This window comes from Pseudomonas sp. DWRC2-2, from assembly GCF_049897885.1.
In the GTDB taxonomy this organism is placed as follows: domain Bacteria; phylum Pseudomonadota; class Gammaproteobacteria; order Pseudomonadales; family Pseudomonadaceae; genus Aquipseudomonas; species Aquipseudomonas azotoformans_A.
This window is the reverse complement of sequence record NZ_JAFCXD010000005.1, coordinates 56,251-112,558: the sequence shown is the minus strand read 5'-3', so window position 1 is coordinate 112,558 and position 56,308 is coordinate 56,251. Positions and strand designations below refer to the sequence as shown.

Genomic DNA, 56,308 nt, shown 5'->3' with positions numbered 1-56,308 from the left:
TCGCTGCAACGGTCTACCCGGCGGCCCAGCACCTGGTGCGCAATGCACTCGGGACGTTTCACGAGCGCTTGGGTGAACAAGGCCGGCAGCGAGAAACGGGGGCGTTCCCGACGGGTTGGGCACGGGTCTACGGCGGCAGTAGCCGTCAGGCTTTTGCCGGGGATTTAAGCACCTCGCTGGATAGCTCGATCAATGGCTATCAAGTCGGCACATCCCTTTTTTCAAGAACCACCGAGGCCGGAGCTACCCAGCATCTGGGCGTTTTGGCAGGGCAGAGCCGACTCAGGGGCAAGGTCAAAGGGCTCATCGATGGCCAGCCTGACCGGAAAGCCGGCGATACCACCTTACGCGGCGCCAGCCTGGGGCTGTCCGCGACCCACATCTGGCAGAACAATGCGTATGCGGACGTGGTGTTGATGGGCACCCGGCTCAGTGGGAACAACCAGTCGGACCGAGGCATAAAGATGAAAACCAAGGGCCACGATCTGGCGCTGTCGGTAGAGGTCGGTAAACCGTTTGCGATCACCCCGACCTGGAACATCGAACCTCAACTGCAAATGATCTGGAACCGCACCCGGCTCGATAGCCAGAGGGACCTGTTCTCCAAGGTGTCCTATGACACGGATTCACAGCTCACCGCCCGTGTGGGCGTGCGCGCCAGTGGCAACTACCTCGTTCACAACCTGCCCGTCAGCCCCTACGTTCGGGCAAACGTCTGGCATACCCCGCAAGGTAAAAGCACAGTGACCTTCAACACCGTGGATTTTGCTACCGAACAAAAATCCACCACGTTAGACCTCAGCCTTGGCGCAACCACCGCGATTGCACCCGGCGTTGACCTCTACGCAGAAGTGAGCCACAACCAGAACCTCGATAGCCTTGACCTTAGCGGCACACGGGGCACGCTCGGGTTGAGGGTGGATTTCTAGGTCGGGGTTTGTATCGCAGTGTGTACAGGGCCCGTTGCGATACACCGTCTTTAACTCAACGCACTTCCTGAAACAGGCCAGATACAGCGCAGCGTTCAACTGGGCTCCAGGCACACATCCAGCCACAGGAGGCTCGCCATGCAGGCTCAGTTGAATTGCCGCTTCAAACGCCACGCCCTTTCCCTGGTCTTTGCCTTGTTGCCGCTGGGCGCAATAAGCGTGGCCCACGCTGAAATGCCCGAAGCGCCCACTCGGGCCGTCGCCAGCAGCCAAACTGCCTTCGGCGCACTCAAGCACGTCAAGGCCGGTCTGCTGAACGTGGCCTACGCTGAAGTCGGCCCGGCCACGGGACCGGCGGTGATCCTGCTGCACGGCTGGCCCTATGACATCGACAGCTACGCCCAGGTCGCCCCACTGCTGGCAGCCAAGGGTTATCGCGTACTGATCCCCTACGCCCGGGGTTATGGCGACACCCATTTCCTTTCGGATAAAACCCTGCGCAACGGCCAACCGGCGGCACTGGCCAGTGACGTGATCGACTTCATGGACGCGCTGAAGATCAAGCAAGCCGTACTGGGCGGCTACGACTGGGGCGCACGTTCGGCGGACATCGTTTCGGCGTTGTGGCCGGAGCGGGTCAAGGCGCTGGTGTCGGTCAGCGGTTACCTGATCGGCAACCAGGCGGCGGGCAAGAACCCCTTGCCACCTAAAGCCGAACTGCAATGGTGGTATCAGTTCTACTTCGCCACCGAGCGCGGAGCCGAGGGCTACCAGAAAAACACCCATGACTTCGCCAAGCTGATCTGGCAACTGGCTTCCCCGCAATGGAAGTTCGATGACGCCACCTTTGACCGCAGCGCCAAGGGCCTGGAGAACCCGGATCACGTGGCGATCACCGTGTTCAACTACCGCTGGCGCCTGGGATTGGTCCAGGGTGAGACGAAGTACGATCCTCTGGAGCAGAAACTCGCCCAGGCGCCGTCGATTGGCGTGCCGACCATCACCCTGGAAGGCGACGCCAACGGCGCCCCGCATCCGAAACCTGAAGATTACGCCAAACGTTTTACCGGCAAGTATGAATTCCGCCTGATCAACGGCGGCGTGGGCCACAACCTGCCCCAGGAAGCGCCCGAAGCGTTTGCCAAGGCGGTCATTGACGCGGATCACTTGTGATGAAGCGCCTATGCATGGCCGCATTGGCCCTGGCGAGTTCGGCTGGCGCCTTCGCCGACAGCGCTCCGTCGCCCATCTACGGCGTGACCATTCCCGACGGCTACCGCCAGTGGGAATTGGTGGCGCCTGCTCAGGAGGCCGATCCGTTGAACGAACTACGTGTGGTGCTGGGCAACAGCGCGGCGCTCAAGGCTTACCGGGAGGGCAAGCTGCCGTTCCCCGATGGCACGGTCTTGGCCAAATTGGCGTGGAAACACGAACAATCGCCCGAGTTCAAGACCGCGTCCATCCCCGGCGCGGCGACCACGGTGCAGTTCATGGTCAAGGACTCGAAGAAATACGCGTCCACCGGGGGCTGGGGGTTCGGTCGCTTCATCAACGGCAAGCCAGCCGATGAAGCGCAGCACCAGACGTGCTTTGCGTGCCACCAGGCGTTGGTGAAGGATCGCGATTATGTGTTTACCAAACTGGCGCCCTGAAAGCGTGAGAACCGGTAGGCAATCCCCAGCCAGATAAACCAGGCCGGCATCACGCACAGCGCCAAGCGTGTATCCGGCCGCAACGCCAGCAGACCCAGCACAAACGCGAGGAAACCCAGGGAAAACCAGGCCATCGGCACGCCACCGGGCATCTTGTAGGTGGACTTGGCATGCAGATCCGGACGTTTCTTGCGGTAGGCGATGTAGGACGCCAGGATTGTCGACCAGGTGAAAATCACCAGGATCGCCGACACCGTCGACACGATGGTGAAGGCGGTCATCACTTCCGGCACCACAAACAGCAACACCAGCCCCAGCAGCATCAGCAGCGTCGTAAACGCCAGACTGATAAACGGCACGCTGCTCTTCGACAAGCGCCGAAAAACTCCCGGTGCATCCCCCAGGTCAGCCAGGCCGAACAACATACGGCTGGCGGAAAACACCCCGCTGTTGGCCGACGACGCCGCCGAGGTCAGCACCACGAAATTGACAATGCCCGCCGCCGCCGGAAAACCCGCCACCAGGAACAACTCAACGAACGGGCTTTTGCTCGGCGAGACTTGCTGCCATGAGGTCACCGCGATGATGCACGCCAAGGCCAGCACGTAAAACAGGATGATACGCAGCGGAATCGAATTGATCGCCTTGGGCAAGGTCTTTTCCGGGGCACGGGTTTCAGCAGCGGCGGTGCCGATCAGCTCGGTGCCGGCAAAGGAAAAAATCGCCATCTGGAACCCGGCGAAGAAACCGAACAAACCATTGGGGAACGCGGCCTGTTTGTCCAATAAATGGGTCAGCGACGCAGTGACTCCCGTGGGCGAGACAAACGAACTGGCAATCAGCACCACACTCACACCGATCAAGGTCAGCACGCCAATGAGCTTGATGATCGCGAACCAGAATTCCACTTCGCCAAACAACTTGACCGTCAGCACATTCAACGCGAACAGCGTGAGCAGCATGCCCACTGCCGGCATCCAGGCTGGCACATGGGGAAACCAGTACTGGAAGAAGCCGCCGACCACCACCGCATCCCCCACCACCGCCACGCTCCAGCTCAACCAATATGACCAGCCGAGAAAGAACGCCGCACGCGGCCCCAGATAGGCGCCGGCAAAGTCGGCGAAGCTTTTGAAGTTCAGGTTGGACAGCAGCAGTTCGCCCATGGCGCGCATCACGAAATACACGAACAGCCCGATGATCATGTAGATCAGGATGATTGAAGTGCCGGACAGCGCAATGATCTTGCCGGAGCCCATGAACAGGCCGGTGCCGATTGCACCGCCCATGGCCATCAACTGGATATGGCGGTTGCTCAGGGTGCGTTGCAACGCAGGCTTTTCAGAAAGCCCGGACGTGGTTGTTTTCATCACAAAACCTCTTGTTATGTTTTTGAGTTTTGGCAGAAGAAAAGTCGACGGGTTGTTGTTATTGGCTGTTGCTTTCGAAACCGTGCAGCACGTTGACGGCATTGATGCCGATTTCATCGACCATGTAGCCGCCTTCCATCACGAACAGAGTGGGCACGCCGACGCTGGCAATGATTTGGCCCATGCCGAGGAAGTCCTGGCTGTCGAGGAGGAAATGGCTGATGGGGTCGTCCTTGAAGGTGTCGACGCCGAGGGAGATCACCAGCACCTCGGGCGCGAAGTCGCGCAGTTGCTGGCACGCATTGATCAAGGCGATTTGGTAGTGCGCCCAGGTGGTGTTCTTCGGCAACGGATAATTCAGGTTGAAGCCCTCCCCTGCGCCCGCACCGCGTTCACTGGCCGCACCGGAAAAGTACGGGTAAGAGACTGCCGGGTCGCCATGCAGGGAGATGAACAGCACGTCTGGGCGGTCGTAGAAAATGTTCTGCGTGCCGTTGCCATGGTGGAAATCCACATCCAGTACCGCCACGCGCTTGGCGCCTTGGGTAATGGCTTGCTCGGCGGCAATCGCGGCGTTGTTGAGGTAGCAATAACCGCCCATGTATTCGCGTGCTGCGTGATGGCCCGGCGGGCGGCACAGGGCGAAGGCGCTGTGATGGCCCTCGTCGATCAGCGCCAGGCCGGTCAAGGCGATGTCCGCGCTGGTTTTGACCGCCTCCCAGGTGGTGCGGGTAATCGGCGAGCCGGCGTCCATCGCGTAGAAACCGAGCTTGCCGTCGATGAACTCCGGGACTTGATGGTTCGCCAAGTCACGGACCGGCCACACCAGGGGCAACGCGTCATGGCTGCGGCCAATGGCGGTCCATTCGGCCCAGGCGGTTTCGAGGAACGCTACGTAGCGCTCGCTGTGGGCATTGACGTAACAGGCCCGATCGAAGCGGCGTGGTGTGACGATATCGCCCAGGCCCACCTGCCTGACGCGGTCGCGCACCGTGTCGGCGCGGCTGGGTTGTTCGAATGAAGGCTTGAGCACGCCATCCTTCAGTTCAGTGCCGTGGTGCAAACGGTGGGCTTCGCTAAAAACAGTCAACATGGGTGGGCATCCGCCAGTAAAAGACAGGGTCTATTTTGTTCTGGCCACGCCGGGCTTTCTTTGCTTTTACTTACGGCACTGTTAGCTTTATCGGGAATATTTACCTCTGTGGCGCACAATTATGAAAAATAAAACCAGACAGGTCGCTCTTGATGACACCGATCTCGCCATCCTCGCTTTGTTGCAGGAAGACGCCAGTATTTCCAACGCGCAGTTGAGCGAACGCCTGTCACTGAGTCTCACCCCCTGCTGGCGTCGGCGCAAACGCCTGGAGGAAGAAGGCGTGATCAAGGATTACCAGGCCAACCTCGACCGCAAGATGCTCGGACTGGACATCATGGCGTTCGTCCATGTGCGTTTCGCGATCCACACCGATCACGCGCCGGATGCGTTTGAGGCGGTGGTGAAGGAGCTGCCGCAGGTGCTGTCCTGCCACAAGATCACCGGGGATGCGGATTACCTGTTGCAGGTCCTCGCGCAAGACCTGGACAGCTACAGCGAGTTTGTCGAGAGCGTGTTGCGACGGCAGTTGGGGATTGCGTCGATTCAGTCGAGTCTGGCGCTGAGGGAAGTCAAGGCGACGAGTCGCGTGGCGATTCCCCCGCGTGAATAATCGCCGCGCACGCCGAACCTTTATGACGACGGTGTGACGAATTGGCCCTAAACAGATGTGAAAAATCATTAACTAATTCTCTTCAAAGGCTTTTTCCCACAAGCTCAATCTGCCACACTGATGCGAATAATTATCAACATCTTTATTATTCGCCAGGGACGGCATTCGGGGAGAGTCAGTTCCATGTCTGTGCAACAACACGGCGGCAAAGGTTTTTCACCCAGTCTGATGGCCTTGGCCGTCTGCCTTGCAAGCTCATCTGCGGCCTTTGCCGCCGAGACCCAGGCACCCGCCGCCACCCTTGAATTGGGGGCCACGCAAATCTCCGGCGAAGCGCAACTGGGCGAAACCACCGAAGGCACGCAGTCCTACACCACCGGTGCGATGAAAACCGCGACCAAGCTGCCGTTGACCATGCGTGAAACCCCGCAGGCCGTTACCGTTATTACGCGCCAACGCATGGATGACCAGGCGATGACCAGTATCAATGATGTGGTCAAAGCCACACCCGGTCTGTTCCTCAACTTCTCCAGCGGTCCTGGCCGGCAGTCCTACACGTCGCGTGGCTTCGACATCGACAACCTGATGTACGACGGCATCCCCAGCGGCTACAACGGCGTCTCCGTAGGCGCACAGCCGAACTTGGCGATGTTCGATCGCGTCGAAGTCGTGCGCGGTGCCACCGGGTTGGTGACCGGTGCGGGTAACCCTTCGGCGGCTATCAACCTGGTACGCAAGCGCCCACTGGACGAGCAAAAGGTCACCCTCACCGGCGCCGCCGGCAGTTGGGATGACTACCGTGGCGAACTCGATGCCTCCAGCCCCCTCAACGACAGCGGCACTTGGCGTGGCCGCGTCGTCACGTCTTATCGCGATGCCAACAGCTTTATCGACAACGCCGAGGAATATCACGGCCTGTTCTACGCCGTCACCGAAGCCGACCTGAGCGAAGACACCACCCTGACCCTCGGATTCTCCAACCAGAAGGACAAGACCAACTACTTCTGGGGCTCGTCGATGGTCGGCCAGGACGGTCATCACCTGAACCTGCCACGGTCCTACAACCCCGGCACCGATTGGGAAAACAAGGACCAGGAGATCAACACCGTATTCGCCGAACTGCGTCAGCAACTGGCCAACGACTGGAAACTGCAGGTCAACGCCAACTACGCTGAACAGAATGCGTTGTTTTCCGGCTCCTACCAATCGCGCTGGACCAACAACACCCCGGCGCGCACGGTGTACCAGGCCGCCTACGATGAAAACCAGGCCGGCATCGACGCTTTCGCCAGCGGGCCCTTCCAGGCGTTCGGGCGTACCCATGAACTGGTGGTGGGCGCCAGTCGGCGCATCTATGACATGACCACCCACAACTACAGCCCGTACAACCTGAACTGGCCGCTCACGGCGGGCAAACCGGACTTCGTCCACACCACCAATGACCGTGACGTCACCACCCAGGATGGGGTCTACGTCACCACGCGCCTGAGCCTGGCCGACCCGTTGAAGCTGATCCTCGGCGGGCGCCTGGACTGGTATGACTACGATGCCCACGGCAGTGACACCGGCGACTACAAGGTGACCCGCAACCTCACGCGCTACGCGGGCCTGATCTATGACCTGGACGATCATCACTCGGTGTATGTCAGCTACAGCGACATCTTCACGCCACAGAGCGAAAAAGACACCTCGGGCACCCCCCTAAAGCCAATCGTCGGCAAGAATTATGAGGTCGGTATCAAGGGTGAATACCTGGGTGGCGCGCTGAATGCGAGCCTGGCGCTGTTCCGCGTGGACCAGGAAAATCGCGCGGTGGGCATCACCGTGCCAAACTGCCCACAGGCGTCCTGCTCCGAGGCCTCGGGCGAGATCCGCAGCCAGGGTATCGACTTCGAACTGCAAGGCGCCCTGACCGAGAACTGGCAGGTCGGCGGGGGCTACACCTACGCGCGTACCCACACCATCAAGGATGAAGCCAACCCACAGAACGTTAACAAGCAGTTCGACACCGACACCCCGGAACACCTGTTCAAACTGACCACCAACTACCACTTCCAGGGCCCATTGGAAAAACTTCGTGTAGGCGGCAACGTTTCCTGGCAGAGCCGCATGTACAACGACCTCGACCTGGCGAACGGCGGCAGTTATCGCCTCACGCAAGGCGCCTACGCGGTCACCGACCTGATGGCCGGCTACAGGGTCAATGACCACCTCGACCTGCAGGTCAACGCCAACAACATCTTTGACCGTCGCTACTACTCCACCATCGCCAACTCCGTGAGCTACGGCGGCGACGCCTACGGCAACCCGCGCAACATGATGCTGACCGCCAAATACAGCTTCTGATCGCCATCCGATTAACGGCTACCCGCCCGGGTAGCCGTTCCTCAAGTCCCGCCCCCGCATGCCGATAACCGTTTGGCATCACTGAAACCAATAAAAACCAAAAACACCTGATTCGCTCCACCCTGCCCCCACTTTGATTCGGCCAGACCACATGGAGTAAGTGTGAATGCCCACCCGCGCGCGTTTTTTCGAGCATTACCGTAAAGCCGACCGCATCATGCTGGCGTTGATCTGGCTGATGTTCCTGTTCTCCCTGGGCCTGGCGTTCTGGCATGACACCCTGATTCAAGCGGTCATTGTCGGCGGTGGCACCAGCGTGGTGCTCACGGCGCTGTACCGTGCCATAGGTGGCACCCGCGTGATGCGTTGCGCCCTCGGCGCAGGCCTCATGGTGATGGCGGCGCTGCACATCAACCAGGCCCAGGGCGTGATCGAATCACACTTCGGGATCTTCGCGCTGTTGGCGGTGCTGACGTTTTATCGTGACTGGCTGCCGATCCTGGTCGCCGCCGCCACCATCGCCGTGCATCACGTGGTGTTCCATGCCCTGCAACACCAAGGCTTCCCGGTGTTTGTGATGGAGCATCACGGCGGCTGGACCATGGTGTTCGTCCATGCGTTCTACGTGGTGATGGAAACCGTCGCCCTGCTCTACCTGGCCGTACACAGCCAGGCCGAAGCGGTCGAGAGCCAGGAAATGCTGGAGAAGATGCTCGCGGTCACCTCCCAATTCAGCGCGCAGACCACCCAAGGTGACGGCAAGGTGCGTGTGTCCCTGGCCAAGCGTTTCGACCACTTCCTGCAACAGATCACACACCTGATTGACGGTGTCGCCCGCGACTCCCACGGCCTCGGCCAACTCGGCCAGGCACTGGCCAGCGCCAGCGGCACCCTGGAAAAAGGCGCGCGGCACCAATTGGCCGAGATCACTCAGATGACCGGTTCGATGCAGCGCATGGAAGACGCCATGGGCCACATCGCCGTGCACGTCGAGCAAGCGGTAGACCACGCCGGCAAGGCCAGCCAACAGATCCTGCGCGGCCAGGAAAGCGTCAACCGTTCCCAGCAGGAAATCACCCAGTTGGCCTCCCGCCTCAACGGCACCCATGAAACCGTGCAGGGCCTGGCCGTGCAAGCCGAACAGATCGGCAGCGTACTCGAAGTGATCAACAGCATCGCCAACCAGACCAACCTGCTCGCCCTCAACGCCGCCATCGAAGCCGCCCGCGCCGGCGAGCAAGGCCGTGGTTTCGCCGTGGTCGCCGACGAAGTGCGCAGCCTGGCGCAGCGCACGGCGGTGTCCACCCAGGAAATCAAGACCATCATCGAAGGCCTGCAACACGGCAGCCGCCAGGCCGTGGAAGCCATGCACGACAGTCGCCAAGGCGTGGAGCGTTGCGTGGAAGACAGCCAGGTCGCCGTCGACATGCTGCGCGCCGTGGGCAACGACATTGCGCACATCGACGACCTGAACGGCCGGATCGTGACCACCACCCGCGAGCAGACCACCGCGAACCTGGAGATTGTCGGGCGGTTGCAGTCGGTGCAGAGCATTGCGCAAAGCACCGCCAACGATGTGGAAACCCTGGCGCGCAGCAGTGAGCAGCTACCGCCGATTGCGGTGCGGTTGGATGCGTTGGGCAGACGCTTCCATCAGTGAACGTTCAGGGTCGTCATGTGCCGAAGTTGAACGCGATGGAGATCCGTGGCCGCGTGCCCTCTAAGCGTCGTACCAAGTGCATCAACCAGGACGGAAACATGATCAATGTCCCGCTGCTGGCGACACAGATGCTGCTGAAACCGGCAGCCAGGCAATCCTCGACCCGCATGCGCAAGGCGGGATTGTAGGTCGAGGCGACCATGCCACGTGGATCGACGAATTCCAGGTCGCCGCCGACGGTGGCGTCCTCTTCACGCCCCCCCGCATCGACCCAGTAAACGCCCGACCAAAATGCGCCAGGATGCCCATGCAGCGCATTGCTGTGGCCCGCCTCGTTCACATTGGCCCACGCGCTGAGCGCCAGACTGATCCTGCGCCATGCGCTGTGTGACCAGCGCTTTGAGCTCAGCGTTGAGCGTGTCTGCATTGGGGTATTGGATGCTGGCCAAAGGCGTTGTGAACAGCCGCCGGATATTGATCAGCTCCGGATTCAACAGATTGTCGCTCGACTGCATGGGTTACTCATCATGTTTTGCCAGTAGCCACAAACCATACCGGCATCATCGATTCGGCGATGTAAACCATTGTTAAAGTCTTAACGACAGTTGCGCACAAGCGCCCCACCTCACCTGGCCCAAATCCTGCCTTCACCACCTCCAGCAAGTCGCTGCTGACTACGCGGACGACTCTTTTGAGCCCCGTCGCCCAACAGCCTGCCCCGATAATCAGTCATCCCCGCACCTATCCCGAGGCCTCCCCCCATGACGAGCCCATCCACCGAACAGGTCAGCCCTCAGACTTTGCGAAAGGTCATTATCGCCGCCGGCATCGGTAACTTTGTCGAGTGGTTCGACTTCGCCGTCTACGGTTTCCTCGCCACCACCATCGCGCAGCAATTCTTCCCCAGCGGCGACGCCAGCGCGGCGTTGCTCAAGACCTTCGCCGTGTTTGCCGTGGCGTTTGCCTTCCGCCCCCTGGGCGGGATTTTCTTCGGCATGCTCGGTGACCGCATCGGCCGCAAACGTACGCTGGCCATGACGATCCTGTTGATGGCCGGCGCCACCACGCTGATCGGCCTGCTCCCCACCTACGCCGCCATCGGTGTCGCAGCGCCGATCCTGTTGTCGCTGATCCGTTGCGCCCAGGGTTTCTCTGCCGGGGGCGAATATGCCGGGGCCTGTGCCTATCTGATGGAGCACGCGCCCAGTGACAAACGCGCGTGGTACGGCAGCTTCGTGCCGGTGTCGACGTTTTCCGCCTTCGCCGCCGCCGCAGTGGTGGCGTATGCACTGGAAGCGTCGTTGTCCGCCGAGGCCATGGGCAGTTGGGGCTGGCGCCTGCCATTCCTGATCGCCGCGCCGCTGGGATTGGTGGGGCTTTACCTGCGCTGGAAGCTGGACGAGACACCCGCTTTCCAGGCGGTGAAAGAGGAACACACCGTGGCCCACTCCCCGCTCAAGGAAACCCTGCGCAACCATGGTGCGGCGATCTGCTGCCTGGGCGCTTTTGTGTCACTGACGGCGCTGTCGTTTTATATGTTCACCACTTACTTCGCGACCTACCTGCAAGTGGCCGGCGGCTTGAGTCGGGCGATGGCGTTGCTGGTGTCGCTGATTGCGTTGATCTTCGCGGCGGCGATCTGCCCACTGGCGGGGTTGTACTCGGATAGAGTCGGGCGTCGCGCTACGGTGATGACCGCCTGTGTGTTGTTGATGATCGTGGTGTATCCGTCGTTCCTGATGGCCAGCTCCGGCTCGTTCGCGGCCTCCATCGTCGGCGTGATGCTGCTGGCGGTAGGGGCCGTGCTGTGTGGCGTGGTCACGGCCGCCTTGCTGTCGGAAACCTTTCCGACCCGCACGCGCTACACCGCCTCGGCGATCACCTACAACCTGGCCTACACGATCTTCGGTGGCACCGCGCCGTTGATGGCGACCTGGTTGATCAGCACCACGGGCAGCAATCTGTCACCGGCGTTCTACCTGATTGCCGTGGCGTTGCTGGCGTTGGCGGGTGGGTTGGCGTTGCCGGAGACGTCGAGGATTTCCTTGCATGACGTGGGGCCGGAGGACAAAAGCTCCGCGCCGTTGCTATCAAGGTAAACGGCGCGAGGGTGGAAGCCGCTGAACGCAGGTATGATCCAGGCTAAACCGGCCCGATTGGACCCACCCTGATGCCCGTATCCCAAACCCGCCCTTCCCCCGCGCCGTTGCTCGAACCTGGCGAAACCGTGGTGCTGTTCGATGGCGTGTGCAAGTTGTGCAATGGTTGGGCGAGGTTCCTGATCCGTCATGACTGCCAACAACGCATACGCTTGGCGGCGGTGCAATCCCCCGAGGGCCAGGCGTTGCTGGCTTGGGCGGGGTTGCCCCTGGATCAGTTCGACACGCTGGCGGTCATTCGCAACCACCACTACTGGGTGCGTTCGGACGCCGTGTTCGAAATCATTGCGCAACTGCCTACCGCGCGGCGTCCATTGCTGTTGTTGCGCATCATCCCGCGCGGGCTGCGGGATTGGGCTTACGACCGCATCGCACGCAATCGCTATCGGATTTTCGGGCGGTACGACACGTGCCTGTTGCCGCATCCAGACCATGAGCGGCGTTTCTTGAAGGCACCGCTATGACTCCCTTGGTGCGCATCAACTGGATCGCCCGAGTCGGGCTGGCGTTCATGTTTGCCTACCATGGGCTGGTGCCGAAGCTGCTGTGGCTAAGCCAGGGCGAGCGGGTAATGATTGAGGCGCATGGCATCGAACAGGTGCAGCTGTTCGCCACGCTGGCCGGAATTGGGGAGATCGTCCTGGCGCTATGGATCGTGCTTTCACCGCGCAGTGTCTGGCCCGTTGCAGTGGCGGCGGCGGCGCTGTCGGGCCTGCTGGTAGACGTGGCGATTGTCAGCCCGGCGATGCTCAGGGAGGCATTCAACCCTGTGTCGCTCAACGTGGCCGGGGTGGCGTTGTGCGCGGTAGCGTGGTGCGCTAGTCCGAGAACCGTACAGACAGACTCAGGTTCGCCGGGTCGTTGATGGCAGCCACGTACTCGTCGACGGTGATCTCACCGACGCACGGCCGCGCGCCGGGTTCGGGCCGGTAGCCCTGGGCGATCTTGACGGCCAGCGCAACAGCAGCGCAGCTGGGGATTTCCGGGCCTTTGTCATTCAAGGCCGTCAATTGCACGGCCAGTGACAAGGGTTGGCCGTCAGCCCCCACGCCCTGCACATCGATGTACATCGCGCTTTTACCGTCGCCAAACCGCTCGAACCAAGTGCCCAACCGATGCAGCCGCGCGGCCCAGGCGACATGATCGCGCACGATCCCCAACCGCCTAGCCTGGGCCAGCAACCCGTTGGCGACACCACCCAGCTTGAGCCCCGCGCCCGCCTTGAAGCGCAAGGTGTGGGCGCCGTAGCGGCTGGCGAAAATATCCATGTCCGGCACGTCCACGTTGGCCAGCACCCGCGTGCCCAGCCCAGGCATTTTGCGCAGCGTCAGGTCCTGCCAACCCAGCACTTCGTGTACCTGGCCATTCCTGAGTTGCTTGATCGGTTTGCCCGCGTAGGCCAGCACGCCTTCGATCGTCGACAGGCCCGGCATCTTGGCCGAAGAGGAAATGCCATGCTCGATCGAATCGATGCGCGTAAAGCGCGACCGGTACTGGTCGATGAGCGCCGATGACAGCGTCGGCACCGAACTGCAACCACTGAGGATCGCCACGCCCGCCTGCTTGGCCTGCGCATCCAGCACGCCCACGCCATTGACGAAGGTGCGGCAGTCGGACAGGTCGCAGTAGTTAACACCCGCCTCGATGCAACTCAGGGCTACCGCATAGGACTGCCCCTGGAACGGGCCGCCGGTGTGAATCACTAACTGGATGCGCTCGGACTGTAAAACACCCGCGAATCCCGCCCCCATCGCGTCGCCGCACCAGCCTTCGCACACCGTGCCGGGCTGCGCGTTCAACGCGTCGAGTTTGCGCTGCAACTTGTGTGGATCACGGCCCGAGATCACCAGCTCAATGCCCGGTGCTACGGCCAGATGTCGGCACACGATGCTGCCGAAATTGCCGTAGCCGCCGATCACCATCACCCTGAGTACCATGCCCGTCTTCCCTGAACCATCGATCATGCGCTGCGCCTGCAACAGGCTGGCAGCTGAGGCGGCCAACGATACTCGATTTCCTAAACCGCCGCAGCCATGCGAGTCCTGGAACTCCAGGCGAAGCTCACGACCATCAGCAACCCCAAGCCCGCCATCGCGGCGCCGGCCAGGGAAATCGCCGGGTAGCCCAGCCCTGCGTTGATCACCGCGCCACCCACTGCGGCGCCAATCGCGTTACCGAAGTTGAAAGCGCCGATGTTCACGGCCGAGGCCAGGTTTGGCGCATCCTTGGCCGCTTCCATCACGCGCATCTGCAACGGCGGCACGACGGCAAAGCTGGCGATACCCCAGATGAGGATGCTCACCGCCGCCGGAATCGGCCAGCGCATCAGGAATGCAAAGGCCAGCAGGACCAGGATCAGTGCGCTCAGCGAGACGATCAGGGTCCGGTCAATCGAACGGTCTGCCGCCTTGCCGCCCCACATATTGCCCAGGGTCAGCCCGACGCCAAACAGCACCAGCATGGCCGTGATAAAGGGGGTAGACGCATGGGTCTCATTGCTCAGGATCGGCGCGATATAGGTAAACACGGTGAACATCGCACCCGAACCGACCACGGTCAGGGCCAGCGCCGCCAGTACCGAACCACGCCCCAACACCTTGATTTCGGCCAGCACGCCGTCGCTTTTCGGCAGTGGCAGGTTAGGCAGCGCGAACCACAGCGCGACCATGGTCACCAGGCCCAACCCGCCAATGCCCCAGAACGCCGTACGCCAGCCAAGCAGTTCACCAAACCAGGTCGCCAGCGGCACACCGCCAATGGTCGCCAGGGTCAGACCCATAAACATTGCGGCGACGGCTCCGGCACGCTTATCCGGCGCGACCACGCTGGCGGCGACGATGGAGCCGACGCCAAAAAACGCGCCGTGGTTAAGCGAAGTGATGACGCGGGCGATCAACAGGTCGTAATAGCCGGTGGCAAGCGCCGACATCACGTTACCCAGGGTGAAAATAGCCATGAGCCCCACCAGCAGATAACGCCGGGGAATCTTGCCGGTGGTCAGGATCATCAGGGGCGCGCCGAGCAGCACCCCCAGGGCATAGGCACTGACCAACAGCCCAGCGGTGGGAATGGACACGCCAAGGTCATTGGCGATGGTGGGCAGCATGCCCATGGGCGCGAACTCAGTGACGCCAATGCCAAAGGCACCGACGGCAAGGGCTACAAGGGGTGGATTGATACGCATGGAAGACTCCTCATTTATGCCGCAAATGCTACGATCAACGCTTTAACGGCACTAGACCGTTTAATTGGCAATCACCTTTGCGCGCGAGGCAAAAATGGATTTCAACGGCAGGTCGGGCGAGATGGCGGTATTCGCGATGGTGGCGCAGGAAGGCAGCCTGTCGGCGGCGGCACGGGCGTTACGCTTGACGCCCTCGGCCGTCAGCCGGGTCATCGCACGTACGGAACAGCGCCTGGGCACCCGCCTGCTGATTCGGACGACCCGCGCCCTGGCCTTCACGGCCGAAGGCGAGGTGTACCTTCGCGGCGCCCGGCGCATCCTGGCCGACATGGCCGAAGTCGAAGAGGCCATCGCCGACCAGGGCGCACCCAAAGGCCGGTTGCGGGTCAGCGCGGCCCTGGGCCACGGTCGCATGGCCATCGTGCCCTTGGTGGCAGCATTCAGCGCCCGCTACCCGAACATTGTGGTGGACCTGACCTTGGGCGACGAAGTGGTCGACATCCTTGGCGGCCAAGCGGACGTGGCGATCCGCTTTGGCGACCTGCCAGACAGCCCGCTGACAGCACGCCGCATCGGTGACACCGGCCAGGCGCTGGTGGCGTCGCCTGCGTACCTCCAGCAACACGGTACACCGCTGGAACCGAACGACTTGCTGCGACACAACTGCCTGCGCTTCAACTTCCGCCGCGCCCAATCCGACTGGCCTTTCGCCCGTGACGGCCGGGAGTTCTCGTTGAAGATCAACGGCAATATCGAATGCAGCAGTGGCGAAGCGCTCGCTCAACTGGCGCGATTAGGCGCCGGTATCGCACGCATCGGCGAGTTCACGGTGGCAGAAGACCTGCAACGCGGTGACCTGGTGCGCCTGCTGGAATCCTGGAACCCCGGCGACAGGGAGCCGATCCACGTGGTGTTTGTCGGCGGTGCGAGCATGCCGGCGCGGATCCGCGTGTTTGTGGACTTTTTGCTGGAGCATCACCGGCTATAAACGCGCAGGCGTGTGCAGCCGCTCAAGCACCTCATCAGCGGCGTCTCGCCATGCCTGCGTCGCACCTTTATGTCTCAGCACCTCCAGCCCAGCCGCCGTAAAGGTGCCGGGCGTGGCAATGGCGCTACCCAACGCTTCGAGACTGGTCGTTGGCTGGTGGCGGGCGCTGGCCAAGCAGTCTTGCAGGTTGCCCATCACCAGTTGGGCGGCCTGATCCTTGGACAGGCCTTTATCGGTGAACCACTGCTGAAGATCACTCAGGAAGAAATAGAACCAGCCGTTCATGCAAGCTGCGACGGTGGCCAGTTCGAATGCCTCTTCCTGGTCCAATACAACCAAGGAACCGAGCGCGCCCAGCAGCGTTGCATGGGGTTCGCCGCCTGGTGTGACGACCACGGTTGTCTGGTTGATCTGCGCGGCATAGGACAGCATCGCGCGCACCACACGCGCCTGCGGGAACCGGCGTTGCAACTCGGCCAGCGGCAATCCCGCCACCAGCGATACCAGCGTTTGCTCAGCCCTAAGTTGCACTTCATCCGAAAGCTGACCGACCACCTCCGGGCGCACGCCCAGGACCAACAAATCCGCCCCATCGACCACCTGTTGATTGTCAGCCATCAACTCGCAGTCCCATTGCGCACTGAGTTGCTGCGCACGTTCGTGGTTGCGCGGGGACAGCAGCACCCGCCCGCCAAAGCCGCTGCGCCGCAGGCCGATCACTACCTTTTCCGTCAGCTCTCCGACGCCCAGGATTCCAATGTTCAGCACGCTGTCCACTCCGATCAATTCTGTAGTCGACTGCATCATAGGCATGATTGCCGTCTTCATGCAGGCAGCCGTTCACGCTACACTCGCCGCTCGAAAAGATCAGCCAGGAAGGCAAGCATGAGCACTCAAGGTAAAGACCGGCAAATCGACAACATCGAATTCAACGTCAGCGATATTGCCCGCAGCAAAGCCTTCTACGGCGGCGCGTTCGGCTGGACGTTTGTCGATTACGGCCCCACCTATACCGAGTTCAGCGATGGGCGTCTGACTGGCGGGTTCACCACGGGGGAGCCGGTTCGGGCGGGTGGCCCGTTAGTTATTTTGTACGCCGATGATCTCGATGCCACGCAGCAGCGACTCAAAGCCCTGGGGGCTGTCATCACCCGTGAGACATTTTCGTTCCCGGGTGGACGCAGGTTCCACTTCAGCGATCCGGATGGCTATGAACTGGCGGTTTGGAACGCTGATCAATAGGTCTCTTTGCGACAGCGGGGCGGCGCTCTCGGGTACCGCCCCTTCTCCCCTATCAACCGATTTTGATGACCACCTTCCCGAACGCACCTCTCGCCAGATGCTCATAGGCTTCACGCGCTTTTTCGAACGGGTACACCTGATCGATCACGGGACGAATACCGTGTCGTTCAAGGAACACATTCATCCGGTCGAAGGATGAGCGTGGCGCCACGGCAATACCGCGAAGGGTGGTCTGACGGAAGATAAGCGGCATCAGGTTGAGTTCTACGGTCTGCCCCGTCAAAAAGCCGATCTGTGCAATACGCCCGGAGGCCTTGGTCGCGGCGACCGATTGGTTGATGCCGCTGCCACCGGCCACATCGAGCAGCAGATCGACGCCTTTGCCATCCGTGAGTCCAAGCACCTCATCCGCCCAGTTCGGCGAGGTTCGGTAATTGATGCCGGCGACCGCGCCCAAACGTTTCACCGCTTGAAGATTCTCGTCACTGCTCGACGTTGCGATTACTTGCGCGCCCAGCGCCGTGGCGATCTGCACCGCAAATATAGACACGCCCCCAGTGCCCTGGACCAACACGGCTTGACCCGGCTGAATGTGCCCGAAGTCGACCAGCGAGTACCAGGCGGTCAGTGCCGCGATCGGCAGCGTGGCCGCCTCCTCGTCAGTCATGTTGGCAGGTGCGGCCACGGCGCTGTCTTCGTGGATGATCATGTATTCCGCCAATCCGCCAGGCAATGGCGAGCCGAAACAATAGTCCGGTTCGTTTGGACCCGGCTCGCCGTCCAGCCAGCGCGAGTAAAGGTGCGAGTTGACCCGGTCGCCTACATTAAAGCGCGTGACGCCGGCACCGACTGCGACCACGGTGCCGGCCGCGTCGCTGACCGGGATCAGCAGTTTGGGCACCTTGTGTGGCTCGTAGATACCATCAACGATGGCCTTGTCGCGAAAGTTCAGCGACACCGCGCCGACCTTGACCAGAAGCTCTCCAGCTTTTGGTTGCGGGGTCGTCGCTTCTCCAAGTTGCAGGTTGTCCAGTCCGAAATCTTTTAACTGCCAGGCTTTCATGGTGAATCTCCCGCTACATTTAATGGTAGCCAACCGAGGCCGGTTCGCCTTGGACACATCTTTCGTGATTAGAGAAGCGCAATAAATGCACTGAAAAAGACATGATTGTTCTATCCTTTAGCAACAATCATTGGCGGCGCTTCGTTTCACTCGGGCGCATTGGAGACATCATGGAATTGCTGCAATCGATGCGACTATTCGCGCGCCTGGCCGAACTCGGCAGTTTCACAAAAGCCGCCGAATCGCTGGACATTGGGCGCCCCCAGGTCACTCGATATATCCAGGAACTGGAAACGTCATTGGGCGTGCGCTTGTTCCAGCGCACCACGCGAAAGGTCGCACTGACCGCCGAGGGCGAGCGGTTCTATGAACGCGTGCAGGAAATTCTCGCGGATATCTCCGCTGCGACCACGATGTTCGACCGCACCGGAGCAACACTCGCCGGCCGGCTGCGCATTGATATCCCCACCGCGTTCGCACAAGTGGAGTTCATCAACAGTCTCAAAGGATTCGCCGCTGCGTTCCCGGGTATCAACATCGTGCTGGGCGTCACCGACCGAACCGTCGACCTGATCGGCGAAGGCATCGATTGTGCGTTGCGCATCGGGGACTTGCCGGACTCAACCCTGATCGCCCGCCCTATCGCATTGGCAACCATGGTGACCTGCGCCGCCCCTGAGTACTTGCACACGCAAGGCCTGCCTGAAACGCTCGATGATCTGGCCGCCCACCGAGGCGTCAACTTCTTATCCGGCCAGAGCAACAGGACACTGCCTTGGCACTTTTCAGTCAACGGACAGAGTCGGACGTTTATCAGTAATGCCGGTATCACCGTCACCGAGTCGAATGCCTACGTGCAATGCGGTGTGTCCGGCTTCGGCATCATCCAGGCACCTGGGATAACCGTTGCAGAACATCTGGACAGCGGCGCTTTGGTGGAGATATTAAGGCCCTATCGGCCAGCCCCTCGCCCGGTGTCACTGCTGTACCCAAGCCGAACTCATTTGGCGCCCCAGGTGCAGGTTTTTATCGATTGGCTGCAGAAGCATTTCCCGCAGTTGCATGCTGCGTGGCTGGAGAAACCCGCCCATTCACGACTCAAGTCGTAAGCCTAGTCATTGATGCCGAGAGCCGATGCGGCGAGTTTCGCAACCTCAAGGGTACTGCCCGGCCCCTCACCGTCTTCAAGCATCCAGGTGACTGACAATCCTGCCCACGCGAGAACCCATTGCAGGAGTCGCCGGCGCTCAATACCGGAAGCGTTTGCGACAACTTCAATGCGACGCGCGAAGCAACCTGGTGCCAGAGCGCTTTCACCGTCGGGATTGCAAAAGATGTTCGCATAATCAAAGCCCCACTCGCCGTACAGGCCTTTGGGGTCGATAGCGAGCCAGCCGGAGGGGCCGAAATCCAGCACATTGCCATGGTGGATGTCGCCATGCAGGACCGTGACATCGCGTGGATCGGCCAGGAGTTCGCGCGCATTTTTTGCGCAGTGTCCAAGGATGCCGCCGTGCGTCGCCGCCGTGCTCCAGAGCGCCTCGAACCATTGTGTCAGTGGAACCAGGGCGGGGCTCGGCGAGGAGCGCGGTAGATGAAGGTCGGCGGCTACCGCACAGAGGATGCGCGTGGCCTCGTCGTCCCTGCCACCACTGACCATCTGTATGAGCGAGCCCGAGCCCATCGCACGCGCCATAAGCAAAGCTTCGCCATCATGCGCCAACACGGGCGCCGCCCCTTTGCCGTCCCACCAAGCCATGAGCACGCTACCCGCTTGCTCCTCGGCCACCTGAGAGATTTTCAGCATGGCGGGCAGACCGCGCTGTCGTACGGGCAGCAGATTACCGTTCAGCGAGACGATAGCGTCACCGTCGATGGCCAGGTCCCATCGTTTCATGTATTGATCAAACATATCTTCACTCAATCCAGAGTTTTCCAACGTGACAACTTCTCACCTCGATTCACTAAGAGCCACAATCAGGCAGTGCCAACCTTCCCTCCCCCCGTCCCCCTGGGAAATCGCGGGGGAGTTCACTGTCGCCAGCTTGTTTGACGTTGGCTTCGACCGAGACTCGGAACTATTACTCGTATCTTCGAGTTCAGGACTGGGCCTGTTCGATTGTGAAACGGGTCAGAAAATCGCCCGGCACACGTCTGAGCGCCCGCTCACCGATAGGTTTCTGGAGTGTAAAGGCATCGGGGCGCTTGAGGGTAAAACCCTACAAATGGCCGGCATTCTTGGCGGTGGCCTGCCCTCGATCGCCCCTGATGACTGGGCTGTTGAGACCGTGTCGCTGCAGTGGCCCGAACATCATTTGCTGTTAGTCGAACCTGGGGCGTGGCTGTATGGTGCCCTATACGACAAGCCCTCTACATTCCACAAACTGGCCATTGAGTCCGAGTTGAGAGCGTTTGGGTTTTCGTACACAGGCCGGACGTTGGTAATCGCAACATCCAATGAGCTTGTGATTTACAGGCGTCACCGCTGAAATCGGGCTGACGATGTAGAAATCGGCCAGCGCGAATTCATCGTCCAGGATCCCGACGGTTATCTTGTGAGGTTGGTCGAGCGTCTGGGTGAACGGCCGGTGGGTTCAACTTGGAGCAGGCTAAGGCGAGCGTCCGTTCGGCGGCACATGCCAGGTGGGCGAATACGTCACCTTCATAGTATGGTTGCGACCACCAACCAACACAGGACTTGAAGGTTACCCATGCGTTTACTTTTTCCGCTGGCCGTCAGCTTGACCCTGATCGGCTGCGCCACCACCAAAACCGACGTGCGCAACGAAGCCCAGATCAGCCAATACGACCCCGCCAACTCAGCCCGCCTCCGCCTGATCACGGGTGACACCACCAACGCGGGCTTCCTCAGTGGCCAGACCTGCGAAGCGTTTTACAACGGGTCCCTGCTGACCAAAACGCCTGAAGAAGCCGGGTGGCAAAAAGCGCATGTCGACTCGGCGGGTCTCTACCCTTTCAGGGCCACTGACAGTCAGAACAGCGTGATTGGCATGCCTGCCAGCAAGGCGAGCAAAGCCATCAACCAGTCGCCTAAAGTGTTTGACGAGCATGTCATTCCGGCGGGTAAACCCTTTATTGCAGGGTTCGCCATGGGCGGTTCGCAAATGTCCTGCTTTCCCGCGCCTGTCACACTCATCCCCGAGCCCGGTAGAGACTATGAAATGGAACTTCAGATGGTCAAAATCAGCACGTTCAAGGCCGGTTGCGTGATTGCCGTTCGCCAACTCTCCGTTCAGGGCAACAACACGGTTGAAACACCGCTCAGGCCGCAGGTGTGTGCCAAAACCCCTTCGGGTTGGTACACCGTTACCCCGACACCTTTGCCCTGAACTGCCTGGGCAGGACATCTCCCTGACCTGGGACCCGGCGTGTGTTCATGGAGGAAAAATGCGGATCTACATCACAGGTGCATCGTGCGCCGGCGTCACCACGCTGGGTCACAACCTCGCCACGCGGCTGGGTCTACGACAAGTCGACGTCGATGACTTTTACTGGATGCCCACAAACCCTCCTTTCACCACCAAGCGACCTCCCGCTGATCGCGTGTCATTGATGCAGCAAGCATGCGGTCACGACGGCTGGGTGCTGAGTGGTTCTTGCATGGTGTGGGGCGATGCGCTGATTGCTGATGCCGACCTGATTGTGTTTGTGGTCACCCCCACGCCCGTTCGACTCGAACGCCTGGCTGCCCGCGAGAAGGCGCGTTTTGGCGAGCGGATTGCACTCGGTGGTGATATGCACGCGATACACGTGGGCTTCCGGGAATGGGCTTCGCAATACGACGATCCGAATTTCTCAGGGCGCAACCGGGCGTGGCATGAGACGTGGTTATCACAGCAGACGGCTCCGGTCTTACGGATTGACGGGATGCGGGGTGCTGAACAGATGGCCGCTGATGTCGCAAACGCCGCGATAGCTCAAAACACGAACGGCTGAGGCTGTCCAACGACCTCCACTCCCCTTATCCTCACACCTCCCCGCCCCCGCGAACCCGGAGCCGCCATGGACCTCGCCACCCTCGCCCTTTTCCTCCCCGCCTGCTTTGCCCTGAACATGGCGCCAGGCCCGAACAACCTGCTGTCCGTGAGCAACTCTACCCGCTACGGCTATCGCACATCATGCCTGGCCGGCATTGGCCGCTTGCTGGCCTTCGCCGGCATGATCGCCCTCGCCTCTGCGGGTTTGGCGGTGGTGCTGCAAACGTCTGAGTTGTTGTTCTACGGGATCAAGATCCTGGGCGCGGCGTATCTGTTTTATCTGGCGTTTCAGTTGTGGCGGGCCAATCCGGATGCAGAGGCGCAGTCCGCGACGGCCAAGGTGGGATTGTGGGCGTTGGCGCGGCAGGAGTTCTTAGTGGCGGCGGGCAATCCGAAGGCAATCCTGATCTTCACCGCCTTCCTGCCGCAATTCGTGGTGCCCGGCGAGCCCATCACCCCGCAATTCGCGCTGCTCGGCGCGATGTTCCTGGTGCTGGAGTGGATCGCCATCAGCGCCTACGCCTATATGGGCCTGCACATGCGGCGCTGGTTTGCCGAGCCGCGGGGCAAGCGGATTTTCAATCGGTGCTGCGCGGGGTTGTTGTCGGCGGCGGCGACGGTGTTGTTGATGGCACGCAGGGCTTGAGACATGACTAGAAACGAACTCGCCGCCTTTTACCAAGGCTATATCGACTGCCTGAACCGTCAGGATTGGGCGCGCTTGGGTGATTTCGTGCACCCGGACGTAACCTACAACGCCGAACGAGTCGGCCTCGCCGGCTACCGCGCCATGCTGGAACGGGATTTTCGCGAGATACCGGACCTGGTGTTCCGGATCCAGCTGCTGGTGGCCGATCCGCCGACGGTTGCCAGCCGCCTGAATTTCACTGTGACGCCCAGGGGCGAGTTCTTCGGGCTGCCGATCAATGGGCGCACGGTGACGTTCGACGAAAATGTGTTCTACGAAGTGGTGGACGGTAAATTTGTCCACGTGTGGTCGGTTATCGACAAGGGGGCCATCGAGCAGCAACTGGCCGTCTAGACTCTACACGGCCCTTTTCCTGTGGAGACCGACCATGAAAAGCAAGAACACCCTCTGCCTCTGGTACAACGGCACCGCCCTGGAGGCCGCCACCTTCTACGCCATGACCTTCCCCGACAGCAAGGTGAACGCCGTGCACCTGGCGCCCGGTGATTACCCGTCCGGCAAACAAGGCGACGTGTTGACCGTGGACTTCACCGTGTTGGGCATCCCTTGCATCGGCCTTAACGGCGGGCCGATCTTCCCCCATACCGAGGCGTTTTCATTTCAGGTGGCCACCGATGACCAAGCCGAGACGGATCGTTACTGGAACGCCATCGTCGGCAACGGCGGCCAGGAAAGCGCCTGCGGCTGGTGCAAGGACAAATGGGGGGTGTCGTGGCAGATCTCACCGCGCGTGCTGACCGACGCGGTCACCCACCCCGACCCGGCCGTCGCCAAGCGCGCCTTTCACGCGATGATGACCATGAAGAAGATCGACATCGCCGCCATTGAATCGGCGGTGGCCGCTGGCTAAGGCAACACCTTGAGCATGGCCTTTGCCGCCAGGGCGTGGACCTTGCGGGTGGGGTGCCATTCGTCCCAGTAGTAATGGCCATCGGGGTTGGCGCACGCCGGTTTCACGTCCGGGTAGGTGGGCTGGCAGGGCGTGTCCATCTCCGTGAACCCATTGGCTGGCGGATTGGCGCGTAGCGCGTCGCTGAACGCCAAATGGTCGAAGTAAGTGACCTTCGCCCCGCCGATCTGCGCCAACACGGCCGGTAGCTTCTGTGCGAGCAACTGCTGGTAGTGCTTGGCGTTGCCGACCTGGTTGCCCTGCACCACGGCGGGCACGTGGCTGAGGTCCGTGGTGCCCACCACCATCACGTGCCTGGCCCCCGCTGCCACCAGTTGCTCGGTGGCATTGCGGATGTTGGCCAGGCTGGATTCGCTCAGGGCTTCGATGGTTTCAGGATGGGAGAAGTCGGTCCATTCGAAAAAATCGTTGGCCGAGATGAAAATGAAATACAGCGCCTTGGGGTCGGCCTTGTGGGACTTGGCGGCCTGCAAATGCTCGGCAACCTGGCCGAGTACGCCGGTGTCCTGGGTCGGCATCATCCACGTGTAGTAGTTGCCGTGGCCACTTTTGGCGCCGCCCACCGCGTAGTCGGTCAGCGGTGTTTTTAATGCCTGGGCCAGGCCTTCAACGGCGGTTGGGCCATTGCTCCAGCGTCCCTTCCAGTACAGCGGGCCGGGCAGTGCCTGGGCGTCCTTGACCTTCTGCGCGGCAAGCCTTGTGGTGAGCACGTCGCCCGCGCCATTGTCGGAGTAGCTGTCGCCAAAGGCATACAGGTGGTCGTAGGTCGAGGCGCCAAAGGCGGTCGACACAGACAGGGTCAGCAAGGCAGCCAAACACGCGCGTCGGATCATCGAGGTTCTCCCGGAAGGTGCGAATAGACTACCGGCTGGTTGAAAGCACGGCAGGACGATTGCGACGCGCACATATCCGGCGACGGCTACACCCTTGCTGTGCCGGGGCTTACGGCCAGGTTTGGCGCTCCACCAGCAACATCCGGCTAAAGATCCGGCCGCGCCTGCCGTCACCCTTAAATCCCTGAATGGACTCAATGAGGCTCTCGTGCGTTTTATCACTCCCCTTTTGCTGATCGGTGGCATCGCCACCCTGGCCGGTTGCGCCACCCAGAAAGTCAAAATCGATCAAATGTTTTCCCTGGCCCTGAGCCAACCGCTGGTTGAGAACAGTATCGTGCGCGAAGGCGATACGTTGAGCTTCGAGGTGCTGATGCCCACGCTCCCAAACAACCCCGTGCGTCGCACCCTGCAATTTGAGGCCGCTTGTTCTTCCACCCAGTTGCACCTGCTGTACATGGACGCGGTCAAGCGCCTGTATCCAGGCAGCGTAGGCCGCTATGCTAGCGCGCAAAAGCTGTCGCCGGAGTTGCACGCAACCCTGGCCACCAACCAGACGTTCGTACGCGCCTGTGCCGAAACGCCAAAGCCCGACTGGCGCCTGGTACAGGCTAATGAGCGTGGCGATCAGGTGTTGATCGACGCCAACAGCATCAAGACCGTCAACGGCGAAACGCGCTTTTGGGCGGCCTTCGATAACCCGACAGTGCTCAACGACCTGCCGTACAACGCCCCTTACGCGCAAAAACGCGAACGCTTCGCGGTGTCGTGCAAGAACGGCACCTACATGGAATTGGCCGGCTACGACATCGACGCCAACAACCGCGTCAGCGACGGCCGTGTCGACAGCTTCCCCACGCAACAGAACATCGCCGGCAGCAATGCCGACTATGCGTTGCTGTTCAACAACGTTTGTACCAGCCCGGAAAAGATCGCCACATTGCCTGCTTTCAAGCCGCGTATGAAAGCACCGGTCACCATCGCCCTGACGTCGGTGCAACCCGCAGTGCTGGCGGCCATCGCGCAGTTGAACCTGGACAAGCCCGCCCATTCGTTCAAGTACGTACAGTTTGTCGGCACCAGCAACTACCGCGGCAAGACCAGCGATAACAAAAGCACCCAGTTCATCAGCCAGGATGCGCCGAGCGGGCAACTGGCCCTGGCGACGCGTGGCGACGGCTATGAAAGCCAGGCCGTGAGCTGGCGTAACTTGTTCCACTTGGTGTCGAAAGCCACCTACGGCGGCTCAGGCATGGCAGAAAGCTCGACCCTGACCCAGCTGAGTTTCACCGGTAACTGGAAGGCCTTGCCCCTGGGCGAAACGGTGACCTATACCACCACACGCGCCAGCCTCAACAGCCTGATTGGTAGCAGCAATTCGTCACTCACCACGCGTTGCCAGGTTGAACGTGAACTGCAAGCCAGTGAACTCAACGCGAAACTGTCGGGCACCGCCAAGGCCTTGTCCTGCCGCAGCGACGGTGACAAGTACAACCGTGTGAACCACCTGTACTTCCTGGCCGACTACGCCTACTTCTTTGAATCGAGCACCGACAAGAACGAGTTTTTCTACTCCGACTCGCGTATCGATAGATTCGAGTAAGCCCCGTTCGAGTAAGCCCCGTTGACACACTCTGTAATCTTCCGTGAAGATGGAGGCCTTATTCAGGGTGTGTCATCTCATGACTGCAACGTCTTCCGTTAACCTTTCCGTCATTGGCTCCGTTGCCAAGGCGCAAGGTTGCGTTGCGCACGCCCTCAAATCGAAGAAACAGTCGCTCATGTGACCGGGGCGCGCTGTCCCGTCAGATGAGCTGACAGGACATTGAGCGCGACGGCCTTCCTCCCTTGCACAATTCCCTCTGCCCTTCTGACGGTGACTCCAGCGGTCAATCATCAGGAGAAAGTGCATGTCATCGTTTCAAGGTATCTGGGTTCCCGTGGTCACGCCGTTCCAGGACGGCGCCATCGATTTCATCAGTCTGCATCGCCTGGTCAGCCATCTGCTGGACAAGCACGTGGCCGGGATCATGGTGTGCACCACCACTGGAGAAGCGGCGTCGCTGAGTCGCCAGGAACAGTTGGCGGTGCTCGATGCCGTGTTGCAATGGGTGCCGGCAAACCGTGTGGTGATGGGCCTGGCGGGCTACAACCAGATTGAGCTGTTGCACTTCCAGCGCGAAATCCTGCAACGCCCGGTCGCCGGTTTGCTGGTGCCGGCGCCCAGCTACATCCGCCCGTCCCAGGCCGGTCTGGAAGCGTTCTTCCGCACCGTGGCCGATGCGTCCAGCGTGCCGATCATTCTGTATGACATCCCCTACCGCACCGGGTCGACCTTCGAGCAGGCCACCTTGCTCAACATCGTCGCCCATGAGCGGATCGTCGCGATCAAGGACTGTGGTGGCAACCTGGGCAATACCCTGGCGCTGCTGGCCAGTGGCAACGTGACGGTGTTGTGCGGCGAGGATATCCAGATCTTCAACGCCCTGTGCCTGGGCGCGACCGGGGCGATTGCGGCGTCGGCCCATGTACACACCGAACGGTTTGTGGCGCTGTGGCAGCAGGTGCGGGACAACCAGCTGTCGGAGGCGCGGGAGACGTTTTTCCAGTTGCTGCCCTTGATCAACACGCTGTTCATGGAGCCCAACCCGGCGCCGGTTAAAGCGGCCCTGGCGTTGCAGGGGTTGATCAGCAGCGAGTTGCGCGCGCCAATGCAGCGCGCCAGCGATGCGGTTGTCACCCGGCTGACGCAGTTATAGGAACCGGCTGACAGAGGCGATCTGATCGCCTCACACAGCCGTTACTAATGGTCATATTTTTGGTTGGCGATAGCGCAGACGGCCGCGTAAGGTCGGCTGCACGTTGCATCGGTCAGGGGATCTGGATGAAATCACTGCGTTTTCTGATACTGCTCAGCCTGGCGGGTTGCTCTGCCCACTCGGCAGTACTGCCATCACCCGCGCCTGACAGTTTTGAACACTACCGTCAGCAAACCCTGTTGGACCTTGAGCGCGACCGACGCTTTCAAGACACCGACCACAGCTTGGAGCTGGACTGGAATGCGCCGCGTGAATGGGTCGCGCAAACGCCCAATGGCCACGGCGTTTTGCTGGTGCACGGCTTGGGCGATTCGCCGGGTTCTTTCAGCGATATTGGCGCGCATCTGGCCTCGCGGGGCTATCGAGTACGCACGCTGTTGCTGCCAGGGCATGGCACACAACCCTCGGACATGCTGGACGTCGACATCGAGGATTGGCGCCGAACCGTGGCCCAACAAGTGGAGCTGCTGCGTCGAGAGACGGACCAGGTCTACCTGGGTGGTTTCTCCACCGGCGCCAACCTGGTGCTGGAGTACGCCATGGACAATCCGGACATTGCCGGGCTGTTGATGTTTTCCCCGGCGTTCAAGGCGCGCAATCGCTATATCTGGCTGCTGCCCTGGCTGGCCCACATCAAGCCATGGCTGCGTGACCCGGACGGTCCGCGACAGCAACAAACACCGCTGCGCTACCAGAATGTGCCTACCAATGGCTTTGCCCAGTTCTACCAGACCAGCAAATCTGTCATCGAAAAGTTGGAAGAGCGGCCGTTTGATCGACCCGTGCTGATCGTCAGCGCGGCCCATGACTCAGTGGTGGATGTGGAGTTTGTACGGCAGAGCTTCGCTGAGCGCTTCACCCACCCGGCCTCACGCATGATCTGGTACGGCGAGCCCGCCACGTCGCCGCAACTCCCGCGTTTACTGGTGCGCACTGACCACCTCCCGGCCCAACAGGTCAGTCGGTTCTCCCACATGGGCGTGCTGTTCGCACCCGACAACTCCCTGTACGGGCCCGGCGGCAGCCAGCGCGTGTGCCTGAACGGCCAGACCGATGAGGACTTTGCGCGTTGCCGCGCAGGCGAGCCCGTGTGGTATTCGGACTGGGGTTATCGCGAGCCGGGCAAAGTGCATGCGCGGCTCACCTTCAACCCGTATTTCGACTGGCAGGCCCAGGTCATGGACCAGGTGATGCAAGCCTCGTCACCGGCATTGACCCAGCGGCAAAAGCAACCCTGAAGGCCAATGCGCCAAAAAAAGATAAACAGCGGACTCCCCGGTTGCGAGTGCCGCGTTCCGGGCCTATGGTCGAAGGCACACTTTGCATTTTGTTGCATTTTGCGGTCCACCCCGACGCCAACTCGCACCAGGTGACACCATGCCCAGCCCTTCCCGCCCCGCCGTCCTGGAACTGATCGGCAATACGCCGCTGGTTCGGGTCAGCCGGTTCGATACCGGCCCCTGTACGTTGTTTCTCAAGCTTGAATCCCAGAACCCCGGTGGCTCCATCAAGGACCGCATCGGCCTGGCCATGATCGACGCCGCCGAACGCGACGGCCGTTTGCGCCCCGGCGGCACCATTATTGAAGCCACCGCTGGCAACACCGGCCTGGGCCTGGCGCTGGTCGGTCGGGCCAAGGGCTACCGGGTGGTGCTGGTGGTGCCCGACAAGATGTCCACGGAAAAAGTACTGCACCTCAAGGCCATGGGCGCCGAGGTGCATATCACCCGCTCCGACGTGGGCAAGGGCCACCCCGAGTATTATCAGGACGTGGCCGCGCGCCTGGCCAAGGACATTCCGGGCTCGTTCTTCGCCGACCAATTCAACAACCCAGCCAACCCCCTGGCCCATGAAACCAGCACCGCGCCGGAAATCTGGGCACAGACCCAGCATGATCTGGACGCCATCGTCGTAGGCGTCGGCTCAGCCGGTACTCTCACCGGCCTGACGCGCTTCTTCAAGCGCGTACAACCCGAATTGGCGATGGTACTGGCCGACCCGGTGGGCTCGGTGATGGCCGAATACAGCCGCAGTGGCAAGATGGAAACGCCGGGGTCCTGGGCGGTGGAAGGCATTGGCGAAGACTTCATTCCGTCGATTGCCGACCTGTCCAGCGTGCGCCAGGCCTACTCCATCAGCGACGAAGAAAGCTTCGACCACGCCCGGCAGTTGCTCAAGGCCGAAGGCATTCTCGGCGGTTCCTCCACCGGCACCCTGCTGGCTGCGGCCCTGCGTTACTGCCGCGAACAGACCACACCCAAGCGCGTGGTGACCTTTGTCTGCGACACCGGCACCCGCTATTTGTCGAAGGTCTACAACGACCAATGGATGAACGACGCTGGCCTTTTGCACTACAAGCACTACGGCGACCTGCGCGACCTGATCGCGCGGCGCTTCGAAGACGGTCGTGTGATCAGCGTGAGCCCCGACGACACCTTGCTCACCGCGTTCCAACGCATGCGCCTGGCGGATGTGTCCCAGTTGCCAGTGTTGGTGGACGGTCAGAAGCTGGTGGGCGTGATCGATGAATCCGACATCCTGCTGGGCCTGCATCAGGACGCCACGCATTTCTCCATGATTGTCTCCAGCGCCATGACCAATACCCTGCAAACCCTGTCCCCCAGCGCCAGCCTCGCGCAACTGCAGGCGGAGCTGGATCGCGGCCTGGTCGCCATTATTGCCGACGCCTCGGGCTTCCATGGCCTGATCACCCGCGTCGACCTGCTCAACCACCTACGGAGATCCCTTGCATGAGCCCATCCGACAAAAGCGCCTTTGCCACCCGTGTGATCCATGCAGGACAGTCCCCCGACCCGACCACGGGCGCGCTGATGCCGCCGATCTACGCCAACTCCACCTACCTGCAAGACAGCCCCGGCGTACACAAAGGCTTCGACTACGGCCGCTCCCACAACCCCACGCGGTTTGCCCTGGAGCGCTGCGTGGCGGACCTGGAAGGCGGCAGCCAGGCGTTTGCCTTCGCCTCTGGGCTGGCGGCGATTTCGACGGTGTTGGAGTTGCTGGATGCCGGCGCCCATATCGTCTCCGGCAATGATTTGTATGGCGGCACCTTCCGGCTGTTCGACAAAGTGCGCCAACGCAGCGCCGGGCACCGCTTCAGCTTTGTCGACCTGAGTGACTTGTCGGCCTTTGAAGCGAGCCTGCAGGACGACACGCGCATGGTCTGGGTCGAGACCCCCAGCAACCCGCTGCTGAGCCTCACAGACCTGAGCGCCATCGCCCGAATCTGCCGTGATCGCGGCATCATTTGCGTGACCGACAACACCTTCGCCAGCCCGTGGATCCAGCGTCCTCTAGAACTGGGCTTTGATGTAGTGGTGCATTCCACCACCAAATACCTCAATGGCCACTCCGATGTCATCGGCGGCATTGCCATCGTCGGCGACAATCCTGAACTGGCCGAACGCCTGGGCTTTTTGCAAAACTCGGTGGGTGCCATCGCCGGGCCCTTCGACGCGTTCCTCACCCTGCGCGGCGTGAAGACCCTGGCGTTGCGAATGGAACGCCATTGCAGCAACGCCCTCGACCTGGCCACCTGGCTGGAGCAACAACCGCAAGTGGCACGGGTTTATTACCCAGGCCTCAAGTCCCATCCGCAGCATGACCTGGCGCGCAAACAGATGCGTGGGTTTGGCGGGATGATTTCGATTGACCTGAACAGCGACCTGGCCGGCGCCACGCGCTTCCTGGAAAACGTCAAGATCTTCGCCCTGGCCGAAAGTCTTGGCGGTGTGGAAAGCCTGATCGAACACCCGGCGATCATGACCCATGCGAGCATCCCGGCGGCAACGCGGGCGCAGCTGGGGATTGGGGATGGGTTGGTGCGGTTGTCGGTGGGGGTTGAGGATGTGGAGGATTTGCGGGCGGATTTGGCGCAAGCCCTGGCACACATCTAACAGCAGACATCGATTCCCTGTGGGAGCTGGCTTGCCTGCGATGCAGACACCTCGGTATTTCAGATGTACCGAGGTGATGCTATCGCAGGCAAGCCAGCTCCCACAGAGGCTTGTGTCATTTTGTGGTGATATTGGCCCGCGCCGCATGCAGCTTCTTGTAGCTGTCAATCAAGCGCAAATGCCGGTCAAGCCCTTCCAGCTTCATGCTGGTCGGCGTCAAGCCATAGAAACGCACATCACCCTGCACCGAGCCAATCACCGCATCCATCCGCTCATTACCAAACATGCGACGGAAGTTGGCTTCGTAGTCGGCCAGTTCCAGGTCGTCGTCCAACTCCATCTCCAGCACCGCATTCATCGCCTGGTAGAACAGGCCACGTTCTGCAGTGTTGTCGTTGTACTGCAGGAACATCTCCACGCACTCCTTGGCCTCTTCATATTGCTGCAAGGCCAGGAAGATCAGCAGTTTCAACTCCAGGATGGTCAGTTGACCCCAGGCGGTGTTGTCATCGAACTCGATGCCGATCAGGGTGGTGATGTCGGTGTAGTCGTCCAGTTCGCTTTCGATCAGGCGCTCGACCAAGGCTTGCAACGCTTCCTCGTCGAGGCGGTGCAGGTTGAGAATGTCCTCGCGGAAAAACAGCGCCTTGTTGGTGTTGTCCCAGATCAGGTCGTCCACCGGGTAGATTTCCGAATAGTCCGGTACCAGGATGCGGCACGCAGTGGCGCCGAGGTGTTCGTACACGGCCATGTAGGACTCTTTACCCATACCCTCCAGAATGCCGAACAAGGTCGCGGCTTCCTGGGCATTGGAGTCTTCGCCTTCGCCTGAGAAGTCCCACTCGACAAACTCGTAGTCCGACTGCGAACTGAAGAAACGCCACGACACCACACCACTGGAGTCGATGAAGTGCTCGACAAAGTTGTTCGGTTCAGTCACCGCCTGGCCTTCGAAGGTCGGCTGTGGCAGGTCGTTTAGGCCCTCGAAACTGCGACCTTGCAACAGCTCGGTGAGACTGCGCTCCAGCGCCACTTCCAGGCTTGGGTGCGCGCCGAACGAGGCGAACACACCGCCAGTGCGCGGGTTCATCAGGGTCACGCACATCACCGGGAATTCGCCGCCCAGGGACGCGTCTTTCACCAGTACGGGAAAGCCTTGGGCTTCGAGGCCCTGGATACCGGCGAGAATGCCAGGGTACTTGGCCAACACCTCGGCCGGTACGTCCGGCAAGGCGAACTCGCCTTCGATGATTTCACGCTTCACGGCGCGCTCGAAGATCTCCGACAGGCACTGGACCTGGGCTTCAGCCAAGGTGTTGCCAGCGCTCATGCCGTTGCTGAGGTAGAGGTTTTCGATCAGGTTGGACGGGAAGTACACCACCTCATCGTCCGATTGGCGCACGAACGGCAGCGACACAATCCCACGCGCTTCGTTGCCGGAGTTGGTGTCGAACAGGTGCGAGCCGCGCAGTTCGCCCTCGCGGTTGTAGACCTTCAGGCAGTAGGCGTCGAGGATTTCACCTGGCAGCTCGTCGTTGGGGCCTGGCTGGAACCAGCGCTCATCCGGGTAATGCACAAACGGTGCATTGGCCAGTTCCTCACCCCAGAACTGATCGTTGTAGAAAAAGTTGCAGTTGAGCCGTTCGATGAACTCACCGAGTGCCGACGCCAGGGCGCCCTCTTTGGTCGCGCCCTTGCCGTTGGTGAAGCACATCGGAGAATGCGCATCGCGGATATGCAGCGACCACACGTTGGGCACGATATTGCGCCACGACGCGATTTCAATCTTCATGCCCAGGCCGGCCAGGATGCCGGACATGTTGGCGATGGTCTGCTCCAGCGGCAGGTCCTTGCCAGCGATGTAGGTGCCGCCCTCGGAGGTGGAATTGGGCATCAACAAGGCCTGTGCGTCGGCGTCCAGGTTTTCGACTTCTTCGATGACGAACTCAGGCCCGGCCTGCACCACTTTCTTGACCGTGCAACGGTCGATGGAACGCAGGATGCCTTGGCGGTCCTTGTCGGAAATGTCCGCCGGCAGCTCGACCTGGATCTTGAAGATCTGGTTATAGCGGTTTTCCGGGTCGACGATGTTGTTCTGCGACAGGCGAATATTCTCGGTGGGGATATTGCGCGTCTGGCAGTACAACTTCACGAAGTACGCCGCGCACAACGCCGACGACGCCAGGAAGTAATCGAACGGCCCCGGTGCCGAGCCATCGCCTTTGTAGCGGATGGGCTGGTCGGCAATCACCGTGAAGTCGTCGAACTTGGCTTCAAGCCGGAGGTTGTCGAGAAAGTTGACCTTGATTTCCATGGGGGCACACCAGAATAACGGCTAAACAAAAATGGCCGCCATTATGAGGGGTTTCACCGGGAAGTTTCAGGCTTTTGACCAGTGGCTGGCGAATTGGCCAATGTGGATTAACCTTTTCGCAGATGGCGCCGATGGACTGTGGGCAACCAGGGAGTAGTCGGAATGCGCAATAACCAGCCCGTAACACAGCGTGAGATTTCCCTCGCGCCTTCGCAAAAACTCATCTCCGCCACGGATGTCCGAGGTGTCATCACTTACTGCAACGATGCCTTTGTCGAGATCAGCGGCTTTGAACGCGCCGATTTGATTGGCGCCCCGCAGAACATCGTGCGTCACCCCGATGTGCCCCCCGCCGTGTTTGCGCACATGTGGAGTGCACTCAAGCAAGGCCTGCCCTGGATGGGCATCGTCAAGAACCGCTCGAAAAACGGCGACCATTATTGGGTCAATGCCTACGTGACCCCCATATTCGATGGCAGCAAAGTGGTGGGTTTCGAGTCTGTACGGGTCAAGCCCACGGCCGATGAGATCCGTCGTGCCCAGGCCCTGTACCGCCGCATCAGCCAGGGCAAGCCGGCTGTTTCACGCCAGGACGCCTGGCTGCCGGCCGCCATCAGCTGCGTGCCTTACCTGGCAACCGGGCTAGCCGGTAGCCTCGCCGGCCTGTTCCTCAGTGCGCCCGTCGCCATTGCCGTGGCCGTTGCGGTCGCGGTACCGGTGGGCGTGCTCTGCTCGCGCTCGCGCCAAGGCAGCACATTGCGCCTGTTGCAAGGTGTGGAGCCCTCGACCTCGGATGCCTTGATCGCGCAGATGTACAGCGACGCGCGTGGGCCCCAGGCCCGTCTGGAAACGGCGTTTCTCAGCCAGAACGCACGCCTGAAGACCTGCCTCACGCGCCTGCAGGACAGCGCCGAGCAACTGAGCGCCCTGGCCGGGCAATCCGATCAGTTGGCCACCGCCAGCTCCAAGGGCCTGGACCGCCAGCGCGTCGAAACCGAACAGGTCTCGGCCGCCGTCAACCAGATGGCCGCCACCACCCAGGAAGTCGCCAGCCACGTGCAACGCACCGCCGACGCCACCCAGCAGGCCAACGTCCTGACCGGGCGCGGCCGCGAAGTGGCACGCGACACCCGCGAGGCGATCGAGCGCCTGTCTGCGGTGGTCAGCGAAACCGGCGCTACCGTGGCGCAACTGGCCAAGGACAGCGACGAAATTGGCAGCGTGGTGGATGTGATCAAAGGCATTGCCGACCAGACCAACCTGCTGGCCCTCAACGCCGCCATCGAAGCAGCGCGTGCCGGCGAGCAAGGCCGAGGTTTTGCCGTGGTGGCCGATGAAGTGCGGCAGCTGGCACAACGCACGTCCCAGTCCACCACCCAGATCCACGGCTTGATCACCCAACTGCAGGCGTCCTCCAACAATGCCGTGCAAAGTATGGAACACGGCCAACGCCAGGCCCAGGAAGGCGTGGCCTGGGTGCTGGAGGCGGACCAGGCGCTGGTCGGCATCAGCGAAGCGGTGTCCCATATCACCGACATGACAACCCAGATCGCCGCCGCCACCGAGGAACAGAGCGCGGTCGCCGAGGAAATCAGCCGCAACATCACCACCATCGCCGAACTGGCTGACCAGACGTCGATACAAGCCCATCAATCCACGGACCTGAGCAAGGAGCTGACGAACACCGCGTCCACCCAATATGCGTTGGTGGAGCGGTTCAATCGCTGATACCCCTTAAGCAGGTTCGCCTCTTTGCGGGGCGACCCGGCTTGGGTTAACGTCCTCCCACGCCCCTTGCATGAATCCCGCCCATGTCCATCACCGACAACCTCCTCGCCTTCACCTTCGCCGCCACGCTGCTGACGCTCACACCCGGCCTCGATGCGGCGCTGGTACTCAGGACCGCCACGGTGGAAGGCAAGCGCCAGGCGTTGCAAGCCACGCTGGGGATCAACGCCGGTTGCCTGCTCTGGGGCGCGGCGGTTGCCTTTGGCCTGGGTGCGTTGATCGCGGTGTCGGAAGTTGCCTTCAACCTGCTCAAGTACTGCGGCGCCGCGTACCTGGCCTGGTTGGGCTTGAACATGTTGCTGCGCCCACGTCGCTCATTGGCGAGCGCCGAGGTGCAGGGCAAACCTGCCGGCAACTGGTTTATCAAGGGCATGCTGGGCAACGTGCTCAACCCCAAGGTGGGGATTTTCTACGTGTCCTTCCTGCCACAGTTCATTCCCCAGGGTCAGCCGTTGATCCTCTGGACGTTCGGTCTGGTCAGTATCCACGTGCTGCTTGGCGTGATCTGGGCACTGGTGCTGATCGGTGCTACGCAGCCGCTTTCCGGCTTCCTGCGCCGCGAAAAGGTCATCCAGTGGATGGACCGCACCACCGGCCTGATCTTTGTGTTGTTCGCTGCACGGCTGGCGTTCAGCAAGCGTTGAGGCGCATTGAAAGTTCGATGTCATCGGTAAACGGCACCGACAAGTAGCCGTTCTCCGGGGCGCGCACGTAGGCCAGGTATTCAGGGCAATAATCGGTGTTGTCTGCCACCACCAGTGCCCCGGGGCGCAGGTGGCGTTCCACCAGGTTCAGCACGTCGCCATACAGCGTCTTGGCGCCGTCCAGCAGCAACAGATCGACAACCTCTGGCAAGTCGCTGGCCAGGGTCACCAGCGCGTCACCTTCGCGGATATGGATCAGGTCGCTCACGCCGCCTTCGATGAAATGCTCGCGCGCCAGGGCGATTTTAGAGGCTTCGAATTCGCTGCCGATCAGCACACCGCCGCCGTTGTCGCGCAGTGCGGCAGCCAGGAACAAGGTCGACAGCCCAAACGAAGTACCAAACTCGACAATCGCCCGCGCCTTGTTGCTGCGAGCCAGCATGTAGAGCAGCTTGCCGGTGTCCTGGGACACGGGTAGCCACAGGTCCTTGAGCATCGAATACAGCGCCACGTACTCGGTTTTGCTGTGCATCAGCCGTTCGCGTTCTGCCTGAGAGACCGAGTTCAGCTGCGGGCTGGTGGCCGCATCGGCCTGGGCGTAAAGACGTTCAATCAGGGGCGCCAAAGGCGCGGTGGTCAGGCTCGACATAATTGATTTCCAGTGAGTTGGGACTAAGATGCGACTAATTCGTCGCATTAAAAGTATGCGAGTGATTCGCATCCTTCGCTATTCGCATTAGCCCTGCTTCAGGAGCCCTGTATGACCAACCGCCAGACCCCGCGTATTTCCACGCGTAAACAGCCGCAACAGGCCCGTTCCACCGAGTTGGTGGCGGCAATTCTGCAGGCGGCTATTCAGGTTTTGGCCAAGGAAGGCGCCACCCGTTTCACCACCGCACGGGTCGCGGAAAAGGCCGGCGTGAGCGTGGGTTCGGTGTACCAATACTTCCCCAACAAAGCAGCGATTCTGTTCCGGTTGCAGAGTGATGAGTGGCAGCAGACCACCCAGATGCTGCGCGACATCCTGGAGAAACGCGACGAGACGCCACTGGACCGCCTGCGCACGTTGGTGCACGCCTTTATCGAGTCGGAATGCGAAGAAGCACAGATGCGCGGCGCGCTGAGCGACGCGGCGCCGCTCTATCGCGATGCGCCGGAGGCCCTGGAGGTGCGTGCGGCGGGACGCCAGGCGTTCAAGGGGTTCATGCTGGAATTGTTGCCTGAGGTGTCGGTTGATACGCGGATATTGGCCAGCGATTTGATCCTGACCACGCTCAGTTCAGTGGGGAAAGAGTTCTCCAACAGTCCGCGAACGGCTGAAGAAATTGCGGTGTACTCCGAGGGGATGGCGGATATGTTTCGTGCGTATGTGAATGCGCTCAACCGGGTCCAAAGGACAACCGATACCTCATTTCTTCCAGAGTGACACCTCCCCTCTGAAGATGACGTTCACTCCCCGGGTCCTCAACGCAGCCCATCCTGCGATAAAACCGGATAGCCCTTTCATTACGGCTCAAGACCCAAAGCGTCAAACACTCATACCCCTGCTCCATCAAGAACTGTAGGCCCGCGTTCCACAAGGCTAGCCCGACACCGGTTTGCCAATATTTGGCTAAAACATAAATGGCCATGACCTCACCGGTGTTTGCTCCGGCAGCTTCTTCGTCACGACTGGCACCGACCGATATCCAGCCGATAACTTTCCCATCCAGCTCGGCGACCCACACATCGGACTCGCCCGACTCAATCGAGCGAACCCAAAAGGATTCACGCCGAGCCAGCGTTGCGTCCAATCCCTTCAAGAACTCGGCAGGCATCAAGTCACGATAGGCTTCCTGCCAACTGCGGATATGCACCTGGGCGATGGCGTTGGCGTCGCCAGGTAACGCTTTGCGGATCATTGATCGATTCCTTATTCAGTCAATGTCCTTCAAGTAAACCCAACCTTCATGACCGTTTACCCTCATGGTATGTTTCGACCCTCGACCGCAAAAGGAGGTGCCATGCAATCGTTAGCCACCAACGCTGCACTGCTGATCATCGACATGCAGCAAGGCATGAACCAGCCCAAGCTGGGGCGACGCAACAATCCGGATGCGGAAGTGCAGATGCAGCGCCTGCTGAATGCATGGCGTCAATCCGGCTGGCCTGTCGTCCACATCCGGCACATCTCCCGCTCGCCCGACTCGGTGTTCTGGCCGGGTCAACCGGGTTGCGAATTCCAGCCCGCGCTGCAACCGCTGGCGCATGAACATGTGGTCGAAAAGAACGTTCCGGATGCCTTCGTCGCCTCAGGGCTGGAACGCTGGCTGCATGCACGCGGGATCCGGCAGTTGGTGATCGTCGGCGTGATCACCAACAACTCGGTCGAGGCCACGGCGCGCTCCGGCGGTAACTTGGGTTTTGCGGTGACGGTAGTTTCGGATGCGTGCTACACCTTCGATCAAACCGATTTGTCCGGGCGCCTGTGGCCGGCTGAAGACGTGCATGCACTGTCGCTGAGCAACCTGGCGATGGACTATGCCCGTGTCGTAGAGACTGACGAGATCCTCGCTCACCTCGCGACGGGCTAAGGCTCGCTTAACAGAGCCGCAATCTTTTCACGCAACGCCCCATGCTCACCTTCCGCATACGGCACCGCGTTTTTCCAATCGTAAAACCAAGCCGGCATCGTGCGTTTGTCGTCCGGCTCCGAGGCGTAGCGTGGGAAGATGTGACAATGCAGTTCCGGCTCGGAATTGCCCAGGATCTCGTAGTTCATACGCAGCGCACCGGTGGCCTGCAACACCGCATCGCCCAGGCGGGCCATGTCCAGCAGGTAGGCAGTGCGGGCCTCGGTATCGAGGTCGTTCAGACTGGCAACGACCGGGTCGGGCAGCAGCAGGCAATAACCCGGTAAAAACTGTACATCGCCCATGACAGCCCAGCCCGAAGCCATGCGGCAGATGACTTTGTCGTTGGCGCCATTGCGGGCCAGCGCGACGCGTTCCGTGATAAGGGGCATGCATTGTCCTTGATCTGAGTGAGTCCAGGCGGCATCTTAACGCTCTTACAGCACCGGACCTATTCCATGCGAATCGCCTGCCTGCACACCGCAACCAGCAATATCGGCGTGTTTGACACGGCCGCGAGCACCTTGGGTATCGACCCAGGCGTGATCCACCATACAGTCCGTGCCGACCTGCTGGCCGCAGCAGAACACGCCGGTCGCCTCACCGAAGAGATTGCCGAGTCAACCCAATCGGCACTGCTCGCCCTCGCCCAACACGCGGAGGTGGTGGTGCTGACCTGTTCGACCTTGGGTCCATCGATCGAGAGCATCACGCCTGATGTTCGAGTGCCTATCTTGAGAGCTGATGAAGCGCTGGCGGCGACGGCGCTGGGGGCTGGCAAAAAGGTCGTGGTGTTGTGCGCCGTCGAGACCACCTTAGAGCCAACCTCGCAGCTTTTTCACACGGCTGCACGGCGATCAAATGCAGTGATCGATATACAGTTGGTGGCGGGAGCATGGACCTTGTTCAAGGCAGGTGACATTGACGGCTACCTGGCAGCCATCGCCAAATCTGCTGATCAAGCCTATGAGCATGGCGCGGATGTGGTTGCGCTGGCACAGGCCTCAATGAGCGATGCCGCGCGCTATGTCACCTTGGGCCCGCGCCCCCTCACCAGTGCAATAGCCGGGCTGGAGTCAGCCGTGCGCACACTGCAAAACCCTCTCTAGGTAAGCGTCCAGGACCTCGACATTCGCTGACGATACAATCGCGCCGATATAGCCATCAGGTCGCACCAGCACCCAATCGCCAATTGCCAGCCCGTAGGCCTGTTGAAAGTGACCCTGGTCGTCGAGCAGGTCACCCCCTGACCCAACGATGTGGACACGCATGCCTGGCCGTGCCTGCACTGAATCCCGCGTTACGCCATAGCCCAGCAGCGTCCAGTGCGTTCCCTTGAACAGGTTGAACAGCCGCACTACTTGCCCAGCGGCGCCTCGGACGGGCGCATCCGGTGCTCGATTCCCTGGCGAAACGTTGATGCGCACAGGGTGTGCCAGCGCCAGCGAGGACGCCGGATAGCCAATGTCCAACTGATGCACTTCCCTGCCCCGACGCAGTTCACCGTTCTTCATCTCATCCAGCAGTCGGGTGGACAGACCGAGAACGGAAGCAGCGACAGGCCGACGCTCCTCTTCATAGCTATCCAGTAAATCATCACACGCCCCCTGTACCACCGCCGCCAGCTTCCAGCCAAGGTTGTAAGCGTCCTGCACGCTGGTATTCAGACCCTGGCCGCCGGTGGGCGGATGGATATGGGCGGCGTCCCCCACCAGCAGCACTCTCCCCACGCGGTATTGATCCGCCAGGCGAGCATTCATGGTGTAGGCCGACGACCAAGACACCGCGTGCACCTGGATATCGGCGCGACCGGTGCGATGGGCGATGATTGCGGTGAGCCCCTCGGCACTGAAATCGACGTCAAGATCCGCGGGAATCGGCCCCTGAATCTGGAACAGCTCGGTGCCGGCCAGGGGGCATATCGCAATCTGGCGCTGCATATCGCCGTCACCAAAACGGTGCCAGGCATCACGCGTGAGGCCGCTAAGTTCGACATCCGCCACCAAAGCGCGTACGCCAAGGGTCTTGCCGGGAAAGCCGATATCCAGGGCATGTCGAACAAAACTGCGCCCCCCATCAGCACCCACCAACCAACGCACACGGATGTGTTCTTCACCTGCGTTGCCGATCAGCCGTGCGGTGACTGCGTTGCCGTCCTGCTCAAATCCAACCAGTTCACAAGCAAATTCAGGCTGATGCCCCCACTCAAGCAGACGTTCGCGCATCACGCGCTCGGTCAAAAACTGCGGCACCATCAACGGTTGTCGGTAAGGCTCGGCGGGCATCGACGCCTTGGATTCTGTGAATTCTGTTTCGCTGTAGCTGCCATCGTCGCGGTAGCGCCGGTCAGTCGGATAGACTCCACCCACTGCCATCAGACGGTCGAGAATCCCCAGGTCTTCGAACACTTCCTGAGACCTTGGCTGGATACCTTTACCGCGTGAACCCTGGAAGGGATGCGCATTTTTTTCGATCAGCCGAAAAGTGATACCCCTTCTCGCCAGGTCGATTGCCAAGGTCAGGCCGGCGGCACCGGCACCGCAAATCAGTACATCGACAGCGAATTGCGCTTTCATACTGGATCACCTATATGTGCAATACGCACATATTAAGAGAGGCGAACACCGTGTCAATTAAAAATGTGCAAAAAGCACATATATCCGCCCAACTGCGTGACCTGCATGGTTCATTGGTTGAGATCGTGGGGGTGATGAACCGCCCGCAGCGCGACGAAGCGATGGTGCGCGAAGCCGGGATTTCACTGGATCGCGCCCTGTTTCCGCTGCTGGTGCTGGTGGAAAGGTTGGGGCCGATCGGCGTAGTCGAACTGGCTGACCGCGTGGGCCGTGACTACACCACCGTGAGCCGGCAGGTGGCGAAGCTGGAAAGCCTGGGCTTGGTTCTGCGCCAGGCAAGCGCAGTCGACCGCCGCGTACGCGAGTCGGTGATTACCGAGAAAGGCAAAGCCATGACTGACCGCGTCGACGACGCGCGGGAGAGGATCGGTGTGTCGATCTTCTCCACCTGGGATGAAGGCGACTTCGACAATCTGGTGCGGCTGATGCGCAAGTTTGCCGAGGATATCAAGGATGACTCGGTGCGTGCGACGAAGGGCATTTCCTAAGGCCATGCACGTTTCCTGTGGCAAGCGGGGCAAGCCCGCTTGCCACACAGCATCAATCCAATGCCAATTCCACCACCCCAGCGTTCAACCGCACCGGCCACACCCGCAGTCTCTGATCAGGCGCCTCCAGACACTGCCCATCCTCGAGCCGGTAATGCTGCTTGTAGATCGGCGCCGCCACCACCAGGTCACCCTTGATACTGCCGATCAAGCCGCGCCCGATCACATTCGCGCCGGATTCCGGGTCATGGTTGTCGATGGCAAACAACGTCTGGTCCTGCGCACCCGGCAGGTAGAACAGCGCCACTTGCGCGCCGTCCAGCCACACCACCACGCCGGAATTGCTCACCAGGTCGGTCTCGCTGCACACACCTTTCCAGGTGGCCAGGTTGCGTTGCGGGTTGGTTTGGCTCATCAGGCAATCTCCTCGGTGACGGGAATCAGGTTGAGTTCGGCGGCCATGATCGGCCGGCGTTGCCCGCGTTCCTGGACGAAGTGGATGTCCGGGTCGGGGCGTTTGTCGTTGACGAAGGTGCGAAAGCGCTTGAGTTTTTCCGGGTCTGCGAGAGCGTTGGCCCATTCGCATTCGTAGCGGTCGACCACCAGTTGCATCTGCGCTTCCAGCTCTGCGCCGAGGCCCAGGCTGTCGTGCAGGATCACGTCCTTGAGGAAATCCAGGCCGCCTTCGAGGCTTTCGCGCCAGACCGAGGTGCGTTGCAGCTTGTCGGCGGTGCGGATGTAGAACATCAGGAAGCGGTCGATGTAGCGGATCAGCGTGGCGTCATCCAGGTCAGTGGCGAACAGCTCCGCATGGCGTGGGCGCATGCCGCCGTTGCCGGCGATGTAGAGGTTCCAACCTTTCTCGGTGGCGATCACGCCCACGTCCTTGCTCTGGGCTTCGGCGCATTCACGGGTACAGCCGGACACTGCGAATTTGAGCTTGTGCGGCGAGCGCAGGCCCTTGTAGCGATCCTCGATCAACAGCGCCATTTTCACGCTGTCCTGCACGCCGTAACGGCACCAGGTGCTGCCCACGCAGGACTTCACCGTACGCGTGGATTTGCCGTAGGCGTGTCCGGTTTCAAACCCGGCGGCGATCAGTTCGCTCCAGATATCCGGCAGTTCGTGCAGTTGCGCGCCAAACAGGTCGATGCGCTGGCCGCCGGTGATCTTGGTGTAGAGGTCGTATTTCTTCGCCACCTCGCCGATCACAATCAGCTTATCCGCAGTGATCTCACCCCCAGGAATACGCGGCACCACCGAGTAGGTGCCGTTCTTCTGCATGTTGGCCATGAACGTATCGTTGGTGTCCTGCAACGGCACCAGGGACGCGTCCATGATCGGCTGGTTCCAGCACGATGCCAGGATCGAGCCCACTGCCGGTTTGCACACGTCGCAACCGGTGTGACCACGGCCGTGTTTGGCCAGCAGTTCGTCAAAGGTGAGGATGCCTTCCACGCGCACCAGGGCGTACAACTCCTGCCGGGTGTAGGCGAAGTGTTCGCACAGGCTCTTGTCGACGCTGACGCCACGGGCGATCAGCTCATGCTCGAACACCTGCTTGAGCAAGCCAGCGCAGCCGCCGCATCCGGTGCAGGCCTTGGTCTGAGACTTGAGCAGGCCGAGGTCGCTGCAGCCGCCGTCGATGGCCGAGCAGATCGCGCCCTTGGTCACGTTGTGGCAGGAGCAGACGGTGGCCGATTCCGGCAAGGCGCCGGGGCCGAGGGTCGGGGCGCCGCTGGAGGATGGCAGGATCAGGCTGGCCGGTTCGGACGGCAGCGTGATGCTGTTTTGCATGTATTGCAGCAAGGTGTCGTAGTAGCTGTTGTCGCCCACCAACACCGCGCCGATCACATGTTTGCCTGAGGCATCCACCACCAGACGCCGATAGCTGGCGCTGGCTTCGTCGATGAACTGGTAGCTGCGCGCGCCCGGCGTGTGGGCATGGGCGTCGCCGATGGAGCCCACGTCGACGCCGAGCAACTTGAGCTTGGTCGACATGTCGGCGCCCACAAACGGTTCGGCGGTTTGCGCGCACAGTAGCGCGGCGACGCCTCGGGCCATCTGGTAGCCCGGCGCGACCAGGCCGAACAGGCTACCGTTCCAGGACGCGCATTCGCCAATCGCGTAGATGTTCGGGTCGATGCTCAGGCATTCGTCGTTGATCACCACGCCGCCACGCGGGCCGATGTCCAGGCCGGCCTGGCGGGCCAGTGCATCCTGGGCGCGGATGCCGGCGGAGAACACGATCAGGTCGGTTTCGAGGAACTCGTCATTGGCAAAATTCATGCGGTAGCGGTACTGCTCGCCCGCGCTGATGGATTGGGTGGCGCGCGACAAATGCACGCCCACGCCCAGTCGCTCGATCTGCGCCTTGAGCGCCAGGCCGCCAAAGTCGTCGAGTTGCACCGGCATCAGGCGCGGCGCGAATTCCACCACATGGGCTTCAAGGCCGAGGCTTTTCAGGGCGTTGGCGGCTTCCAGGCCCAACAGGCCACCGCCCACTACCACACCGCGTTTCGCATTGGCGGCGGCCTTACGAATCGCGTCCAAATCCTCAAGGGTGCGATACACCAGCCGTGAATCGCCTTCGGCGCCTTCGATAGGCGGCACGAACGGATAGGAACCGGTGGCCAACACCAGCTTGTCATAGGCGACGCAGCCGTCGGCGGTGATCACCTCACAGCGGGCGCGATCGATCTCTAGCACCGGTACGCCCAGGTGCAGGGTCACACCTGGCGTCTGGTACAACGCGGCGTCGGACAAGGCCAGCGACTCGGCATCGCGGCCGGTGAAGTATTCAGACAGGTGCACCCGGTCATAGGCGCGCATCGGCTCTTCGCTGAACACATGCAAACGGTAGTGATCCAGCGCACCGCGCTCGATCAATTGCGCCACACAGTGGTGGCCGACCATGCCATTGCCGACGACGATCAAGGTTTTGAGATGGTTCATAGTAAGCACCCGACAACGCTCATCACGGTTTTAAAAAAGCAAAAAAAAACGCCTGAAACCTTTCGGTTCCAGGCGTCTTTGCCTGTTCTTATGCGGGTTCGGATCGGGCGACTTCGCCGGATTCTCCGCTATATGCCCCGGTGTCGATCGTCGTTGACCGAAGTGGGTTGAGGGGGAGCTTGCAGGGTCTGTGCCAAGCGGATGCAAGGCCTGTGTTCACGGCTCAACAGGTGAGTCGACAATGCCAAGCACCACTTCCAACGCCTCCAACTGGTGCATCTCGCGTCATAAAAGTGCACAGCTCTCCAGGAATGAATAGTTTCCTGTGGTGAGCGGGCCAGTTCGCCTAACAAACCCCGTCGTGCAAAACCTGGCGCGTGACTTGCTAGGAAAACATCAACCAAGCAGTCAACGCTGACTGCCCTCTCACGACAAAGGCGCCGTGTAATCCCCGTTCTGAACGGAGGGTTGCAAGGCGCCTTTTTTGTTTACGCAGGTTTCAGATGGCCAACCAAAACATACGCAGTGTGTGTCCCTATTGTGGCGTGGGGTGTGGCATCGTCATGCAGGTGCAAGACAATAAAGTGGTCAAGGTGATCGGCGACAAGGCCCATCCCACCAACTTTGGCCGCCTGTGCACCAAGGGCACCACCTGCGGGCAAGCCATCGTCGAGTCCGGGCGCATGGAAAACGCCTATGTACGCCAGGCCCGGCAGAATGACCCGGTGCGCATCGGCATGGACAACGCCCTCCGCGAAACCGCGCGCCGCCTGCGTCACACCCTCGACACCCACGGCCCGGACGCCTTGGCCTTCTACGTGTCAGGGCAGATGTCGCTGGAGTCCCAATACCTCATCAATAAATTGGCCAAGGGCTTCGTCCGCACCGCCAACATCGAGTCCAACTCGCGGCTGTGCATGGCCAGCGCCGGCAGTGGCTACAAACTTTCCCTCGGCGCCGACGGCCCGCCGGGGTCCTATGAAGACTTCGATCGCGCCGAGCTGTTCTTCGTGATCGGCGCGAACATGGCTGACTGTCACCCGATCCTGTTCCTGCGCATGATGGACCGGGTCAAGGCCGGGGCGAAGCTGATCGTGGTCGACCCCAGGCGCAGCGCCACGGCGGACAAGGCCGACCTGTTCCTGCCGATCAAACCCGGCACTGACCTGGCGTTGCTCAATGGCCTGCTGCACCTGCTGGTCAAAAACGGCCATACCGACCCTGCCTTTATCGCCGCCTTTACCCAAGGCTGGGAGGCGATGCCCGAATTCCTCGAGGACTATTCGCCAGAGCACGTCGCCGCCATCACCGGCCTGGCCGAAGCCGATATCCGCCAAGCCGCCGACTGGATCGGCCAGGCCGCCGAGTGGATGAGCTGCTGGACCATGGGCCTCAACCAGAGCACCCACGGCACCTGGCACACCAACGCCCTGTGCAACCTACACCTGGCGACAGGCGCCATTTGCCGGCCGGGCAGCGGGCCGTTTTCCCTCACGGGTCAACCCAATGCCATGGGCGGGCGCGAAATGGGTTACATGGGTCCTGGACTGCCGGGGCAACGTTCGGTGTTGGTCGAGGCCGACCGCACCTTTATCGAAGAGCTGTGGCAGATCCCCCACGACAGCCTGCCGCGTCAGTCCGGCAACGGCACCGTGGCGATGTTCGAACAGATGGCCGCCGGGCAGATCAAGGCCTGCTGGATCATCTGCACCAACCCGGTCGCCAGCGTGCCTAACCGACAAACCGTGATCAAAGGCCTGCAAACCGCCGAACTGGTGATCACCCAGGATGCTTTTCTCGATACCGAGACCAACCGCTACGCCGACATCCTGTTGCCCGGCGCGCTGTGGGCCGAGGCCGAAGGGGTGATGATCAACTCCGAGCGCAACCTGACCCTGATGCAAAAAGCCGTCGACGCGCCTGGCGAGACCCTGCCCGACTGGCAGATCATCGCCAGGGTCGCCTGTGAGATGGGCTTTGCCGATGCGTTCACCTATGCATCCGCCGCCGACGTGTTTGAAGAAATCAAACGCGCCTGGAACCCCAAGACCGGCTACGACATTCGTGGCGCGAGCTACCCGCGCCTGCGTGAGAAACCGCTGCAATGGCCCTGCGCATCGGAGGATGGGGCGGACCGCAACCCGATCCGCTACCTGGACACAGGCACCCTCGCCTTCGCCACCGAAAACGGCAAAGCCCAGTTCTTCGCCCGCCCCTATATGCCACCCGCAGAAATGCCGGATGACGCGTTCCCCTTTGTGCTGAACACCGGCCGCGTGCAGCACCAATGGCACACCCTGACCAAGACCGGCAAGGTCGCGACCCTGAACAAACTCAACCCCGGCCCCTTCGTGGAATTACACCCCGAAGACGCAGCAACGCTGGGCATCAAAAACAAGGATCAGGTCGAGATACGCTCCCAGCGCGGCCGCGCCGTACTGCCCGCCGTGGTCATCGACCGTGTACGGCCAGGCAACTGCTTTGCGCCGTTCCACTGGAACGATGTGTTCGGTGAACACCTGGCCATCAACGCCGTGACCAACGACGCGGTAGACCCGATCTCCTTGCAGCCGGAGTTCAAGCACTGCGCTGTCGCCCTGGCCCGCGTCGAGCTGATCGACCATCAATTCCTGGACCGCCCTTCCCCCGTAGCAGAGGACACTCCCATGTCGCGCCTCGACGCCTTCGCCGAAATCGCCGGCATCCGCAACCTCCCCGCGCCACCCCTGAGCGAGCCTGAGCGCACCTACCTCGCCGGTTTCCTCTGCGGCTTGCAAGCCAATACCGCACGCCAGGCCGTAGACGTGCCGATCCTGCCCACCAATGCACCGTTGGCCGATGCGTCACGGCTGTGGCTGAACGGCTTGCTCGGCGGTTTGTACAGCCATACGCAATCCCTCGCGGCGCCCTCCCCAGCCGTCACCTTGTTGTGGGCCTCGCAAACCGGCAACGCCGAAGCCTTGGCCGAGCGTTTTGCGAAACGGCTGCGCGACGCGGGCATTGCCGTGGAACTGAGCGCGATGGCGGATTTCCCAGCGAGCAGACTGGCAAGCACCCACACCCTGGCGCTGATCAGCAGCACCTTTGGCGACGGCGACCCACCGGACAATGGCGAAGGGTTCTGGCACAGCCTCAGCACCGCCGAGACGCGCCTGGAGTCCTTGCGCTTCGCGGTGCTGGCCCTGGGTGATCCGAACTACGAGCAGTTCTGCAACCACGGTAAAAAACTCGACCAGCGTCTGTTGGAACTGGGCGCCACCCGCCTGCTGGAGCGCGTTGACTGCGACACCGAATTCGAAGCACTGGCCGACGCGTGGCTGGTGCGTTTCCAACAAACCCTGGCCCCGGCAAAGCCCGTAGCGCCCGCCACCCCCGCCGGAAAAACCAAGCTGTACGGCTCACGCCTGCTGCTCAACCGACACCTGAACCCGCACAGCGTCCACAAGGAAACCCGCCAATTTGCCCTGGACCTGACCGACTCCGGGCTGACCTACGAAGCCGGTGATGCCCTGGGTGTGCGGCCGCGCAACTGCCCCGAACTGGTCAGCGAGTTGCTCGACCTCACCCGCCTGAACGCCCATACCAGCGTAAACATCGACACCTTCGGCGATGTGCCGCTGCAACAGGCCCTGACCCAGCACTTCGAAATCGCCCGGCCCAGCAGCGACACCCTGGCTTTCATCGCGGAGCGCAGCGCCAATCCTGGCCTCAAGCACTTGCTCAACCCCGAACATAAGGCCGAACTGAATGACTGGCTCTGGGGCCGGCAACTGGCGGATGTGTTGCTGGAATACCCCGTCGAGTGTTCGGCGGATGAACTGCTGGGCACCCTCAAGCGCCTGCAACCGCGCCTGTATTCAATCGCGTCCAGCGCCAAGGCCTATCCACAGGAAGTGCACCTCACCGTGGCCGCCGTGCGTTACGGCAAACGTAAAGGCGTGTCCTCGACCTTCCTGGCTGACCGGGTCGGCGACGGCGAGGTGCCGTTGTTCATCCAGCCATCCAAACACTTCCGCACGCCCACTGACGGCGACGTGCCGATGATCATGATCGGCCCCGGCACCGGCATCGCGCCCTTTCGCGCGTTCTTGCAGGAACGTCGCGCGCTGGGCCATCAGGGCCGCAACTGGCTGTTCTTCGGTGAACAGCACGCCGCCAGCGATTTCTACTATCAAGACGAACTGCAAGGCATGCAGCGCGACGGCCTGCTCAACCACTTGAGCCTGGCGTTCTCGCGCGACCAGGCGCAAAAGGTCTACGTGCAGGACCGCATCCGCGAACAGGGCGACGAACTGTGGCGTTGGTTGCAGGACGGCGCGAGGCTGTACATCTGCGGCGACGCCAGCCACATGGCCAAAGATGTCGACCAGGCCTTGCGCCAAGTCGCGCAAACCCACGGCGGGCTTGGCGTCGAGGGTGCCGTGGAGTACTGGCGGCAGCTGAGTGAGCAGAAGCGTTACCTGCGTGATGTGTATTGATTGGATACAGAACAATAAGCACTTTGTATTGTGTACAAAAAACCCTAAAGATTTACCGGAGCCGGGCCGAAACAGCAGTGATAGCAAATCGCCGCAATCCTGATCCAGGTGCGCGACGATTTGGCCGCCCTTCACGCTGATGGTCGTCTCGATGAAAATAAAAAATAAGCTGGTACTCGCATTTGTCTCCGTTGCTTTTATCCCGGTAAGCCTAGTGGCCGTGATTTCGGTCATGAACACGCGGACCCAGGCGGTGGAGCAGTTCATCGACGGCAGCACCCGGGAAATCCGTCAGATTGATGGCAACATCCGCCAGTTCTTCGACGGCACGCTGCAAAACGTCGATCAAATGGCCACCGATCCTGTATACACCTCCGTGAACACGCTGAAGAACTACCAGCCTGCCGACGCGGCTAGCCAGCCCATGCCCGCCGAGGCGCAAACCGTGATCGATCGCTTCGCGCGCTTTGGCGCCACACACCCGGCGGCGGCGATCCTGTCCATCGGCCTGGAAGACGGCACCTACGCCAAATGGCCGGATGACCCGCAACTGGCCAAGTACGACCCGCGCACCCGCCCCTGGTACAAAGCGGCCATGGCCAGCCCTGGCAAGACCGTGCGCACCCCCGCGTATTACTACGACAAAGACGACGTCGCCCTGGTGGGCACCGCACGCGCATTGCTGGAAAACGGCAAGGCCAAGGGCGTGTTCGTGGTCAGCGTCTCGCTGAAAAACCTCACCGAACTGGTCAAGAGCATCAAGCTGGGCGAAAGCGGCTACGTGATGCTGGTCGAGGACGGCGTGGTGCTGGTGGATCCGCGCAACGCCGCCCACAACTTCAAGCCGCTCAAGGACCTGGGCACCGCCTATGCACCGTTGGCCGACACCGCACAGGGCTCCACTGAAGTGGTGATCGACGGCGTGCGCTACATGGCCAACGTGTGGACCTCCCCCGGCCTCGGCTGGCGCTATATCGGGCTGATCGAACACCGTGAAGTGATGGCCGAAGCCACGCGCATGACCTACCTCACCGCCACCATCGTCGCGGTGCTGGTGCTGATCTTCGGGCTGATCGCGGCGGCGTTCTCCAAGGTCATCGTCAAGCCTATCGGCCAGGTCAGCACCGGCTTGCAGTCCATCGCCCAGGGCGAAGGCGACTTGCGCCACGAACTGCAGGTCCAGGGCAAGGATGAAACCGCCGAACTGGCCGGCTGGTTCAACAAGTTCCTGGCGGCGATCCGCCAACTGATCCAGCACATCGGCGCAGCCTCGGCCAATTTGCAGAACGCCTCCAAGGTCAACAGCGAGGTGGCGCACAACATGAACGAGGCGGCCGGTCGCCAGCGTGAGGCGGTCGAGCTGGTCTCTACGGCGTTCAACGAAATGGTCGCCACCGCCAACGAAGTCGCACGCTCCTGCAGCGGCGCGGCGGAGTCCGCCGAGAACGGGCACCGCCGCGTGGCCGAGGGCAAGCAGCAGATCGAAGTCACCACCGACAACGTCAACCGCTTGGGGCGCCGCCTGACCGAGTCATCCCAGGCCATGGTCGAACTGGAAGCCGGTAGCCGCAGTATCAACCAGATCCTTGGCACCATCCGCGCGATTGCCGAGCAAACCAACCTGCTGGCACTCAACGCCGCCATCGAAGCCGCCCGTGCCGGTGACCAGGGCCGGGGTTTTGCGGTGGTGGCCGACGAAGTGCGCGCACTGGCCAAGCGCACGTCCGACTCCACTGGCGAGATCGAGCAACTGCTCGGCACCCTGGAAAACAAGACCCAGGAAGTCACGCAGAAAATGGGCAGTTGCCTGGACCTGTCGAAAGCCAGTGTGTCCTCCATCGAAAGCGCGCGGGACAGCTTTGAAGGGATCCAGACCTCGGTCAACGAGATCCGTGACCAGAACCTGCAGATCTCCGCAGCCGCCGAGGAACAACACAGCGTGGCCGAAGAGATCAACCGGCATATCCAACAGATCTACGACGAAGCGCGCCTGGTGGAAAGCCTGGCCAACTCGGCGCAGGACGATTCGGGGCGGCTGTCGAACCTGTCGGATGAATTGAATGGATTGGTGGGGCGGTTCAAGCCCTGAGGAAGTCAGCGATTGCCTGCCACATCGCGACCGGGTTGGAATACATCGGGAAATGCCCGCACTGGGAAATCGGCGCCAGGCGCACGCCGTTGGCCTGGATGTGCGGCAAGTAGGAAAGCCCGGCGTTCTGCTCGCCGTACATGAACATCTTGGGGCACGGCAGCCCGAGGAACTTGCCCATCAGGTCGGCGCTATCAGAGAGTTCGACCATCGACTGGAAGATCCCGCGCACGGCACCGGCACGCACCTTGTGGCGCAGGCTTGCCGAGTAAAGCGCGCTGGCATACGCGGGAGCCTGGCGGGTGCGTGCGATGAAGGCGCTAAAAAACGCCTCGGGATCCTCTGCCGGGAAATCCACGATCTGGCGGCTGAGAAAGCAGTCTTCGGGGGCGATATTGCCTTCAATGTCGGTAAAGCTCAGCACGCGCTCCGGAAAACGATGGGCCAGCATCAAGGCAGTCAGGCCGCCCATGGAGTGGCCGACCAGGTGGAAGCGTTCGGTCTTGAACTGCCCCAGCACCTGCAAGGCGGTTTCCAACAGGAACGGGATATTGATGGTCGCCAGGTCGGCGCATTGGCTCTCACCGCAGCCGGGGGCGTCGTAGGCGATAAAGGCATGCCCGTCGAACGCCGGGTGCAGGACGATGTCGGCGTAGTCTTCCTTGGTCGAGCCGAACCCGTGCAGGAACAGGATGGGCGCCCGCTCGCCGTCGCGGTGGATCGCCGCTATCTCCACAGCGGTACCGTCTACGGTCAGTGGAATGAAGGAATGAACGAACGACATGCAAGAGTTCCTTGGCCGAAAAGGTGCCAATTTCAGCGGTTAGCCGCGCGGTGTAAATGACCGATAGCGGAAGGTTGTCATACGCCAATCGTATGAGCCTGGAATTGCGCGACCAACTCGGTCACCAAGGGATTAGGCCGCTCACTGTTCCAGGCCACCGCCGTGGTGACCACATTGAGTTTCTGGGTCAACGGCCGCAGCACCACGTTGTCCGGCGCGAGCTTCTTCAGCGACGCCGGCACCAGCGCAATGCCCTGGCCACAGCTGACGAACGCAATCTGCGAGGCTACCGAGCGCACTTCATGCAGCACCCGTGGCGAGAACCCGCTGGCGCGGCAGGTGGCGATCAGGTTGTCGAAATACACCGGGCTGACCTTGCGCGAAAACATCACCAGCGGCTCGCTGGCCAGGCTCGACAGGCTGATGCGCGAACGTGCGGCCAACGGATGATCGCTTGGCAACGCCACCATCAAGCGATCTTCGCGCACCGGCAACGACTGGATCGCCGGGCCCAGGTCACCGTCCAGCCGGGCGAAGGCCAGATCGATATCCCCGGCTTCCAGCGCCGGCAGCGCCTCGACGCTGTCGATCTCGCGCACCGACACGGTGAGGTGCGGGTATTGCTGCTTGAGTTGATCGATCAGGCCCGGCAACACATCAAACATCGCCGTTGAAATCGCACCAATGGTCAGCATGCCCGACTGCCCCGCCACCGCCTCTTCCACCGCCAGTTCCAGGCGCTCAAGCTGCTCGGCGAACTTGCGCACTGCCGGCAGGATCGCCGCGCCTACCGGGGTCAACTTGGCGCCCCGCCGGGAGCGTTCGAACAGCTGGACCTTGAGCGCTTGTTCCAGCACCTGGATCTGCTCGCTCAACGGCGGCTGCGACATGCCCAGGCGCTTGGCGGCGCGGCCGAAGTTCTGTTCTTCGGCGACGGCGAGGAACAGCCAGAGGTGGCGGATGAGGCGGAAGTTGATCATGGCGTTTCCATAGGCTTGGCGTATGCAATCAGCAGTTTAGCGCCAATATACCTATCTATTTTTGTTGGGAAACCATCCAGTCGAGAAAGGCGTGAAGTCGAACGGAGAATTTCTCGCCCTCCGCGCTGGGGTTGCGTGCCTCGAACAAAAAGAACGCGAGTTGGGCAACCATCGCCGGGTAATGCTGGAGGAACAGCTTGACGTAGTCCTCAAGCGATTGCGGCCACATCAAAGCCTGGACCGGGCAAAACAGCTGCGTTGAGCGCACCAGCTTGCGCGATGCTTCACGCTGCAAACGCAGGCGCGCTTCATCAGCACCGGCTTGCTCGATGCGAACGAGATAACCCTTGAGCACCGCTTCGAAGTCACCGTTCAGCGCCCAGGCAATCTCACGGGATGGGCGGAACGCGTCGAAACGCACCGAAAGATCATTGCCCCACACGCAACGGCAATGGTGTTTGAGCCAGAAACCCCAACGATCTTTGTTCTCGGGTGACAGCACCTGCGCGCAATGACCGATATCGAAGTCGATCTTCGTGACTTCCGGATGCCGCTGTTCCAGGGACAGGCGCGTCAGTTCCAGCTGTTCAAGCAATTCGGGTTGAGGCGGTTCACGAAATACCAACGTGAGATCCAGGTCGGACTCACCAGAAATGGCCTCTGCCCTGGCGACACTGCCATACACATAAATGCCGTCCAGCCCCCACTGCACCGGTGAAAGGGTGGCGCAAACATCGCTGAGCAACGGCTGGAACTCAGGCTGCAGGGGCAAATCGGTCACGGCGAGCACACATCCTTGCGCGTCGACACCAGTGGGTTGCGATGAATTCACGGGGTACTGTTTCCTTAGGTCTGGCCGACAAGCATGAGGGGCAAGTGGTTGACGCGACTCAAGCACTGTGCCGCTTCCAGTGTTCGTAGAACGCCAGGCTGGCGACGTTCTTGTCCTTGGCTTCAAGCATGATGTCGAAGCGGTCGAGAAACTGCAGTGCGTAGTCGTTGGTCCAGCGGTTCCACATCTGGGCGCTGTGGGCATAAAGGTCACGCTTGGACACCACCTGCAACAGCGCGTCCATTTCCAACTTGTGCTCGGCGTCGAAACCCAGTTCCTGCAAGACTTCCTGGGGCTGGGAGTAATGCATGGTCGGGCGCACGCCGCGCCAGCTTTCAATCACGCGGGCGACGCGTTCCGAGTGGGGGTCGATATAGTCATTTTCGTTGATCCAGCAGTGATGGATGTCCAATACCACTGGCGCCAGGTCAGCGACTTGCAGGCAATGGTCGAGGCCGTAGGTTTTCTCATCGTTCTCGAAGGTGATGCAGTTGCGCGCCACCTCCGACAGGCGCGACCACACCGCGCGGGTACCTTCCACGCCAAGGCGGCCGGCGATGTGCACGTTGCACTTGAGGTCCTGGAAGCGACGGCCGTAGCCCATCATGCGGATCATGTCGGCGTGGTACTCGAACTCGGCCAGGCTGTTTTCCACCACGCCGGGATTTTCCGACCCGAGCACGCAGTACTGGCCGGGGTGGAAGGACAGGCGGATATCCGACGCACGCGCCAACTCGCCGATGGCAGCGAACCCTTCCACCAATTGGCGCTCGATCGCCGGGTCTAGGTACACGGCGGCGACTTTCGGGTGGCTGTAGAACGGCAGCAGGTCACTGCTCAGACGCAACATGCGCAGGGTCGGCGGTAACTCGGCCACATACGCCAACAGGCGCAACTGGGCGGCCAGGTTATGCGTGACCACTTCCACCAGCTTGTCGCGGGCCACTTGCGGGGTGACGCTGTCCATCCAGCGCAACGTGGTGGTGCGTGGGTTGAACGGGCCTTCAATCAGCTTCAAGGCACTGGCGGACAGCAGGCGCTCAGGATGTTTGTACTGGCACGCAAAGCCGATGCGAGGTTGAGTCATGGAGGCGCCTGGAGAGAGAAAAGGACGGGATGATACGGCGTTAGGCCGGGGCGCCCCTAGAGGGTTCCCACTATTTCGAAACGTTTCCCGCTGAACTTTCTCACACGCGACGCGTTCACTTCCTATGCGCTGTCCCGTCCAGGGGCGTTATACAACAAGGAGCCGCCACCCCATGACTACCCTTCCCGTCTACCGATACGGCCCAGGGCCGCTGCATGCGACCTTGCTCGCCGGCACCGTGCCGTTGTTTCTCGGTGCCTTGCTCAGCGACATTGCCTACACCCAGACCTACCAGATTCAATGGGCCAACTTCTCGGCCTGGCTGATTGCCGGCGCGTTGGTGTTCGCCGGCTTCGCGTTTTTGTTTGCGCTGGTCAACCTGCTCCGTGCCGAGCGCAAGGCCGGGCAACCCACGCGTTATGTCCTGCTGCTGTTGGCCACCTGGATACTCGGCCTTGTCAATGCCTTCCAACACGCCAAGGACGCCTACGCGTCGATGCCCGGCGGCCTGATCTTGTCGGCGATTGTCTTGCTGCTGACACTGGCGGCCACTTGGACCGGCCTGCGCGCGGGAGGTGTTAAATGAAATCGTCGAGCACATTGACGCTATTGAGCGCCGCCCTGCTGCTCACCGCCTGCGGCGGTGAAGGCGACAAGACCCAGGCCCGTGGCCCCGACCCCAAACTGCCGGAGCAACAAAGCAGCCTGTTGCCGAGCATGAAGATTGCCGAGCCCGCACCTTGGGGCGATCAGAAACCCAAGGTGCCGCAAGGCTACAGCGTCACGGCGATTGCCACTGACCTCGCGATCCCACGTCAGACCCTGGTGCTGCCCAACGGTGACATCCTCGTCGCCGAAGGCCGTGGCGGCAGCGCGGCCAAGCTCAAACCCAAGGATGTGATCGCCAGCCTGATCAAGGCCGAGGGCAATACCAAGGTCAAGGGCGGCAACCGCCTGACCTTGCTGCGTGACGCCGACGGCGACGGCACCTATGAACTCAAGACGGTGTTCGCCGACAACCTCAACGCGCCGTACGGCCTGGCGTTTGCCAACGGCAAGCTCTACGTGGCCAACCAGGATGCGCTGGTGAGTTTCGACTACGCCGACGGCCAGACCAAAGCCGCTGGCCCGCCCAC

The 56,308-nt window shown here is 61.3% G+C and carries 52 protein-coding genes and 2 pseudogenes (2 of these 54 running past the window's edge); 34 read left to right on the top strand and 20 right to left on the bottom strand.

What is annotated here, in order from left to right:
* The 3 genes from ACP7EW_RS22240 to ACP7EW_RS22230 all read left to right on the top strand — a co-directional run.
* A protein-coding gene (locus ACP7EW_RS22240) for an autotransporter domain-containing protein (RefSeq protein WP_426219758.1) crosses the window boundary here: on the top strand, positions 1-929 show its 3' portion. It extends 1,591 nt beyond the left edge of the window; only the last 929 of its 2,520 coding nucleotides appear in the window; the start codon falls outside the window, past its left edge; its stop codon occupies positions 927-929.
* 138 nt (positions 930-1,067) lie between these two features.
* A complete protein-coding gene (locus tag ACP7EW_RS22235) occupies positions 1,068-2,102 on the top strand; it encodes an alpha/beta fold hydrolase (RefSeq protein ID WP_426219756.1) in 1,035 nt (344 codons plus the stop codon).
* On the top strand, positions 2,102-2,581 hold the full coding sequence (locus ACP7EW_RS22230) for a cytochrome P460 family protein (protein ID WP_038844640.1): 480 nt from the start codon (positions 2,102-2,104) through the stop codon (positions 2,579-2,581). Before ACP7EW_RS22235 ends, ACP7EW_RS22230 begins: the two co-directional genes overlap by 1 nt.
* Here ACP7EW_RS22230 and ACP7EW_RS22225 read toward each other — a convergent pair.
* Both ACP7EW_RS22225 and ACP7EW_RS22220 read right to left on the bottom strand, forming a co-directional pair.
* Positions 2,554-3,951, bottom strand: coding sequence for an amino acid permease (locus ACP7EW_RS22225; RefSeq protein ID WP_426219753.1), 1,398 nt, complete (start codon positions 3,949-3,951; stop codon positions 2,554-2,556). The genes ACP7EW_RS22230 and ACP7EW_RS22225 overlap by 28 nt on opposite strands.
* A 58-nt stretch (positions 3,952-4,009) precedes the next feature.
* Positions 4,010-5,044, bottom strand: a complete 1,035-nt coding sequence (locus tag ACP7EW_RS22220; RefSeq protein ID WP_426219751.1) for a histone deacetylase family protein — start codon at positions 5,042-5,044, stop codon at positions 4,010-4,012.
* Positions 5,045-5,165: 121 nt separating this feature from the next.
* Here ACP7EW_RS22220 and ACP7EW_RS22215 point away from each other — a divergent pair, with 121 nt between their 5' ends.
* The 3 genes from ACP7EW_RS22215 (at position 5,166) to ACP7EW_RS22205 (ending at position 9,663) form a co-directional block, all read left to right on the top strand.
* The gene (locus ACP7EW_RS22215) at positions 5,166-5,657 is read left to right on the top strand and encodes an Lrp/AsnC family transcriptional regulator (protein WP_426219749.1); all 492 of its coding nucleotides are present in this window, start codon (positions 5,166-5,168) and stop codon (positions 5,655-5,657) included.
* 183 nt (positions 5,658-5,840) lie between these two features.
* Positions 5,841-8,003: a TonB-dependent siderophore receptor gene (locus ACP7EW_RS22210; RefSeq protein WP_426219747.1), complete on the top strand. Its 2,163-nt coding sequence runs from the start codon at positions 5,841-5,843 to the stop codon at positions 8,001-8,003.
* Between the two features lie 166 nt (positions 8,004-8,169).
* Positions 8,170-9,663, top strand: a complete 1,494-nt coding sequence (locus ACP7EW_RS22205; protein ID WP_426219745.1) for a methyl-accepting chemotaxis protein — start codon at positions 8,170-8,172, stop codon at positions 9,661-9,663.
* Between the two features lie 13 nt (positions 9,664-9,676).
* Here ACP7EW_RS22205 and ACP7EW_RS22200 read toward each other — a convergent pair whose 3' ends face one another.
* On the bottom strand, positions 9,677-10,003 hold the full coding sequence (locus tag ACP7EW_RS22200; RefSeq protein ID WP_426219743.1) for a putative 2OG-Fe(II) oxygenase: 327 nt from the start codon (positions 10,001-10,003) through the stop codon (positions 9,677-9,679).
* 421 nt (positions 10,004-10,424) lie between these two features.
* On the opposite strand from ACP7EW_RS22200, the gene ACP7EW_RS22195 reads away from it, so the two are divergent.
* From ACP7EW_RS22195 to ACP7EW_RS22185, 3 genes are all read left to right on the top strand, one after another.
* On the top strand, positions 10,425-11,762 hold the full coding sequence (locus ACP7EW_RS22195; protein ID WP_426219741.1) for an MFS transporter: 1,338 nt from the start codon (positions 10,425-10,427) through the stop codon (positions 11,760-11,762).
* Between the two features lie 71 nt (positions 11,763-11,833).
* Entirely contained in the window at positions 11,834-12,286 is a 453-nt protein-coding gene (locus tag ACP7EW_RS22190; protein ID WP_426219739.1) for a thiol-disulfide oxidoreductase DCC family protein, read from the top strand.
* Positions 12,283-12,687: a DoxX-like family protein gene (locus ACP7EW_RS22185; RefSeq protein ID WP_426219737.1), complete on the top strand. Its 405-nt coding sequence runs from the start codon at positions 12,283-12,285 to the stop codon at positions 12,685-12,687. Before ACP7EW_RS22190 ends, ACP7EW_RS22185 begins: the two co-directional genes overlap by 4 nt.
* Here the strand turns inward: ACP7EW_RS22185 and ACP7EW_RS22180 are convergent.
* Positions 12,641-13,759 (bottom strand): saccharopine dehydrogenase family protein, encoded by a 1,119-nt coding sequence (locus tag ACP7EW_RS22180; RefSeq protein WP_426220295.1) that lies wholly within the window; start codon positions 13,757-13,759, stop codon positions 12,641-12,643. The genes ACP7EW_RS22185 and ACP7EW_RS22180 overlap by 47 nt on opposite strands.
* Positions 13,760-13,839: 80 nt before the next feature.
* The gene (locus ACP7EW_RS22175) at positions 13,840-15,006 is read right to left on the bottom strand and encodes an MFS transporter (protein ID WP_177049883.1); all 1,167 of its coding nucleotides are present in this window, start codon (positions 15,004-15,006) and stop codon (positions 13,840-13,842) included.
* A 94-nt stretch (positions 15,007-15,100) separates the two neighbouring features.
* Here ACP7EW_RS22175 and ACP7EW_RS22170 point away from each other — a divergent pair, with 94 nt between their 5' ends.
* Complete coding sequence (locus tag ACP7EW_RS22170) at positions 15,101-15,994, top strand: LysR family transcriptional regulator (RefSeq protein ID WP_177114666.1); 894 nt, start codon at positions 15,101-15,103, stop codon at positions 15,992-15,994.
* On the opposite strand, the gene ACP7EW_RS22165 is transcribed toward ACP7EW_RS22170, so the two are convergent.
* Positions 15,989-16,762 (bottom strand): NAD(P)-binding domain-containing protein, encoded by a 774-nt coding sequence (locus tag ACP7EW_RS22165; protein ID WP_426219735.1) that lies wholly within the window; start codon positions 16,760-16,762, stop codon positions 15,989-15,991. The genes ACP7EW_RS22170 and ACP7EW_RS22165 overlap by 6 nt on opposite strands.
* 117 nt (positions 16,763-16,879) lie before the next feature.
* On the opposite strand from ACP7EW_RS22165, the gene ACP7EW_RS22160 reads away from it, so the two are divergent.
* Positions 16,880-17,236 (top strand): VOC family protein, encoded by a 357-nt coding sequence (locus ACP7EW_RS22160; RefSeq protein ID WP_426219733.1) that lies wholly within the window; start codon positions 16,880-16,882, stop codon positions 17,234-17,236.
* Between the two features lie 52 nt (positions 17,237-17,288).
* Here the strand turns inward: ACP7EW_RS22160 and ACP7EW_RS22155 are convergent, their stop codons facing one another.
* The gene (locus tag ACP7EW_RS22155) at positions 17,289-18,299 is read right to left on the bottom strand and encodes a zinc-dependent alcohol dehydrogenase family protein (RefSeq protein WP_426219731.1); all 1,011 of its coding nucleotides are present in this window, start codon (positions 18,297-18,299) and stop codon (positions 17,289-17,291) included.
* A gap of 170 nt (positions 18,300-18,469) precedes the next feature.
* Here ACP7EW_RS22155 and ACP7EW_RS22150 point away from each other — a divergent pair, with 170 nt between their 5' ends.
* A complete protein-coding gene (locus ACP7EW_RS22150) occupies positions 18,470-19,408 on the top strand; it encodes a LysR family transcriptional regulator (protein ID WP_426219729.1) in 939 nt (312 codons plus the stop codon).
* Positions 19,409-19,410: 2 nt separating this feature from the next.
* Here the strand turns inward: ACP7EW_RS22150 and ACP7EW_RS22145 are convergent, their stop codons facing one another.
* A complete protein-coding gene (locus tag ACP7EW_RS22145) occupies positions 19,411-20,211 on the bottom strand; it encodes an aminoglycoside phosphotransferase family protein (RefSeq protein WP_426219727.1) in 801 nt (266 codons plus the stop codon).
* Between the two features lie 580 nt (positions 20,212-20,791).
* Between ACP7EW_RS22145 and ACP7EW_RS22140 the strand changes: the two are divergent.
* The 6 genes and pseudogenes from ACP7EW_RS22140 to ACP7EW_RS22115 form a co-directional block, all read left to right on the top strand.
* Positions 20,792-20,890 (top strand): annotated as a pseudogene (locus tag ACP7EW_RS22140) (VOC family protein); the annotation flags it as partial.
* 120 nt (positions 20,891-21,010) lie between these two features.
* Entirely contained in the window at positions 21,011-21,649 is a 639-nt protein-coding gene (locus ACP7EW_RS22135) for a hypothetical protein (RefSeq protein WP_426219725.1), read from the top strand.
* A 58-nt stretch (positions 21,650-21,707) separates the two neighbouring features.
* Positions 21,708-22,256 carry an adenylate kinase gene (locus ACP7EW_RS22130; RefSeq protein WP_426219723.1) on the top strand — a complete coding sequence of 183 codons (549 nt, stop codon included), beginning with the start codon at positions 21,708-21,710 and terminating at the stop codon, positions 22,254-22,256.
* Between the two features lie 66 nt (positions 22,257-22,322).
* A complete protein-coding gene (locus tag ACP7EW_RS22125) occupies positions 22,323-22,943 on the top strand; it encodes a LysE family translocator (protein ID WP_426219721.1) in 621 nt (206 codons plus the stop codon).
* Between the two features lie 3 nt (positions 22,944-22,946).
* Entirely contained in the window at positions 22,947-23,339 is a 393-nt protein-coding gene (locus tag ACP7EW_RS22120; protein ID WP_426219719.1) for an ester cyclase, read from the top strand.
* A gap of 34 nt (positions 23,340-23,373) precedes the next feature.
* Complete coding sequence (locus tag ACP7EW_RS22115; RefSeq protein WP_426219717.1) at positions 23,374-23,856, top strand: VOC family protein; 483 nt, start codon at positions 23,374-23,376, stop codon at positions 23,854-23,856.
* Here ACP7EW_RS22115 and ACP7EW_RS22110 read toward each other — a convergent pair.
* Positions 23,853-24,749: an SGNH/GDSL hydrolase family protein gene (locus ACP7EW_RS22110; RefSeq protein WP_426219715.1), complete on the bottom strand. Its 897-nt coding sequence runs from the start codon at positions 24,747-24,749 to the stop codon at positions 23,853-23,855. The genes ACP7EW_RS22115 and ACP7EW_RS22110 overlap by 4 nt on opposite strands.
* A gap of 208 nt (positions 24,750-24,957) precedes the next feature.
* Here ACP7EW_RS22110 and ACP7EW_RS22105 point away from each other — a divergent pair, with 208 nt between their 5' ends.
* From ACP7EW_RS22105 to ACP7EW_RS22085, 5 genes are all read left to right on the top strand, one after another.
* Complete coding sequence (locus ACP7EW_RS22105) at positions 24,958-26,352, top strand: hypothetical protein (RefSeq protein WP_426219713.1); 1,395 nt, start codon at positions 24,958-24,960, stop codon at positions 26,350-26,352.
* Between the two features lie 307 nt (positions 26,353-26,659).
* Positions 26,660-27,508: a 4-hydroxy-tetrahydrodipicolinate synthase gene (dapA, locus tag ACP7EW_RS22100; protein ID WP_426219711.1), complete on the top strand. Its 849-nt coding sequence runs from the start codon at positions 26,660-26,662 to the stop codon at positions 27,506-27,508.
* A 125-nt stretch (positions 27,509-27,633) separates the two neighbouring features.
* Positions 27,634-28,806 carry an alpha/beta hydrolase gene (locus tag ACP7EW_RS22095; protein ID WP_426219709.1) on the top strand — a complete coding sequence of 391 codons (1,173 nt, stop codon included), beginning with the start codon at positions 27,634-27,636 and terminating at the stop codon, positions 28,804-28,806.
* Between the two features lie 139 nt (positions 28,807-28,945).
* The gene (locus ACP7EW_RS22090; protein ID WP_426219707.1) at positions 28,946-30,322 is read left to right on the top strand and encodes a pyridoxal-phosphate dependent enzyme; all 1,377 of its coding nucleotides are present in this window, start codon (positions 28,946-28,948) and stop codon (positions 30,320-30,322) included.
* Positions 30,319-31,485, top strand: coding sequence for a cystathionine gamma-synthase (locus ACP7EW_RS22085; RefSeq protein ID WP_426219705.1), 1,167 nt, complete (start codon positions 30,319-30,321; stop codon positions 31,483-31,485). The genes ACP7EW_RS22090 and ACP7EW_RS22085 overlap by 4 nt, the downstream gene beginning before the upstream one ends.
* Before the next feature lie 115 nt (positions 31,486-31,600).
* Here ACP7EW_RS22085 and ACP7EW_RS22080 read toward each other — a convergent pair whose 3' ends face one another.
* The gene (locus ACP7EW_RS22080) at positions 31,601-33,799 is read right to left on the bottom strand and encodes an OsmC domain/YcaO domain-containing protein (protein ID WP_426219703.1); all 2,199 of its coding nucleotides are present in this window, start codon (positions 33,797-33,799) and stop codon (positions 31,601-31,603) included.
* A 162-nt stretch (positions 33,800-33,961) separates the two neighbouring features.
* Between ACP7EW_RS22080 and ACP7EW_RS22075 the strand changes: the two genes are divergently transcribed.
* Entirely contained in the window at positions 33,962-35,527 is a 1,566-nt protein-coding gene (locus ACP7EW_RS22075) for a methyl-accepting chemotaxis protein (protein ID WP_426219701.1), read from the top strand.
* A gap of 83 nt (positions 35,528-35,610) precedes the next feature.
* Entirely contained in the window at positions 35,611-36,231 is a 621-nt protein-coding gene (locus tag ACP7EW_RS22070; protein WP_426219698.1) for a LysE family translocator, read from the top strand.
* On the opposite strand, the gene ACP7EW_RS22065 is transcribed toward ACP7EW_RS22070, so the two are convergent.
* Positions 36,218-36,880, bottom strand: a complete 663-nt coding sequence (locus tag ACP7EW_RS22065) for an O-methyltransferase (protein ID WP_426219696.1) — start codon at positions 36,878-36,880, stop codon at positions 36,218-36,220. The genes ACP7EW_RS22070 and ACP7EW_RS22065 overlap by 14 nt on opposite strands.
* Positions 36,881-36,991: 111 nt before the next feature.
* Here ACP7EW_RS22065 and ACP7EW_RS22060 point away from each other — a divergent pair, with 111 nt between their 5' ends.
* The gene (locus tag ACP7EW_RS22060) at positions 36,992-37,657 is read left to right on the top strand and encodes a TetR family transcriptional regulator (protein WP_426219694.1); all 666 of its coding nucleotides are present in this window, start codon (positions 36,992-36,994) and stop codon (positions 37,655-37,657) included.
* Here the strand turns inward: ACP7EW_RS22060 and ACP7EW_RS22055 are convergent.
* A complete protein-coding gene (locus tag ACP7EW_RS22055) occupies positions 37,611-38,132 on the bottom strand; it encodes a GNAT family N-acetyltransferase (RefSeq protein ID WP_426219692.1) in 522 nt (173 codons plus the stop codon). The genes ACP7EW_RS22060 and ACP7EW_RS22055 overlap by 47 nt on opposite strands.
* A gap of 102 nt (positions 38,133-38,234) precedes the next feature.
* Here ACP7EW_RS22055 and ACP7EW_RS22050 point away from each other — a divergent pair, with 102 nt between their 5' ends.
* Positions 38,235-38,804, top strand: coding sequence for a cysteine hydrolase family protein (locus ACP7EW_RS22050; RefSeq protein WP_426219690.1), 570 nt, complete (start codon positions 38,235-38,237; stop codon positions 38,802-38,804).
* Here ACP7EW_RS22050 and ACP7EW_RS22045 read toward each other — a convergent pair.
* Positions 38,801-39,235 (bottom strand): HIT family protein, encoded by a 435-nt coding sequence (locus ACP7EW_RS22045; protein WP_426219688.1) that lies wholly within the window; start codon positions 39,233-39,235, stop codon positions 38,801-38,803. The genes ACP7EW_RS22050 and ACP7EW_RS22045 overlap by 4 nt on opposite strands.
* 66 nt (positions 39,236-39,301) lie before the next feature.
* Between ACP7EW_RS22045 and ACP7EW_RS22040 the strand changes: the two genes are divergently transcribed.
* Positions 39,302-39,952, top strand: a complete 651-nt coding sequence (locus tag ACP7EW_RS22040; protein WP_178952512.1) for an aspartate/glutamate racemase family protein — start codon at positions 39,302-39,304, stop codon at positions 39,950-39,952.
* On the opposite strand, the gene ACP7EW_RS22035 is transcribed toward ACP7EW_RS22040, so the two are convergent.
* Positions 39,920-41,419, bottom strand: a complete 1,500-nt coding sequence (locus ACP7EW_RS22035) for an FAD-dependent oxidoreductase (RefSeq protein ID WP_426219686.1) — start codon at positions 41,417-41,419, stop codon at positions 39,920-39,922. The two genes, ACP7EW_RS22040 and ACP7EW_RS22035, sit on opposite strands and share 33 nt — an antisense overlap.
* A gap of 50 nt (positions 41,420-41,469) precedes the next feature.
* Between ACP7EW_RS22035 and ACP7EW_RS22030 the strand changes: the two genes are divergently transcribed.
* Positions 41,470-41,967 carry a MarR family winged helix-turn-helix transcriptional regulator gene (locus tag ACP7EW_RS22030; RefSeq protein WP_033896578.1) on the top strand — a complete coding sequence of 166 codons (498 nt, stop codon included), beginning with the start codon at positions 41,470-41,472 and terminating at the stop codon, positions 41,965-41,967.
* A gap of 52 nt (positions 41,968-42,019) precedes the next feature.
* On the opposite strand, the gene nirD is transcribed toward ACP7EW_RS22030, so the two are convergent.
* Both nirD and nirB read right to left on the bottom strand, forming a co-directional pair.
* The gene (gene nirD / locus ACP7EW_RS22025) at positions 42,020-42,382 is read right to left on the bottom strand and encodes a nitrite reductase small subunit NirD (RefSeq protein ID WP_061437189.1); all 363 of its coding nucleotides are present in this window, start codon (positions 42,380-42,382) and stop codon (positions 42,020-42,022) included.
* Positions 42,382-44,922, bottom strand: a complete 2,541-nt coding sequence (gene nirB / locus ACP7EW_RS22020; protein ID WP_426219683.1) for a nitrite reductase large subunit NirB — start codon at positions 44,920-44,922, stop codon at positions 42,382-42,384. Before nirB ends, nirD begins: the two co-directional genes overlap by 1 nt.
* Positions 44,923-45,425: 503 nt before the next feature.
* On the opposite strand from nirB, the gene ACP7EW_RS22015 reads away from it, so the two are divergent.
* The 3 genes and pseudogenes from ACP7EW_RS22015 (at position 45,426) to ACP7EW_RS22005 (ending at position 51,489) form a co-directional block, all read left to right on the top strand.
* The gene (locus ACP7EW_RS22015; RefSeq protein ID WP_426219681.1) at positions 45,426-49,400 is read left to right on the top strand and encodes a molybdopterin-dependent oxidoreductase; all 3,975 of its coding nucleotides are present in this window, start codon (positions 45,426-45,428) and stop codon (positions 49,398-49,400) included.
* A 139-nt stretch (positions 49,401-49,539) separates the two neighbouring features.
* Positions 49,540-50,634: pseudogene (locus tag ACP7EW_RS22010) on the top strand (cache domain-containing protein); the annotation flags it as partial.
* A gap of 87 nt (positions 50,635-50,721) precedes the next feature.
* A complete protein-coding gene (locus tag ACP7EW_RS22005; protein ID WP_426220293.1) occupies positions 50,722-51,489 on the top strand; it encodes a methyl-accepting chemotaxis protein in 768 nt (255 codons plus the stop codon).
* Here ACP7EW_RS22005 and ACP7EW_RS22000 read toward each other — a convergent pair.
* The 4 genes from ACP7EW_RS22000 to ACP7EW_RS21985 all read right to left on the bottom strand — a co-directional run bounded on the left by ACP7EW_RS22000 (position 51,479) and on the right by ACP7EW_RS21985 (position 55,172).
* A complete protein-coding gene (locus tag ACP7EW_RS22000) occupies positions 51,479-52,273 on the bottom strand; it encodes an alpha/beta fold hydrolase (RefSeq protein WP_426219679.1) in 795 nt (264 codons plus the stop codon). The genes ACP7EW_RS22005 and ACP7EW_RS22000 overlap by 11 nt on opposite strands.
* Before the next feature lie 77 nt (positions 52,274-52,350).
* The gene (locus ACP7EW_RS21995; RefSeq protein ID WP_016979969.1) at positions 52,351-53,253 is read right to left on the bottom strand and encodes a LysR family transcriptional regulator; all 903 of its coding nucleotides are present in this window, start codon (positions 53,251-53,253) and stop codon (positions 52,351-52,353) included.
* Between the two features lie 55 nt (positions 53,254-53,308).
* A complete protein-coding gene (locus ACP7EW_RS21990) occupies positions 53,309-54,085 on the bottom strand; it encodes a nucleotidyltransferase domain-containing protein (RefSeq protein WP_426219676.1) in 777 nt (258 codons plus the stop codon).
* A gap of 58 nt (positions 54,086-54,143) precedes the next feature.
* Complete coding sequence (locus ACP7EW_RS21985) at positions 54,144-55,172, bottom strand: UV damage endonuclease UvsE (RefSeq protein ID WP_426219674.1); 1,029 nt, start codon at positions 55,170-55,172, stop codon at positions 54,144-54,146.
* Positions 55,173-55,344: 172 nt separating this feature from the next.
* On the opposite strand from ACP7EW_RS21985, the gene ACP7EW_RS21980 reads away from it, so the two are divergent.
* Complete coding sequence (locus ACP7EW_RS21980; RefSeq protein WP_177003632.1) at positions 55,345-55,758, top strand: DUF2231 domain-containing protein; 414 nt, start codon at positions 55,345-55,347, stop codon at positions 55,756-55,758.
* A protein-coding gene (locus ACP7EW_RS21975; RefSeq protein WP_426219672.1) for a PQQ-dependent sugar dehydrogenase crosses the window boundary here: on the top strand, positions 55,755-56,308 show its beginning. It continues 739 nt past the right edge of the window; 554 of the gene's 1,293 nt are visible here — the first part of the coding sequence; it begins with the start codon at positions 55,755-55,757; the stop codon falls past the right edge of the window. Before ACP7EW_RS21980 ends, ACP7EW_RS21975 begins: the two co-directional genes overlap by 4 nt.

Bases quoted from the DNA above. Each gene is read 5' to 3' on its own strand.
- ACP7EW_RS22235 (WP_426219756.1), top strand. From the start codon at position 1,068: ATGCAGGCTCAGTTGAATTGCCGCTTCAAACGCCACGCCCTTTCCCTG.
- ACP7EW_RS22230 (WP_038844640.1), top strand. From the start codon at position 2,102: ATGAAGCGCCTATGCATGGCCGCATTGGCCCTGGCGAGTTCGGCTGGC.
- ACP7EW_RS22225 (WP_426219753.1), bottom strand. From the start codon at position 3,951: ATGAAAACAACCACGTCCGGGCTTTCTGAAAAGCCTGCGTTGCAACGC.
- ACP7EW_RS22220 (WP_426219751.1), bottom strand. From the start codon at position 5,044: ATGTTGACTGTTTTTAGCGAAGCCCACCGTTTGCACCACGGCACTGAA.
- ACP7EW_RS22215 (WP_426219749.1), top strand. From the start codon at position 5,166: ATGAAAAATAAAACCAGACAGGTCGCTCTTGATGACACCGATCTCGCC.
- ACP7EW_RS22210 (WP_426219747.1), top strand. From the start codon at position 5,841: ATGTCTGTGCAACAACACGGCGGCAAAGGTTTTTCACCCAGTCTGATG.
- ACP7EW_RS22205 (WP_426219745.1), top strand. From the start codon at position 8,170: ATGCCCACCCGCGCGCGTTTTTTCGAGCATTACCGTAAAGCCGACCGC.
- ACP7EW_RS22195 (WP_426219741.1), top strand. From the start codon at position 10,425: ATGACGAGCCCATCCACCGAACAGGTCAGCCCTCAGACTTTGCGAAAG.
- ACP7EW_RS22190 (WP_426219739.1), top strand. From the start codon at position 11,834: ATGCCCGTATCCCAAACCCGCCCTTCCCCCGCGCCGTTGCTCGAACCT.
- ACP7EW_RS22185 (WP_426219737.1), top strand. From the start codon at position 12,283: ATGACTCCCTTGGTGCGCATCAACTGGATCGCCCGAGTCGGGCTGGCG.
- ACP7EW_RS22180 (WP_426220295.1), bottom strand. From the start codon at position 13,759: ATGGTACTCAGGGTGATGGTGATCGGCGGCTACGGCAATTTCGGCAGC.
- ACP7EW_RS22175 (WP_177049883.1), bottom strand. From the start codon at position 15,006: ATGCGTATCAATCCACCCCTTGTAGCCCTTGCCGTCGGTGCCTTTGGC.
- ACP7EW_RS22170 (WP_177114666.1), top strand. From the start codon at position 15,101: ATGGATTTCAACGGCAGGTCGGGCGAGATGGCGGTATTCGCGATGGTG.
- ACP7EW_RS22160 (WP_426219733.1), top strand. From the start codon at position 16,880: ATGAGCACTCAAGGTAAAGACCGGCAAATCGACAACATCGAATTCAAC.
- ACP7EW_RS22155 (WP_426219731.1), bottom strand. From the start codon at position 18,299: ATGAAAGCCTGGCAGTTAAAAGATTTCGGACTGGACAACCTGCAACTT.
- ACP7EW_RS22150 (WP_426219729.1), top strand. From the start codon at position 18,470: ATGGAATTGCTGCAATCGATGCGACTATTCGCGCGCCTGGCCGAACTC.
- ACP7EW_RS22145 (WP_426219727.1), bottom strand. From the start codon at position 20,211: ATGTTTGATCAATACATGAAACGATGGGACCTGGCCATCGACGGTGAC.
- ACP7EW_RS22135 (WP_426219725.1), top strand. From the start codon at position 21,011: ATGCGTTTACTTTTTCCGCTGGCCGTCAGCTTGACCCTGATCGGCTGC.
- ACP7EW_RS22130 (WP_426219723.1), top strand. From the start codon at position 21,708: ATGCGGATCTACATCACAGGTGCATCGTGCGCCGGCGTCACCACGCTG.
- ACP7EW_RS22125 (WP_426219721.1), top strand. From the start codon at position 22,323: ATGGACCTCGCCACCCTCGCCCTTTTCCTCCCCGCCTGCTTTGCCCTG.
- ACP7EW_RS22120 (WP_426219719.1), top strand. From the start codon at position 22,947: ATGACTAGAAACGAACTCGCCGCCTTTTACCAAGGCTATATCGACTGC.
- ACP7EW_RS22115 (WP_426219717.1), top strand. From the start codon at position 23,374: ATGAAAAGCAAGAACACCCTCTGCCTCTGGTACAACGGCACCGCCCTG.
- ACP7EW_RS22110 (WP_426219715.1), bottom strand. From the start codon at position 24,749: ATGATCCGACGCGCGTGTTTGGCTGCCTTGCTGACCCTGTCTGTGTCG.
- dapA (WP_426219711.1), top strand. From the start codon at position 26,660: ATGTCATCGTTTCAAGGTATCTGGGTTCCCGTGGTCACGCCGTTCCAG.
- ACP7EW_RS22095 (WP_426219709.1), top strand. From the start codon at position 27,634: ATGAAATCACTGCGTTTTCTGATACTGCTCAGCCTGGCGGGTTGCTCT.
- ACP7EW_RS22090 (WP_426219707.1), top strand. From the start codon at position 28,946: ATGCCCAGCCCTTCCCGCCCCGCCGTCCTGGAACTGATCGGCAATACG.
- ACP7EW_RS22085 (WP_426219705.1), top strand. From the start codon at position 30,319: ATGAGCCCATCCGACAAAAGCGCCTTTGCCACCCGTGTGATCCATGCA.
- ACP7EW_RS22080 (WP_426219703.1), bottom strand. From the start codon at position 33,799: ATGGAAATCAAGGTCAACTTTCTCGACAACCTCCGGCTTGAAGCCAAG.
- ACP7EW_RS22075 (WP_426219701.1), top strand. From the start codon at position 33,962: ATGCGCAATAACCAGCCCGTAACACAGCGTGAGATTTCCCTCGCGCCT.
- ACP7EW_RS22070 (WP_426219698.1), top strand. From the start codon at position 35,611: ATGTCCATCACCGACAACCTCCTCGCCTTCACCTTCGCCGCCACGCTG.
- ACP7EW_RS22065 (WP_426219696.1), bottom strand. From the start codon at position 36,880: ATGTCGAGCCTGACCACCGCGCCTTTGGCGCCCCTGATTGAACGTCTT.
- ACP7EW_RS22060 (WP_426219694.1), top strand. From the start codon at position 36,992: ATGACCAACCGCCAGACCCCGCGTATTTCCACGCGTAAACAGCCGCAA.
- ACP7EW_RS22055 (WP_426219692.1), bottom strand. From the start codon at position 38,132: ATGATCCGCAAAGCGTTACCTGGCGACGCCAACGCCATCGCCCAGGTG.
- ACP7EW_RS22050 (WP_426219690.1), top strand. From the start codon at position 38,235: ATGCAATCGTTAGCCACCAACGCTGCACTGCTGATCATCGACATGCAG.
- ACP7EW_RS22045 (WP_426219688.1), bottom strand. From the start codon at position 39,235: ATGCCCCTTATCACGGAACGCGTCGCGCTGGCCCGCAATGGCGCCAAC.
- ACP7EW_RS22040 (WP_178952512.1), top strand. From the start codon at position 39,302: ATGCGAATCGCCTGCCTGCACACCGCAACCAGCAATATCGGCGTGTTT.
- ACP7EW_RS22035 (WP_426219686.1), bottom strand. From the start codon at position 41,419: ATGAAAGCGCAATTCGCTGTCGATGTACTGATTTGCGGTGCCGGTGCC.
- nirD (WP_061437189.1), bottom strand. From the start codon at position 42,382: ATGAGCCAAACCAACCCGCAACGCAACCTGGCCACCTGGAAAGGTGTG.
- nirB (WP_426219683.1), bottom strand. From the start codon at position 44,922: ATGAACCATCTCAAAACCTTGATCGTCGTCGGCAATGGCATGGTCGGC.
- ACP7EW_RS22015 (WP_426219681.1), top strand. From the start codon at position 45,426: ATGGCCAACCAAAACATACGCAGTGTGTGTCCCTATTGTGGCGTGGGG.
- ACP7EW_RS22005 (WP_426220293.1), top strand. From the start codon at position 50,722: ATGAACGAGGCGGCCGGTCGCCAGCGTGAGGCGGTCGAGCTGGTCTCT.
- ACP7EW_RS22000 (WP_426219679.1), bottom strand. From the start codon at position 52,273: ATGTCGTTCGTTCATTCCTTCATTCCACTGACCGTAGACGGTACCGCT.
- ACP7EW_RS21995 (WP_016979969.1), bottom strand. From the start codon at position 53,253: ATGATCAACTTCCGCCTCATCCGCCACCTCTGGCTGTTCCTCGCCGTC.
- ACP7EW_RS21985 (WP_426219674.1), bottom strand. From the start codon at position 55,172: ATGACTCAACCTCGCATCGGCTTTGCGTGCCAGTACAAACATCCTGAG.
- ACP7EW_RS21980 (WP_177003632.1), top strand. From the start codon at position 55,345: ATGACTACCCTTCCCGTCTACCGATACGGCCCAGGGCCGCTGCATGCG.